Annotated in this window: 50 protein-coding genes and 1 pseudogene (2 of these 51 only partly in view); 23 read left to right on the forward strand and 28 right to left on the reverse strand. The window is 69.6% G+C overall.

Features of this window, described 5'->3' with window-relative positions:
* Positions 1-52: the end of a metallophosphoesterase gene (locus ACFP3H_RS01850; RefSeq protein WP_378598513.1), read on the forward strand. Its footprint begins 728 nt before the window's first position; the window shows 52 of its 780 coding nt (coding positions 729-780); its start codon lies beyond the left edge, outside the window; the stop codon is at positions 50-52.
* Here the strand turns inward: ACFP3H_RS01850 and ACFP3H_RS01855 are convergent.
* Together ACFP3H_RS01855 and ACFP3H_RS01860 are read right to left on the reverse strand one after the other, a co-directional pair.
* Positions 1-554: the 5' portion of an ester cyclase gene (locus ACFP3H_RS01855; protein ID WP_378598516.1), read on the reverse strand. Its footprint begins 7 nt before the window's first position; the window shows 554 of its 561 coding nt (coding positions 1-554); it begins with the start codon at positions 552-554; the stop codon falls past the left edge of the window. The two genes, ACFP3H_RS01850 and ACFP3H_RS01855, sit on opposite strands and share 59 nt — an antisense overlap.
* Positions 544-1,287: a PIG-L deacetylase family protein gene (locus tag ACFP3H_RS01860; protein WP_378598518.1), complete on the reverse strand. Its 744-nt coding sequence runs from the start codon at positions 1,285-1,287 to the stop codon at positions 544-546. The genes ACFP3H_RS01855 and ACFP3H_RS01860 overlap by 11 nt, the downstream gene beginning before the upstream one ends.
* Positions 1,288-1,383: 96 nt before the next feature.
* On the opposite strand from ACFP3H_RS01860, the gene ACFP3H_RS01865 reads away from it, so the two are divergent.
* The gene (locus ACFP3H_RS01865) at positions 1,384-2,562 is read left to right on the forward strand and encodes an acyl-CoA dehydrogenase family protein (protein ID WP_378598521.1); all 1,179 of its coding nucleotides are present in this window, start codon (positions 1,384-1,386) and stop codon (positions 2,560-2,562) included.
* 142 nt (positions 2,563-2,704) lie between these two features.
* Here ACFP3H_RS01865 and ACFP3H_RS01870 read toward each other — a convergent pair whose 3' ends face one another.
* Positions 2,705-5,737 (reverse strand): ATP-binding protein, encoded by a 3,033-nt coding sequence (locus ACFP3H_RS01870; RefSeq protein ID WP_378598524.1) that lies wholly within the window; start codon positions 5,735-5,737, stop codon positions 2,705-2,707.
* A gap of 375 nt (positions 5,738-6,112) precedes the next feature.
* Here ACFP3H_RS01870 and ACFP3H_RS01875 point away from each other — a divergent pair, with 375 nt between their 5' ends.
* The 3 genes from ACFP3H_RS01875 to ACFP3H_RS01885 all read left to right on the forward strand — a co-directional run bounded on the left by ACFP3H_RS01875 (position 6,113) and on the right by ACFP3H_RS01885 (position 9,784).
* Entirely contained in the window at positions 6,113-8,242 is a 2,130-nt protein-coding gene (locus tag ACFP3H_RS01875; RefSeq protein ID WP_378598527.1) for an ATP-binding cassette domain-containing protein, read from the forward strand.
* Entirely contained in the window at positions 8,239-8,979 is a 741-nt protein-coding gene (locus tag ACFP3H_RS01880) for an energy-coupling factor transporter transmembrane component T family protein (protein WP_378598530.1), read from the forward strand. The genes ACFP3H_RS01875 and ACFP3H_RS01880 overlap by 4 nt, the downstream gene beginning before the upstream one ends.
* A 154-nt stretch (positions 8,980-9,133) precedes the next feature.
* Positions 9,134-9,784: a DUF8020 domain-containing protein gene (locus ACFP3H_RS01885; protein ID WP_378598533.1), complete on the forward strand. Its 651-nt coding sequence runs from the start codon at positions 9,134-9,136 to the stop codon at positions 9,782-9,784.
* Positions 9,785-9,837: 53 nt separating this feature from the next.
* Here the strand turns inward: ACFP3H_RS01885 and ACFP3H_RS01890 are convergent, their stop codons facing one another.
* The 5 genes from ACFP3H_RS01890 to ACFP3H_RS01910 form a co-directional block, all read right to left on the reverse strand.
* Positions 9,838-10,017 carry an antitoxin gene (locus ACFP3H_RS01890; protein WP_378598536.1) on the reverse strand — a complete coding sequence of 60 codons (180 nt, stop codon included), beginning with the start codon at positions 10,015-10,017 and terminating at the stop codon, positions 9,838-9,840.
* A gap of 75 nt (positions 10,018-10,092) precedes the next feature.
* On the reverse strand, positions 10,093-12,348 hold the full coding sequence (locus ACFP3H_RS01895; RefSeq protein ID WP_378598539.1) for an ATP-dependent DNA ligase: 2,256 nt from the start codon (positions 12,346-12,348) through the stop codon (positions 10,093-10,095).
* A 48-nt stretch (positions 12,349-12,396) separates the two neighbouring features.
* Positions 12,397-12,651 (reverse strand): antitoxin, encoded by a 255-nt coding sequence (locus tag ACFP3H_RS01900; protein ID WP_378598543.1) that lies wholly within the window; start codon positions 12,649-12,651, stop codon positions 12,397-12,399.
* 27 nt (positions 12,652-12,678) lie between these two features.
* On the reverse strand, positions 12,679-13,812 hold the full coding sequence (locus ACFP3H_RS01905) for an MBL fold metallo-hydrolase (RefSeq protein ID WP_378598545.1): 1,134 nt from the start codon (positions 13,810-13,812) through the stop codon (positions 12,679-12,681).
* Positions 13,812-14,540: an enoyl-CoA hydratase gene (locus ACFP3H_RS01910; protein ID WP_378598548.1), complete on the reverse strand. Its 729-nt coding sequence runs from the start codon at positions 14,538-14,540 to the stop codon at positions 13,812-13,814. Before ACFP3H_RS01910 ends, ACFP3H_RS01905 begins: the two co-directional genes overlap by 1 nt.
* A 90-nt stretch (positions 14,541-14,630) precedes the next feature.
* Between ACFP3H_RS01910 and ACFP3H_RS01915 the strand changes: the two genes are divergently transcribed.
* The gene (locus tag ACFP3H_RS01915; RefSeq protein WP_378598551.1) at positions 14,631-15,770 is read left to right on the forward strand and encodes a flavin-containing monooxygenase; all 1,140 of its coding nucleotides are present in this window, start codon (positions 14,631-14,633) and stop codon (positions 15,768-15,770) included.
* Here ACFP3H_RS01915 and ACFP3H_RS01920 read toward each other — a convergent pair.
* Complete coding sequence (locus tag ACFP3H_RS01920; protein WP_378598554.1) at positions 15,751-16,605, reverse strand: aldo/keto reductase; 855 nt, start codon at positions 16,603-16,605, stop codon at positions 15,751-15,753. The two genes, ACFP3H_RS01915 and ACFP3H_RS01920, sit on opposite strands and share 20 nt — an antisense overlap.
* A 102-nt stretch (positions 16,606-16,707) precedes the next feature.
* Positions 16,708-18,219, reverse strand: coding sequence for a carboxyl transferase domain-containing protein (locus ACFP3H_RS01925; protein WP_378599604.1), 1,512 nt, complete (start codon positions 18,217-18,219; stop codon positions 16,708-16,710).
* 107 nt (positions 18,220-18,326) lie between these two features.
* Between ACFP3H_RS01925 and ACFP3H_RS01930 the strand changes: the two genes are divergently transcribed.
* A complete protein-coding gene (locus tag ACFP3H_RS01930) occupies positions 18,327-18,857 on the forward strand; it encodes a hypothetical protein (RefSeq protein WP_378598557.1) in 531 nt (176 codons plus the stop codon).
* Here ACFP3H_RS01930 and ACFP3H_RS01935 read toward each other — a convergent pair.
* The 4 genes from ACFP3H_RS01935 to ACFP3H_RS01950 are packed head-to-tail and all read right to left on the reverse strand — an operon-like array spanning position 18,841 to position 24,001.
* The gene (locus ACFP3H_RS01935) at positions 18,841-19,443 is read right to left on the reverse strand and encodes a GTP-binding protein (RefSeq protein ID WP_174551063.1); all 603 of its coding nucleotides are present in this window, start codon (positions 19,441-19,443) and stop codon (positions 18,841-18,843) included. The genes ACFP3H_RS01930 and ACFP3H_RS01935 overlap by 17 nt on opposite strands.
* Complete coding sequence (locus ACFP3H_RS01940; protein ID WP_056818578.1) at positions 19,424-19,798, reverse strand: DUF742 domain-containing protein; 375 nt, start codon at positions 19,796-19,798, stop codon at positions 19,424-19,426. Before ACFP3H_RS01940 ends, ACFP3H_RS01935 begins: the two co-directional genes overlap by 20 nt.
* 7 nt (positions 19,799-19,805) lie before the next feature.
* A complete protein-coding gene (locus tag ACFP3H_RS01945; RefSeq protein ID WP_011207200.1) occupies positions 19,806-20,219 on the reverse strand; it encodes a roadblock/LC7 domain-containing protein in 414 nt (137 codons plus the stop codon).
* Entirely contained in the window at positions 20,216-24,001 is a 3,786-nt protein-coding gene (locus ACFP3H_RS01950; RefSeq protein WP_378598560.1) for a sensor histidine kinase, read from the reverse strand. The genes ACFP3H_RS01945 and ACFP3H_RS01950 overlap by 4 nt, the downstream gene beginning before the upstream one ends.
* Before the next feature lie 319 nt (positions 24,002-24,320).
* On the opposite strand from ACFP3H_RS01950, the gene ACFP3H_RS01955 reads away from it, so the two are divergent.
* The 3 genes from ACFP3H_RS01955 to ACFP3H_RS01965 are packed head-to-tail and all read left to right on the forward strand — an operon-like array spanning position 24,321 to position 28,448.
* Positions 24,321-26,360 carry an AMP-binding protein gene (locus ACFP3H_RS01955; protein WP_378598563.1) on the forward strand — a complete coding sequence of 680 codons (2,040 nt, stop codon included), beginning with the start codon at positions 24,321-24,323 and terminating at the stop codon, positions 26,358-26,360.
* Positions 26,361-26,370: 10 nt separating this feature from the next.
* The gene (locus ACFP3H_RS01960) at positions 26,371-27,066 is read left to right on the forward strand and encodes a response regulator transcription factor (RefSeq protein ID WP_378598566.1); all 696 of its coding nucleotides are present in this window, start codon (positions 26,371-26,373) and stop codon (positions 27,064-27,066) included.
* A complete protein-coding gene (locus ACFP3H_RS01965; protein WP_378598569.1) occupies positions 27,063-28,448 on the forward strand; it encodes a sensor histidine kinase in 1,386 nt (461 codons plus the stop codon). The genes ACFP3H_RS01960 and ACFP3H_RS01965 overlap by 4 nt, the downstream gene beginning before the upstream one ends.
* Positions 28,449-28,476: 28 nt before the next feature.
* Here the strand turns inward: ACFP3H_RS01965 and ACFP3H_RS01970 are convergent, their stop codons facing one another.
* Together ACFP3H_RS01970 and ACFP3H_RS01975 are read right to left on the reverse strand one after the other, a co-directional pair.
* Positions 28,477-28,629, reverse strand: a complete 153-nt coding sequence (locus tag ACFP3H_RS01970) for a hypothetical protein (RefSeq protein WP_378598572.1) — start codon at positions 28,627-28,629, stop codon at positions 28,477-28,479.
* 97 nt (positions 28,630-28,726) lie between these two features.
* Positions 28,727-29,389 (reverse strand): DUF8020 domain-containing protein, encoded by a 663-nt coding sequence (locus tag ACFP3H_RS01975; RefSeq protein WP_378598575.1) that lies wholly within the window; start codon positions 29,387-29,389, stop codon positions 28,727-28,729.
* A 258-nt stretch (positions 29,390-29,647) separates the two neighbouring features.
* Here ACFP3H_RS01975 and ACFP3H_RS01980 point away from each other — a divergent pair, with 258 nt between their 5' ends.
* Complete coding sequence (locus ACFP3H_RS01980) at positions 29,648-30,805, forward strand: YhgE/Pip domain-containing protein (protein ID WP_378598578.1); 1,158 nt, start codon at positions 29,648-29,650, stop codon at positions 30,803-30,805.
* A 57-nt stretch (positions 30,806-30,862) separates the two neighbouring features.
* Positions 30,863-31,549: a hypothetical protein gene (locus ACFP3H_RS01985; protein WP_378598581.1), complete on the forward strand. Its 687-nt coding sequence runs from the start codon at positions 30,863-30,865 to the stop codon at positions 31,547-31,549.
* Between the two features lie 62 nt (positions 31,550-31,611).
* Here the strand turns inward: ACFP3H_RS01985 and ACFP3H_RS01990 are convergent, their stop codons facing one another.
* The 4 genes and pseudogenes from ACFP3H_RS01990 to pdxH all read right to left on the reverse strand — a co-directional run bounded on the left by ACFP3H_RS01990 (position 31,612) and on the right by pdxH (position 35,629).
* Positions 31,612-31,971, reverse strand: a complete 360-nt coding sequence (locus tag ACFP3H_RS01990) for an FKBP-type peptidyl-prolyl cis-trans isomerase (protein WP_378598583.1) — start codon at positions 31,969-31,971, stop codon at positions 31,612-31,614.
* Positions 31,972-32,020: 49 nt separating this feature from the next.
* Entirely contained in the window at positions 32,021-33,334 is a 1,314-nt protein-coding gene (locus tag ACFP3H_RS01995; protein WP_378598586.1) for a citrate synthase, read from the reverse strand.
* Between the two features lie 314 nt (positions 33,335-33,648).
* A pseudogene (locus ACFP3H_RS02000) lies at positions 33,649-34,932 on the reverse strand (MFS transporter).
* Positions 34,933-34,990: 58 nt separating this feature from the next.
* On the reverse strand, positions 34,991-35,629 hold the full coding sequence (gene pdxH, locus ACFP3H_RS02005; protein WP_465263750.1) for a pyridoxamine 5'-phosphate oxidase: 639 nt from the start codon (positions 35,627-35,629) through the stop codon (positions 34,991-34,993).
* Positions 35,630-35,783: 154 nt separating this feature from the next.
* Here pdxH and ACFP3H_RS02010 point away from each other — a divergent pair, with 154 nt between their 5' ends.
* Entirely contained in the window at positions 35,784-36,905 is a 1,122-nt protein-coding gene (locus tag ACFP3H_RS02010; RefSeq protein ID WP_378598592.1) for a citrate synthase 2, read from the forward strand.
* Positions 36,906-36,982: 77 nt separating this feature from the next.
* On the opposite strand, the gene ACFP3H_RS02015 is transcribed toward ACFP3H_RS02010, so the two are convergent.
* Positions 36,983-37,615 carry a hypothetical protein gene (locus tag ACFP3H_RS02015; protein WP_378598595.1) on the reverse strand — a complete coding sequence of 211 codons (633 nt, stop codon included), beginning with the start codon at positions 37,613-37,615 and terminating at the stop codon, positions 36,983-36,985.
* Positions 37,616-37,816: 201 nt separating this feature from the next.
* Between ACFP3H_RS02015 and serC the strand changes: the two genes are divergently transcribed.
* Positions 37,817-38,938 carry a phosphoserine transaminase gene (serC, locus tag ACFP3H_RS02020; protein ID WP_378598598.1) on the forward strand — a complete coding sequence of 374 codons (1,122 nt, stop codon included), beginning with the start codon at positions 37,817-37,819 and terminating at the stop codon, positions 38,936-38,938.
* Positions 38,939-39,250: 312 nt separating this feature from the next.
* Positions 39,251-40,249 (forward strand): septation protein SepH, encoded by a 999-nt coding sequence (gene sepH / locus ACFP3H_RS02025; protein ID WP_378598601.1) that lies wholly within the window; start codon positions 39,251-39,253, stop codon positions 40,247-40,249.
* A 9-nt stretch (positions 40,250-40,258) separates the two neighbouring features.
* Here sepH and ACFP3H_RS02030 read toward each other — a convergent pair whose 3' ends face one another.
* Complete coding sequence (locus ACFP3H_RS02030; RefSeq protein WP_378598604.1) at positions 40,259-40,558, reverse strand: DUF2537 domain-containing protein; 300 nt, start codon at positions 40,556-40,558, stop codon at positions 40,259-40,261.
* The gene (locus tag ACFP3H_RS02035) at positions 40,555-41,358 is read right to left on the reverse strand and encodes a TrmH family RNA methyltransferase (RefSeq protein WP_378598606.1); all 804 of its coding nucleotides are present in this window, start codon (positions 41,356-41,358) and stop codon (positions 40,555-40,557) included. The genes ACFP3H_RS02030 and ACFP3H_RS02035 overlap by 4 nt, the downstream gene beginning before the upstream one ends.
* 25 nt (positions 41,359-41,383) lie before the next feature.
* Between ACFP3H_RS02035 and ACFP3H_RS02040 the strand changes: the two genes are divergently transcribed.
* Positions 41,384-41,776 carry a YccF domain-containing protein gene (locus ACFP3H_RS02040; protein WP_378598609.1) on the forward strand — a complete coding sequence of 131 codons (393 nt, stop codon included), beginning with the start codon at positions 41,384-41,386 and terminating at the stop codon, positions 41,774-41,776.
* Here ACFP3H_RS02040 and ACFP3H_RS02045 read toward each other — a convergent pair whose 3' ends face one another.
* The gene (locus tag ACFP3H_RS02045) at positions 41,777-42,214 is read right to left on the reverse strand and encodes a MarR family winged helix-turn-helix transcriptional regulator (RefSeq protein WP_378598612.1); all 438 of its coding nucleotides are present in this window, start codon (positions 42,212-42,214) and stop codon (positions 41,777-41,779) included.
* A 62-nt stretch (positions 42,215-42,276) separates the two neighbouring features.
* Between ACFP3H_RS02045 and ACFP3H_RS02050 the strand changes: the two genes are divergently transcribed.
* Entirely contained in the window at positions 42,277-42,537 is a 261-nt protein-coding gene (locus tag ACFP3H_RS02050) for a DUF2530 domain-containing protein (RefSeq protein WP_378598615.1), read from the forward strand.
* Here the strand turns inward: ACFP3H_RS02050 and ACFP3H_RS02055 are convergent.
* Positions 42,534-44,555 carry a neutral/alkaline non-lysosomal ceramidase N-terminal domain-containing protein gene (locus tag ACFP3H_RS02055; RefSeq protein WP_378598618.1) on the reverse strand — a complete coding sequence of 674 codons (2,022 nt, stop codon included), beginning with the start codon at positions 44,553-44,555 and terminating at the stop codon, positions 42,534-42,536. The two genes, ACFP3H_RS02050 and ACFP3H_RS02055, sit on opposite strands and share 4 nt — an antisense overlap.
* Before the next feature lie 128 nt (positions 44,556-44,683).
* Here ACFP3H_RS02055 and ACFP3H_RS02060 point away from each other — a divergent pair, with 128 nt between their 5' ends.
* Complete coding sequence (locus ACFP3H_RS02060; RefSeq protein ID WP_378598621.1) at positions 44,684-45,298, forward strand: TetR/AcrR family transcriptional regulator; 615 nt, start codon at positions 44,684-44,686, stop codon at positions 45,296-45,298.
* 134 nt (positions 45,299-45,432) lie between these two features.
* Here ACFP3H_RS02060 and ACFP3H_RS02065 read toward each other — a convergent pair whose 3' ends face one another.
* Together ACFP3H_RS02065 and ACFP3H_RS02070 are read right to left on the reverse strand one after the other, a co-directional pair.
* Positions 45,433-48,957, reverse strand: a complete 3,525-nt coding sequence (locus ACFP3H_RS02065) for a sacsin N-terminal ATP-binding-like domain-containing protein (protein ID WP_378598624.1) — start codon at positions 48,955-48,957, stop codon at positions 45,433-45,435.
* Positions 48,958-48,962: 5 nt separating this feature from the next.
* Positions 48,963-50,642 carry a DUF3027 domain-containing protein gene (locus ACFP3H_RS02070; RefSeq protein WP_378598627.1) on the reverse strand — a complete coding sequence of 560 codons (1,680 nt, stop codon included), beginning with the start codon at positions 50,640-50,642 and terminating at the stop codon, positions 48,963-48,965.
* A 17-nt stretch (positions 50,643-50,659) separates the two neighbouring features.
* On the opposite strand from ACFP3H_RS02070, the gene ACFP3H_RS02075 reads away from it, so the two are divergent.
* The 3 genes from ACFP3H_RS02075 to ACFP3H_RS02085 all read left to right on the forward strand — a co-directional run bounded on the left by ACFP3H_RS02075 (position 50,660) and on the right by ACFP3H_RS02085 (position 53,820).
* Complete coding sequence (locus ACFP3H_RS02075) at positions 50,660-51,433, forward strand: glutaminyl-peptide cyclotransferase (protein ID WP_378598630.1); 774 nt, start codon at positions 50,660-50,662, stop codon at positions 51,431-51,433.
* A 69-nt stretch (positions 51,434-51,502) separates the two neighbouring features.
* Positions 51,503-53,293 (forward strand): MFS transporter, encoded by a 1,791-nt coding sequence (locus tag ACFP3H_RS02080; RefSeq protein ID WP_378598633.1) that lies wholly within the window; start codon positions 51,503-51,505, stop codon positions 53,291-53,293.
* Positions 53,290-53,820: a DUF2771 domain-containing protein gene (locus tag ACFP3H_RS02085; protein ID WP_378598636.1), complete on the forward strand. Its 531-nt coding sequence runs from the start codon at positions 53,290-53,292 to the stop codon at positions 53,818-53,820. The genes ACFP3H_RS02080 and ACFP3H_RS02085 overlap by 4 nt, the downstream gene beginning before the upstream one ends.
* 59 nt (positions 53,821-53,879) lie before the next feature.
* Here ACFP3H_RS02085 and ACFP3H_RS02090 read toward each other — a convergent pair whose 3' ends face one another.
* Entirely contained in the window at positions 53,880-54,305 is a 426-nt protein-coding gene (locus ACFP3H_RS02090) for a cold-shock protein (protein ID WP_378599606.1), read from the reverse strand.
* 162 nt (positions 54,306-54,467) lie between these two features.
* Here ACFP3H_RS02090 and ACFP3H_RS02095 point away from each other — a divergent pair, with 162 nt between their 5' ends.
* Both ACFP3H_RS02095 and ACFP3H_RS02100 read left to right on the forward strand, forming a co-directional pair.
* Positions 54,468-54,704, forward strand: a complete 237-nt coding sequence (locus ACFP3H_RS02095; protein ID WP_378598639.1) for a hypothetical protein — start codon at positions 54,468-54,470, stop codon at positions 54,702-54,704.
* Positions 54,705-55,078: 374 nt separating this feature from the next.
* Positions 55,079-55,690 (forward strand): transglycosylase family protein, encoded by a 612-nt coding sequence (locus ACFP3H_RS02100; RefSeq protein ID WP_378598642.1) that lies wholly within the window; start codon positions 55,079-55,081, stop codon positions 55,688-55,690.
* The last annotated feature ends 27 nt before the right edge of the window (positions 55,691-55,717 follow it).

Here is a 55,717-nt window from a genome sequence, read left to right on the forward strand (position 1 = left end):
GCATTTCCGAACCGTGGCCATGGGTGGGTGGCTGGCCGAACCGCCTGCCTGAGCCGTTCGGTCAGCGGGACCAGGTGGCGCGCGTGGGATTTCGCGGGTCGGATCGGGAGATCGTTGGGGGCCGAGCCCAGTTCGCCGCGATCCACGGTGCGTTCGATGATCAGGCCGTCGGCCAGGCGGAACCAGTAGGTGTGCGCGACGGTGAAGCGGGCGCCGCTGCCGGGGATGGTGTGTTTCGGGGAGCCGTTCGCGTCGTAGAGGACCAGGTCGTTGGTGTGGGTGCCGCGCATCGCGGCGTGCACCACGACCTGGTTCTCGTCGGCGACGAGGCGGTGCACGGTCCAGTCGAGGTCGGTGAAGGTGGCGCGCAGCCAGCGTGAGGTCGCGTACACGGCGACCGGGCCGCGGGTGCGGCATTCGGGTGGGACGTAGGGGCCCGCGTTGTTGTCGGCCTGCGGGTGGAACACGGCGGTGAAGTCGGCCGGGGTGCCGTGGCTGAGCAGTTTCACCGCGAGGATGCCGAGGGTGCGCGCGCGGTGCAGGTCAGCAACCATGTCCGGCCACCACGGATTCGCGTAAGTCGCCGGCGGGGACGAAGCACTCGTCGGCGACCAGGTCGTGCAGGAGTCGTTCGTCGATCGCGGCGGTGAGGGCGCCGGTCTGGGTGGGCATCGCGCGCAGGGCGGCGACCTTGCGATCGAGGTCCGGGCCCGCGAGAACGTGGTTGAGGGGGATCTCGGCGGCGGGCACGCCGACCGGGCGCAGCGGACTCATGTACATGTTCCACTCCTCGTAGAGGGGCATGAAGCGGGCCAGTTTCTCGGCCGAGGGGACCGCGTAGAGCAGGCGGCCGGGGCGGTTCGCGGCGTGCCAGGCCCTGGTGATCCAGCGGTGCACGGCGATGTGGTCGAGGTGGAAGGTCATGCCCTCGGGTCCGAAGGTGAGGATGGTGTCGGGTTTGACCTCGTCGAGAAGGTCTGCGGCCCAGGCATTTCCGGCGAGGTCGTGCAGGGGGAACTCACCGTCGGGGAAGTCGTCCACGCGGTGCTCGGTGACGCCGAGGACCGCCATCGCCGCGGCGGCCTCCCAGCGGCGGACCCGGCCGAGCCGCTGCGGGGGCCAGGTCACGGCGTCATCGGTGCCCATCTCGCCGGCCGAGGCGGTGACGCAGACGACGCGCTGGCCGTTGTCGCGGGCGGCGGCCATGATCCCGGCTGCGAGGTAGGTCTCGTCGTCGGGATGGGCCCACACCGACAGGATCGTGCCAAGTTCTTCGATTGCGATCATGGGCTCCAGCCTGCGCCGATGCCCTGTCAGCGGGCTGTCGAGCGCGTGACAGGTCGCGACAGCGCGCTGACAGCCCGTCGGCGAACAGTGGCTCCCATGACTCAGACCATCAGCGACACCCGCACCATCCCGACCGACATGCTCGAACGATTCCGGGCTCGGGCCGGGGCCCACGACCGCGACAACACCTACTTCGCCGACGACCTCGCCGAGCTGCGCGGCATCGGCTACCTCGCCGCCGCCGTCCCCGTCGAACTCGGCGGCTGGGGCCTTGACCTGGCCCAACTGGCCGCGAGCCAGCGCCGCCTGGCCGCCTACGCGCCCGCCACCGCGCTGGCCATGTCGATGCACTCCTACTGGGTCGGCATCGCCAATGAGATGGCACGCGCCGGCGACCACTCGCTCGACTGGATCTACACCGAGGCGCTCGCCGGTGAGGTGTTCGCGGCCGGACACGCCGAGCCGGGCAACGACATTCCGGTGCTGCTGTCGACCTGCCAGGCGCGGCGGGTCGACGGTGGGTATCGGCTCACCGGACGCAAGCAGTTCGGGTCCAACGGGCCCGCGTGGAAGTGGTTGGGGGCGCACTCGATCGACGTCGAGGCCGAGGGCGGGCCGCGGATCGTGCACGCGTTCGTGCGGCGCGGGTCCGAGGGGGTGACCGTGGTGGAGAACTGGGACACGCTCGGCATGCGGCCGACGCAGAGCCACGACACCCAGCTCAGCGAGGTCTTCGTGCCCGACAACCGCATCGGGTGCGTGATGCCCGCGGGCAATCCCGAACACCCGTTCCTGGTCGGGATGACGATGTGGCCGCTGGCGCTGATCGGCGCGGTGTATCTCGGAATCGCCGATCGCGCACTGGAATTGGCGGTGCAGAACGCGCGCCGCAAGACGTCGATGGCGATCGAACGTGGCGCCTACGCCTACAACCCGTTCGTCCAGCACCAGATCGCCTCGATGTACCTCGAACTCGACGCGGCCGACGCGGTGCTGACCACGTTCACCGCCGACTGGGTCCGCGGGGCCGACCACGGGGCCGACTGGGCGCCGAAGGTGTACTCGATGAAGTGGCGGGCGGTGGAGACGGCCAAGCGGGTGGTCGATATCGCGCTGGATGTGGTGGGCGGGGCGGGGATGTTCTCCGGGAACGAACTGGAGCGGCTGTACCGCGATGTGCGGTGCGGTGGGTTCCATCCGGGGAACGACGCGCTGACGCACGAGATGGTCGGTAAGGCGGTGCTCGGGATTCTGGGCGAGCAGCCGCGCTGGTGAATTCGGGCCCGAGGTAGGCGTCGGCACTCGATCCGGCGGGCGCCGGCGGATTCAGGTCCGTGGGCGCAGGTCGAATCGGTCTGCGGGCCAAGCGGATCAGGTCCGTGGGCGCAGGTCGAATCAGTCTGCGGGCCGAGCGAATTCAGGTCCGTGGGTTCAGGGCCTCGAGGGTGTAAGCGAGCAGGGCATCGTCGTGGAGGGTTGCTCCGCGGCGGTGCGCCTGCTCGAACTCGTTGTCGCCCAGGGCTGTTCGGAGGCGGTCGGAGAGTTGGTCGAGGACTTCGAGGTCGGAGCCGAGGGGTTGGTCGGTGGTGGCGGCGCGGATGGCGCCGTCGAGGACCGCGGCCTGTTCGGGGCGGTCGAGTTGGTCGAGCAGCAGGGCGATGGAGCGCAGCATCACCCACTGGGTGGACCACATGCCCGCGCGCTGCCAGCCACGGATCAGGGCCGGATAGGCGGCCGCGGCCTCGGTGGAGCGGCCGGATCGCACGTCGAGGGAGGCGCGCGAGGCGCCCGCGACGCCGGCGACGAAGGTGGTGCCGGTGGCTTCGGCCATGCGGATCGCCCGGTCCAACAGGTCACAGGCGCCCGCCTCGTCGACGCCGAGCACGGCCTCGCCCGCGCAGTACAGCGCGTAGGCGGCGAACGGGGAGGTGACCGCGTCGGTATCGGCGACCAGCTCGGCCGAGCGACGCCCCACGGTCGGGTCCCCGGCGTAGCCGAGCAGCATGACCCAGGTCGCCAGGTCCATGCTCGGGGACGGCCGATCCGGCAGAACGGCGGCGCGGCGGTACCACTCGGCGGACTCGTCGAAACGGCCGGAGAACAGGTCGCACACGCCGTTGGCGCTGTAGACCTGGTGGGGCGGGTCGGCGCAGACGGCCAGGGCGCGCCGGGCACGCTCGTGGGCGCCGGGCAGGTCACCGACCATCCAGCGGGCGTAGGCGGCCGCGGCCAGCAGGCCCGCGATGGCGTAGCTGGTGGAGGCAGGGTCGCTGGGGCCAGAGCTGGTAGCGGCAGGGTCGGCAGCAGCGGAGTGGGTCGCGGCGGGGTTGGTGGCCGTGTGGCCGGTGGTCGTGTGGCCGGTCGCGGCAGGGTTGACAGCGGCAGGGTTGGTGGCCGTGTGGCCGGTCGCGGCGGGGTTCGCAGCGGCAGCATCGGCGGCGGCGGGGTTGGCAGCGGCAGGGTTGGCGGCTGTGTGGCCGGTGGTCGTGTGGCTGGTCGTGGTGGTGGAGTAGGCCGTGAGGACCGGTTCGGCCCAGCCGAGGATGTCGGGGCGTAGGCGGAGTAGGCCGTAGTCCAGCAGGGCGGTGACGAGGCGGGCGGCCGCGGCGAGGTCGTCGTGGTCGAGCAGCCAGTGCAGGGCACGCTGGAGTTCGATGATCGACTCGTCGATGCGCGCGATCGCGGTGGCCGACCGGGCGAGTTCAGCGCTGACGCTGTCCACCCAGTCGACGAAATAGTGGGCGTGGCGGGTGCGGGCGCGGTCGTCGGTGGTGGCGCGTTCGGTGCGGCCGAAGGTGCGCAGGGTTTCGAGCAGGGCGTAGCGGCGGCCGGGGGCGCGCAGGACCAGGGAGCGTTCGGTGAGTTCGGTCAGGCGGTCGGCGGTCGCGGCGCGGTCGGTGGCGCAGACGGCGGCCGCGGCGGCGAGGTCGAAGGGACCGGAGAAGACGGACAGGTTCGTGAAGGTCTCACGCAGGGGCTTGTCGAGCAGATCGACCGACCAGGCCACGGCCGCGGCGAGGGAGCCGTGGCGGGTGGTGGTGCGGTAACCGGCGGAGAGGAAGTCGAATTGGCGGTCAAGGCCAAGGGCGATCTCGTCCACGTCGTGGGAGTACATCCGCGCGGCGGCGAGTTCGATGGCCAGCGGCAGGCCGTCGAGGCGGGTGACGATGGCGCGGACCTGGTCGAGCGCAGTGGTGTCGAGGTCGAGTTCGCCGGTGACCGAGGCGGCGCGTTCGAGGAACAGTTCGACCGCGTTGCCCGCCGCCAACGGGGGGACCCGGCGGACCTGTTCGCCCGCCACGCGCAGGCGTTCGCGGCTGGTGGCGATCACGCGCAGGCGCGGGCATCGGGTCAGCAGCAGGTCGACCAGGGCCGCCACCGGTTCGAGGACGTGTTCGCAATTGTCCAGCAGGAGCAGGATTTCCGCGTTGCCGACGACCCCGGCGATGCGGTCGGCGAGCGGGATGCCGGGGCGCACGTCGATGGCGAGGGCGGCGGCGACCGTGGCGAGGGCGCCGTCGGCGTCGGTGCCCGCGAGTTCGCACCAGACCACGCGGGTGTCGGTGTGGCGTCGGCCGAGTTCGAGCAGCATGCGGGTTTTGCCCACGCCGCCCGGACCGACCAGGGTGAGCAGGCGGGCGTCGGGCAGGAGGGTCTCGGCGTCGGCGAGCAGGTCGGCGCGGCCGAGGATCGGGGTGACGGGTTGCGGAAGGGGTTGGGGCGCCGCGGTTCCGGTGTCGCCGGCGAGTAGTTGTCGGTAGCGCTGCTGGAGGGGTTCGGAGGGTTCGGTGCCGAGTTCGTCGGCGAGCAGGCGGCGGAATTCGTCGTAGACGCGCAGGGCGTCGGCGGGTCGGCCGGTGGCGACCAGGGCATCGATCAGCAAGGCGCGCGGGTGTTCTCGCAGGGGATGTTCGTCGACGACGGCCCGCAGCTCGGCGGCCAGGCCGTCGGTGCGCCCCTCGGCGAGCCGCCTGCTCGCCTCCGACTCCCGCGCCCTGACCCGAAGTTCTTCCAGCCGAACCGATTCCGCGCGCGCCTGATCCACCATGTCGAGTTCGGGATAGGCGGGTCCCACCCAGCGCGCCACGAGGTCGGCCGCCGACCCACCGCTGTCGAGAATCAGCGCCAACTCGTCGGCATCGACCACCACCCGATCCGGATCCAGCCGATACCCCTCCCCCGCCGACTCGATCACCCCCGGCAACACCCGCCGCAACCGCGACATGTGACTGTGCAGCGCCGCCCCCGGATTGTTCGGCCCACCCTCCGGCCACAACAACTCGATCGCCGCGTCCACCGTCACCACCGCCCCCCGCCGCAACACCAGCAGCGCGAGCAACCGCCGCGGCAACACCCCACTCGGCGTCACCTCACCCCCATCGAGCCCCCACACCCGCAACGGCCCGAGCACCACACACCGATACCGCTCGAACCGGGCTCCCACGTGCACCGACCAATCCTACGACCCACCCCACCTGGACGGTTGATCACCACGCTCTGGTGGCGCAATCCACCGACAACCCCGACCACCAGAGCGTGGTGATCTTGAAACGACGCTCGCCGCCGGCGTGGGCGCACCCAGCGGACAGCACTCCCGGGCGGTTGATCACCACGCTCTCCGCCGAGACTCCGGACCACCACGGCGTGGTGATCTCGAACGCGCCACGCGGCCGACCCCGGGGCACCCTTGGACGGTTGATCACCACGCTCTGGTGGCGCTGTCTGCCGGGAAATCCGGTCACCAGGGCGTGGTGATCTTGAAATGGGGGTGGGTGGGGGGTCGGAGGGGGCAGCTTCTGGGGAGTGGGGCTGGCAGACTGGACGCGTGAGAGACTCCCCGGTCGGTCAAGCACGCGGTTCCCTGCGCCCGATCGAGTTGGCCAGTGGTGCGGTGATGGCGGGGTTGACGGTGGGGCTCATCACCGTGGGGTCGCTGGTGCCGATGGCCGCGGCGTTGCAGTTGGTGGCGGCGGTGCCGTTGGGGTTGCTGGCGCAGCGGTACCGGTTCCGGGCGCTGGTCACGGCGACCATCGCGGCGACGCTGGTCACGTTCGTGGCGGCGGGGATGATGCCGGCGATCGGGGTGATGGGCGCGGCGACGATGGCGGGGATCATCGGCACGGTGAAACGCCGCGGTGGCGGGTTCCCGGCGGTGCTGGCGCTCGGGGTGGTCGCGGGGCTCGGGTGGGCGGTGTTCTCGGTGGGGATGCTGCTGCTGTTCGCGAACACGCGGGAACTGTTCTTCAAGGCGTTCCGCAATACCGCCGAGGGCATCGAGGACCTGGCCGGACGGGTGTCGGTTCTCGCGCCGCTCGGGCGCGGGGCCAAGGACCTCGTCGAGGTGTTCCTGCAGTGGTGGTGGCTCTACATCGGCGTCACGGTGGCGTTCGGTGTGCTGGTCAGCACGGTGATCTCGTGGTTCGTGCTGGGCGCGGTGCTGGACCGGTTGGCGTGGCTGCCCGGTAGTGATCGGCTCGACGCGCCGGTCGACGATCGACCGGTCGGGCCGCTGCCGGTGTCGCTGCACGGGGTCGGGTACCGGTACGAGGGCGCGCAGACCGACGCGCTGGCCGGCATCGATCTGACGATCCACCCCGGCGAGTTCGTGGCGGTCGTCGGGCACAACGGGTCGGGCAAATCGACCTTGACGCGGGTGCTGGCCGGACGGCCGCCGACGGCCGGTGTGGTGGATCGACCGGGCTCGGCGGGACTCGGGGCGATCGGCGGGACCGCGCTGGTGCTGCAACGGCCGGAGAGCCAGACCCTCGGCGTGTCGGTGGCCGACGATGTGGTGTGGGGACTCTCCGCCGAATCGGCCGCCGAGGTCGATGTCGACGGCCTGCTCGCCGAAGTCGGACTGGCCGAGATGGGTGGGCGCGAAACCGCCACGCTCTCGGGTGGCCAGCAGCAGCGACTCGCCGTGGCGGCGGCACTGGCCCGGCGTCCGGCGCTGCTCATCGCCGACGAGGCCACCTCGATGATCGACCCGGACGGCCGCCGCGAACTCGTGGCCCTGCTCGCGGAACTCCCGCGCAGGCACGGCACCGCGGTGGTCCTGGTGACCCACCACGAAGCCGACGCCGTGGCCGCCGACCGGGTGATCCACCTGGCCCATGGCCGCATGGTCGACCACCTCGCGAGCTGGCCGCACCCGGTGCGCGACCAGCGTCGTGCCCCGATGGGCGAACCGGTCCTCGAACTCCACGACGTGCGCCACACCTACAACCGCGGCACGCCGTGGGAAGCGCCCGCCCTGCACGGCGTCGACCTGTCGGTGCGGCGCGGGGAGGCGCTGCTGATCGTCGGCGGCAACGGGTCCGGCAAGTCGACCCTGGCCTGGATCATCGCCGGGCTGATCGCCCCGAGTTCGGGTCGTTGCGAACTGCGCGGCACGGCGGTCGACAAGCAGGTCGGCGATGTGGCCCTGGCCTTCCAGCACTCGCGATTGCAGTTGCAGAAGCAGACCGTCGGCGCCGAGATCTCCGACTGGGGCGGTCGCGCGACCGGGTCGGGCGCGGTGGGACAGGCGCTGGACGCGGTGGGTCTGGACCGTCGCCTCGCCGCGCGTTCGGTGGAGGAACTCAGCGGTGGGCAGGCCAAGCGGGTCGTGCTCGCCGCGATGGTGGCGAGTCGACCGCAGGTGGTGGTGCTCGACGAACCGCTCGCGGGCCTGGACCCGCAGGGGCGCGCGGAGATCGTGGAACTGCTTGCCCGCCTTCGCGATTCCGGTCTGACGCTGATCATCATCTCCCACGATGTCGCCGAGATGGCGATGGTCTGCGACCGCACCGTGCACCTCGACGCGGGCGTGGTGGTCTCGGCCGACGGCCATCCGGTCCCCCGCACCGAACCCGCACCGGGCAAGACGCCCTTCGCGGCGGGCCTGCCGCTGGGCCGCCGCGGCGACGAGGGCGCGACCGCCCACACCAGCGCACCGAAAGGCACGACCCCATGAGCACAGTGCTGCTGCGTGAAGTCCCGGTCGACAGCGTCGTGCACCGCCTGTGGGCGGGCACCAAGATGATCGCCGCGTTCGCGATCAGCCTGCTGCTGATGTTTTTGCCGTCCTGGCCGGTGCTCGGCGTGATCATCGCGTTCCTCGTGCTGATCTTCGTGGTGGCCAAGCTGCCGGTCGGGGCGCTGCCGCGGCTGCCGTGGTGGTTCTGGGGTTTGGTCGTGCTCGGCGGGCTGATCAACGCGCCGATCGGCGGCAAGGCCGTGCTGTCCTACGTGCAGGTGTTCGTGTTCGGGATGGTGCTGGTGGCCGCCTCGTTCCTGATCGCGTTCACCACGCCGATGGGCGAGATCGCGCCCGCGCTGGCGAAACTCGGTGCGCCGCTGCGCAAATTGCGCCTGCCGGTCGACGAGTGGGCGGTGGTGGTCGCGTTGACGCTGCGCGGGCTGCCGCTGCTGTTCGACGAGATCCGGGTGCTGCGGGCCGCGCGCAAACTGCGCCCGAAGGACAAACTGCTGCACCGCGCCGCCGACAACCCGCTCATCGACATCCTCACCGCGTGCATGGCGGTGTCCTCGCGCCGGGCGGGCGAACTCGGCGAGGCGATCACCGCGCGCGGCGGAACCGGCATGCTCACCGCGCATCCGAGCGCACCGCACCGTCGCGACGCGGTCGCGCTCCTGGTGGTCGGGGTCGTCTGCGCGGGCGCGATCGGGCTGAACGCCGCTCTCGGCTGAAACACAATCCCCCGATTTCATTGTCTGGCAACCCCATAGCCGACTATGGTTCGTCTCGATCGAGTTAGGCAGCTTCACGCGCCGTCGCGAGATTCTTCGGGGGACCTCACAGTCACGGCGCTCGTTTGGGCAAGTCACACCTGATGAAATCCAGATGGGAATCGTTCATATGATCATCCGCACACTCGCCGCGGCCACCATTGCGGTGCTCGCGGCAGCGCTCGTGGGAGCCGGGACCGCAGGCGCCGATCCGGTGCCGCCGAACATCGAGTACCGCACCGAGGTCGTCGGCAACACCCTGGTCACCACCCTGACCCACGGCTCCTTCCTCCGCACCGCCGACGGCGTCGACATCCGCGACGAATCCGGCGCCACCCTGGTCTCGCTGCCGCTCTCGGTGCGCGACGGGACCTTCGAATACCCCCTGCCGCACAAGCTTCGCGAGGACGGTCGCGTCCTGGAGCTGACCGCGGTCAAGGATGTCGCCGCGGCGATCCCCAACGCGACCCCGGTGGCCTCCCCCGCCGAGAACTACGCGGCGCAGAACAACTTCGCGTCGAGCTTCGGGCTGGCTACCGCGGTGGGCAGCTTCATCGGCATGGGCCTCGGCGCGGTGATCGGCATGATCGTCGGCGGCGTGATCATTCCCGGTGTCGGCATCCTGCCGGGTCTCATCACCGGTGCCAGCGTGGGCGGGATCATCGGCACCATCGTCGTCGGTGGACCGACCCTGGTCATCGCGGGCTTCGACCTGATCAACACCTGGAACGCACCGCCCGGCACCACCCAGTGGGCAACCAAATAGCCCACACCACACCCTGTTTCGGCGGGCCGGTGGCGGCCGGCCCGCCGAACGCGTCAGGCCTTGTCGCGCAGCGCGTTCTTGGCCGCGTCCTGGGCGGTATCCACCTGGCCGGTGAACTTGCCGCCGGTCTTGGCGTCGACCACGTCACCGGCCTTGTCGATGACAGTGTCGACCTTGTCCGCATGCTGGGCGGCCATGTCCATCGCCTTGCCCGCCAGGTTCTTGAAATCCACCGCGCACTCCTCGTTCGAATAGAAACCGGTCCAACGCGATTACCCTAGCAACACTCCAGCTTTCGCGGGAGACCATCATCGCGCCAGGCCGTCCCAGACCGGATGCCACAGCCGTCCGGTGTCGGTCCACGCCTGGAAACGGACAGTGCCCGCGAGCTTCGGGATGACCCACTGCGCGTCCTGGCGTTCGTCGGCGGTCATCTCGTTGCCGAACGGAGAAGTCTTGCGGCGCAACCCTTCCAGTTCCTCGGCGATCCGCCGGGACTGCTCGTAGCCGAAGCCGGTGCCGACGCGGCCCACATAGATCAGGCCCTCCTCGTGCGGTATGCCGAGCAGCAGGGACTTGAACGGGCGCTTGTCGCTGCGCCGCCAGCCGCCGACCAGCACCTCCCGCGAACGCCAGTTGCGCTGCTTGAGCCAGGTCTTGGAACGTTTACCCGGCTGATAGACCGAGTCGAGGCGCTTGGCGACGATCCCCTCCTGGCCCTGCTCGCGGCTGAGTTCCATCGCGGCGGTGCCGGGACCGTCCAGCAGCGGGGAGACGTTCAGCGACGGCGCCAGCTTGCCGAGGGCCTCGAGCACAGCGCGACGGTCGGTGTATTTCTTGCGCAGCAGCGAGGTGCCGTCGAGGTAGAGCACATCGAAGGCGACGAAGCGAGCGCGGGCCGAATCCGCTTGCAACGCTGAGATATCCGAGAGTCCGTCGTCGTCGAGCACGACCGCCTCACCGTCGAGGACCACCCGGTGGCCGGCCAGTTCCTCGCCGAGGGCGGCCAGGCGCGGGTAGCGGGCGGTAACGGTGTTGCCCGCGCGACTGCGGACCGTGACTGTGCCGCCGTCGATTTCGACGATCACCCGGAAACCGTCCCACTTGGTCTCGAACGCCCAGTCCGCGGCGTTCAGCGAGTCGACCTCGCCCGCGGTGGCCAGCATGGGGGACAGTCCGCGCGGAAATCCCTTGTCCTCCGCGCGTTCTCGACGATGCTGGTCGCGCATGTAGTGCATCAACCACTGGTCGCCCTTGGTGCGGATGAAGGCGTAGCGGCCGTGCACACGCTCGCCGTCGAGTTCGACGATCACCTCGTCGTCGCGCCACTTCTCGGTGACATAGGTGCCCGAATCCCAGATCGTCATCTCCCCCGCGCCGTACTCACCGCGTGGGATCGTGCCGTGGAAGTGCAGGTACTCGAGGGGATGGTCCTCGGTGCGCACGGCGAGGCGGTTGTGTTTCGGCTCGGTGGGCGGGCCCTTGGGGACGGCCCAGGAGGCCAGCACGCCGTCGTGTTCGAGGCGCACGTCCCAGTGCAGGCGGCGGGCGTGGTGCTCCTGGATGACGAAGCGGTCGCCGGGGCCGGGTTCGGGGGTGGCCTCGGGGACGGGTTCGGGGGTGCGCCGCGGGTCGCGCATGCTGCGGTACTTGGTCAGCGAATCGGGGCGCGGCGCGGTGGGCAGGGGTGGGTCGAGGTCGGCCAGGAGGTCGCCGTCGGCTTTCCAGCGAGCCAGTACCTCGTCGAATCGCAACTGGCGCAGGGTATCCGCGGCTTCGATCTCGGCCCAGGTGCGGGGGGCGGCGGCATTGGGTTCGTCGCGACCGCGCAGGGAGTAGGGGGCGATGGTGGTCTTGGCGGCGTTGTTCTGACTCCAGTCCAGGAAGACCTTGCCCGGACGCGCCGACTTCGCCATCGTCGCGGTCACCAGATCCGGGTGCAGCGCTTCGAGATTGGTGGCGACCTGTTTGGCGACGGTGGACGCGCCGCGCGAACTCACCGGGCGGTCCAGCGGCACGTAGACGTGAATGCCCTTGCTACCACTGGTCACCGGGAAGGCTCGCATGCCGATATCGGCGACGAGATCGCGCACGGCCAACGCCACCCGCGCGCATTCGGCCAGTCCGGCGCCGGGCCCGGGGTCGAGATCGAACACGATCCTGGTGGCGGGCCCGCGCTCGGAACCCTCGAAACGCCACTGCGGCACATGGATTTCCAGCGCGGCCTGCTGACCCAGCCACGCCATCCCGGCCTCGGAATCGATCAGCGGATACACGACCCGGCGGCTGGAATGCTCGATCGCGGCGCGGTGAATCCACGCGGGCGCGTGCTCGGGGAGGTTCTTCTCGAAGAAATCGGAGTGATCCACTCCGTTGGGCCACCGTTTCCTGGTGACCGGGCGGCCCGCCAGATGGGGCAGCGCGGCATCGGTGATCGCCGAGTAGTAGGCGATCACCTCGCCTTTGGTCGTGCCGGTGTGCGGGTACAGGACCTTGTCGAGGTTGCTGAGCTCAACCTCGATGTCCGGTTCACCCGGTGCGCCCCGAAATTCCCGACGGACCATCGACGCGATCCGGCGGCGGGGACCGTTACCCGGTCCCCGCGCACCGCATCAGGCCTTGGGTCCCGGCGGGGTCGGTGCGGGGCCGCCGGTGGCGGGGCCGGTGGTGCCCGGTCCTGCCTGCGGGGGCACGACCTTCTTGGCCGCGTCCTTGCCCTTCTCGATCTTGTCGGTGTACTTGCCCTTGGTCTTGTCGTCGATGAACGTGCCGGCCTTGTCGACCGCGTCATTGATCTTGTCGGCGTTCTGCTCGACCGCCTCTTTGCCCTTACCGAGCAAGCCCTTCAAGCTATCCACGAGACTCATCTGCCGATGTTCCTTTCGCGAGGAGGATCACTCCACATCTTCCCACCACGAATCCCGTGGTGGGAGGTCATTCGGAACCACCCGCTGGCCCGGCTTGGGCACCACCACCGGCGTCCCCGCCTCGGCGGCGGCCGCGACCAGCCGGTGCACGGGCTCGGACCACCGGTGGAAGGCGAGGTTGAACGTGGCCCAGTGGATCGGGACCAGCAGGCCGTAGGAGGCATCGCCCAGGCACAGGTCGGCGTGCGCGCGGACCGCTTCCTCGGGATTCATGTGCACATCGGTCCAGCGCTCGTCGTAGGCGCCGATGGGCAGCAGGGTCAGGTCGAAGGGGCCGAGCACGGCGCCCGCCTGCGCGAACGCCTTCGTGTAGCCGGTGTCGCCGCCGAAATAGACCCGCTTGGTGGGGCCGGCCAGCGCCCACGACGCCCACAGCGTGGTGTTGCGGACCAGACCGCGACCGGAGAAGTGCCTGGCCTCGGCGCAGGTGATGGTGAGGCCGCGGTCGTCGGGGCCCTTGCCGAGCGAGACCGAACCACCCCAGTCGAGTTCGATGATCCGGTACTCGGGCACACCCCAGCGCCGCAGGTGCGCGCCGATGCCGGTGGGCACGACGAACGGGGCGAGTTGGGTGCGGACCAGCGCGTCGACGGTGGGTTTGTCCAGGTGGTCGTAGTGATCGTGGGAGATGATCACCGCGTCGACCGCCGGGACGGTCTTCAGCTCGCCGGGGACGGGATGCAGGCGCGCCGGGCCCAGCGCCGCGGACGGCGACACCCGATCGCTCCACACCGGGTCGGCCAGCACGCGGTAGCCGTCGATCTCGACCAGCGCGCTCGCGTGCCCGTACCAGGTGACCGCGAGTTCGGCGGCCTGCTCGGGCACCGCGGGGGTGACCAGCGGGACCGGCTTCCCCGGCCGCCCGACGCGGCCCTGGGTGAGGCCGGACCAGATCAGCGACGGCGCGGCACCGGCGGCGAGCATGGAGCTCGGTTCGGTGTTGTGGAAACGGCCGTCGCGGTAGGAGGACTTCCCGGCGGCGGTCGGCGCGATGGCCGCCGGACCGGCGCCGATGGAGGTGGGCAGCCCCCACACCGCGCGGGCGACCCAGGCCAGACCGAGGGTGCTCGCCAGCGAACCTGCCAGTCGTGTGATGCGCATCAGCGGCCCACGAACTTCGCCGGACGCTTCTCCTGCCGAGCCAATCGGCCCTCTTTGGCGTCGTCGCTGCACCACGCGGCCTCCAGCGCGGCGGCCTGCTGCGCGGTGGCCGGATCGCCGGTGCCGTCGTCGTTGAGCATGAGCTTCATGGCCTGCAGCGACAGCGGGGCCAGGGCGGCGATCGACTTGGCCCAGTCCTGCGCGTCGGCCAGGGTGCCGAGCTTGTTGGCGAAGCCGAACGCGTAAGCGTCGGTGGCGGAGACGGATTCGGCGCCGAGCAGGATGGTGCGGGCCGGACCGCCGCCGATCAGGGCGGCCAATCGCGACACCGTCCACCGATCCACGGAGATGCCGAGCTTGGCCGCGGGCACCGCGATATAGGCGTCGGGTTCGATCACGCGCAGGTCGGAGGCCAGGGCCAACTGCACGCCCGCGCCGAGCGCGCCACCGTTGATCGCCGAGATCACCGGCACCGGAACGGATTCGATGGTGTGCAGCATGTCGAGCAGGCCGGTGAGGAACGATTCGGAATACACGCCGGACAGGTCGGCGCCCGCGCTGAAAATCGGCCCTCGGCCGGTGAGCACGATGACGCGCGCGCCATCGGCGACCGCGCCGAGTACCGCCGCGCGCAACTGGCCGACCAGGTCCTCGTTGAGCGCGTTGCGCCGCTCCTCGCGCTGTAATTCGATGGTGATCACGTCACCATCGCGGGTCACGCCGAGCATCGATCCTCCCCAGATCACCGGATTTCGTGGATGTTCCCACTCTGCCACAGGCCACTGACAACGCCAGGTAAGGCGATAGCATCGACAGCCGTGGCGCGCGGTGCGAGTTCCCCGGTGACCGATTTCGACATCCTGGTGATCGGCGCGGGCCAGGCCGGGCTCTCGGCCGCCTACCACCTGCGCCGGCTCGGCCTCGCGCCCGAACGCGACTTCCGCATCGTCGATCACGCGCCCGGACCCGGTGGCGCGTGGCAGTTCCGCTGGCCCTCACTGACATTGACGACGGTGAACCGGGTGCACGATCTGCCGGGGATGAGTTTCGCCGAGACCCTGCCGCCGGGCTCGGCGTCCGCGCGGGCGGCCACGGCGGTGCCGCACTATTACGAGCTCTACGAAAAACGTTTCGACCTGCGGGTTCAACGGCAGGTCACGGTCAAGGTGGTCTGTGATCGGACCGCCGACGGGCACAGTTGCGACGGTCGGGGCGAGGTGTTGCAGGTCGAGACCGAGGGTGCGGGGACGCTGCGGGTGCGCGGGCTGATCAACGGCACCGGCACCTGGGAACACCCGTTCGTCCCCCGCTATCCGGGCGCGGACACCTTCGCCGGACGGCAGGTGCACACCCGCGACTACCGCACGCCCGAGGAGTTCGCGGGGCAGCACGTGGTGGTCGTCGGCGGGGGTATCTCGGCGGTGCAGTTGCTCGACGAGATCTCGCAGGTGACTTCCACCACATGGGTCACCAGGTCGGCACCGCGCTGGCGGGAGACGCCGTTCGTCGAGCAGGACGGGCGCGACGCGGTGGCGCTGGTGGAGGACCGGGTGCGGCGCGGGTTGCCGCCGGGCTCGGTCGTCTCGGTGACCGGATTACCGCTGGACGAGCGATTGCGGGCCGCGCGCGAACGGGGTGCGCTGCGTCGACTACCGATGTTCGAGCGGATCGAACCGGACGGCGTGCGCTGGGCCGACGGCAGCTTCCAGGCCGCCGACGTGATCCTCTGGGCGACCGGTTTCCGCAGCGCCCTCGACCACCTGGCACCGCTGCGACTGCGCGGACCCGGCGGCGGGATCACCATGACCGGGCGGTTGGCCACCCAGGTCGCCGACGATCCGCGCGTGCACCTCATCGGCTACGGGCCCTCGGCCAGCACCATCGGCGCCAACCGGGCCGGTCGGGCCGCCGCCCGTGAACTGACCGACTACCTCGGGATCAGTCCAGCCCGGCCTTGAACACGGCCGGATCAGGGCCGACCCTGGCGCCGGACTCGAGGCGGTTGATCGCCTCCATGGCGTCGGCGTCGAGTTCGAAGGTGAACACGTCGAAGTTCTCGGCGATCCGCGAGGGCGTCACCGACTTCGGGATGACGATATTGCCCAGCTGCAGGTGCCAGCGGATGATGACCTGGGCCGGAGTGCGGTCCAGCTTCTCGGCGATGGCGACGATGGTCGGGTTGTCGAGCAGGGTGCCCTGGCCGAGCGGACTCCACGCCTCGGTCGCGATCGCGTGATTGGCGTCGTACTGGCGCAGGTCGCGCTGGGTGAGGGTGGGGTGCAGTTCGATCTGGTTGACCGCGGGCACCTCGCCCGCCTCGGCGATCAGCGTCTCGAGGTCGATGACGCGGAAGTTGGAGACGCCGATCGACCGGATCCGGCCCTGCGACTTGAGCGCCTGGAACGCGCGGAAGGTGTCGACGTAGCGGCCCGCCGAGGGCACCGGCCAGTGGATCAGATACAGATCGAGATAGTCCAGGCCCAAGCGCTTCATGCTGGCGTCGAAGGCGCGCAGGGTGGAGTCGTAGCCCTGGTCGGCGTTCCAGAGCTTGGTGGTGACGAACAGTTCGTCGCGGGGCACCCCCGATTCGCGCAGCGCGCGCCCGACGCCTTCCTCGTTGCGGTAGACCGCGGCGGTGTCGATGCTGCGGTAGCCGACCTTCAACGCCTCGGCCACCACGGAGGTGACATCGTCCTCTGGCACCTGGAACACACCGAAGCCGAGCTGCGGGATCACGTTCCCGTCATTGAGCACGATGGTGGGGACGGCGCTGCTATCACTGCGGAAGGTCACCCTTCCGACCGTAGAAGTGGTTCGGGTCGGCGTCAACGACGGTGCCTGGCGTGTTTCCCCCCGGTATTGCGCGGGGTGCGAAGCGGGGCATCGGTCCGATGTTCAGAACACGGGGTCCACGAGTCCGATTCGTCGGTATCTGATCCGGCGGGCGGCGCGCAGTTCAGCGGGTTCGCGGGCGCGCAGGTCCGCGAGTTCGGCGGCGACGGCCAAGACGGTGCGGCGGGCGAAGGCGATGGGTTCGGCGGCCGCGTCGGGGAATTCCTCGACGATGCGGTCGACGATGCCGTCGGCGAGCAGGTCGGCCGATCGAATGCCCTGCGCGGCAGCCATTTCCGGGGCGTGTTCGGTATCGCGGAAGACGACGGCGCTCGCACCCTCCGGCGGCAACGGGGCGAGCCAGCCGTTGCGGGCGGCGAGGACCCGGTCGGCGGGCAGCAGGGCGAGCGCGCCGCCGCCGGTGCCCTGACCGAGCAGCACCGAGACGGTCGGGGTGTCGAGGGTGACGAGATCGGCCAGGCAGCGCGCAATTTCGGGGGCGAGGCCGCGTTCCTCGGCCTCCTTGGACAGTGCCGCGCCGACGGTGTCGATGACGAGCACCAGCGGCAGTCGCAACTCGCGCGCGAGGACCATCGCGCGGCGCGCCTCGCGCAGTGCGGCCGGGCCCATGGTGTTCTCGCCCTCCTGGCCGGCGCGGTCGTGGCCGAAGACCACGCAGGGTTGACCGGCGAAGCGGGCCAGCGCGAGTACGACAGTGCGATCGGAATCGCCGAGGCCGGTGCCGCTGAGCGGAACCCGCTGGGTCGTGTGGCGCAACAGATCGCGCAGGCCCGGCCGGTTCGGATCGCGTGAGCTGAGCACCGAATCCCAGGCGCTCGCATCGGGATTGGCCGAGGTGGTCGGGTTGCGTACAGGCGCGGCCCAACCCGGCTCGGTGGTCACCGGGACGACCGTGCCGCCCGCGATGCTCAAGGCGCGGTGCGCGATTCGACGGAACACCTCCACCGGCACCACGCCGTCGATCACACCGTTGCGATACAGGTTCTCGGCGGTCTGCACGCCGTCGGGGAACGGCCTGCCGTACAGGGCCTCGTACACGCGCGGGCCGAGGAAGCCGATCATCGCGCCGGGTTCGGCGAAAGTGATGTGCCCCAACGAACCCCACGACGCGAACACCCCGCCCATCGTCGGATCACGCAGGTACACCAGGTACGGATAGCCCGCCGCCTTGTGCACCGCGACCGCCCCGGCGATCTTCACCATCTGCACGAAAGCGACTGTGCCCTCCTGCATTCGGGTGCCGCCGGAAGTCGGTGAGGCGATCAGCGGCAGGCCCAGTTCGGTGGCCCGCTCGACCGCGGTCACGATCCGCTCGGCCGCGGCCACCCCGATCGACCCGGCCAGGAACGCGAACTCACACGCGATCACCGCCACCCGACGCCCGCGCAGCAGCCCCTCCCCCGTCGTCACCGATTCGTCGGTGCCCGCCCGCTCGGCCGCCGCCACGAGTTCCTGGCGGTAACGCGGCGACACCGCGGGCTCGACCGGCGGACGATCCCAGCTCGCGAAGGAGCCCGCGTCGAGCAACGTCGCGAGGAGAACTTCGGCCGACATGCGCACGCGGTGAGCCTAGTGCGACGCGCGGGCGGTCGCGGGGATGTTGCACCTCGCGGCGGCCGGGGCGATGTACTCGGGTAATCGCATGTACGAAAGGCGAATCCATGACCAGCACGCTCAATGACCGCTACCGCGACTACCGGGTCCGCCGCTGGCTCGCGCAGGAACAGCGGACCGCGACCATGCTCCTGAGCTGGCGCACACCGCCTCGACGGCGGATCCTGGTGATCGCGGTGACGTTCGCGCTGACCGTGATGGCGGTGGCCGGGGTGCTGTCCGCGCTGGATCTGCGGACCGCGGCGACGGTGGCCACGCTCGTGGCGGTCGTGGTGTTCCTGCCCGGCTGGACCGTGCTGCGGATCGTGTCCGGCAGCGTGGACAGCGCGCCCGAGCAGGCCCTCGACGAGACACGGCTCGTCGAACGCGACCGGGCCCGCTCCACCGGCCTCGCTATCACCCAGTCACTGACGATGGCGCCGCTGGCGTATCTGATCTTCGCCGGCACCTTCGCGCCGGACGCCGACGCCTACCGCACGGCCTACGCGGGCGGACTGATGATGCTGGCCACGATCCTCGCCGGCGGCTGCGCGCCCGCGATGATCATGGCCTGGAAGCGACCTAGTACCCCTGCATGACCTTGCGCAGGGCGTACTCGGTCAGGGCGACCAGGGCCTGCTTGGCCGGTTCGCGGCGGCGGGCGTCGATCGACATGATCGGCACGTCGGCGGGAACCGCCAGCGCCTGGCGGATGTCCTCCAGGGGGTACTTCGGCGCGTCGTCGAACTCGTTGAGCGCCACCAGGAACGGCAGCCCGCGGGCCTCGAAGTAGTCGACAGCGGCGAAGCTGTCCTCGAGCCTGCGGGTGTCGACCAGCACCACGGCGCCGATGGCGCCGCGGATCAGGTCGTCCCACATGAACCAGAACCGGTACTGGCCCGGCGTACCGAACAGGTACAGCACCAGGTCGTCGGCGAGGCTGATACGGCCGAAGTCCATCGCCACCGTGGTGGTCGACTTCTGCGGAATACCGGTCAGGTTGTCGATTCCGGTACTGGCGTTGGTGACCAACGCCTCGGTGCGCAGCGGAACGATCTCCGACACCGCGCCGACCATCGTGGTCTTGCCCACGCCGAAGCCACCGGCGACGACGATCTTCGCCGATGTCGGTTTGGCCGTGCGGGTATCGACCTGCGCCGTCGAATCAAATACGCCGGAGTCCACTGAGAACCCTTTCGATCAGCTCGCGACGTTCATCGTCGCTGGAATCGTCTTTCAATGTTGCCGAGACCCGTACGTGGCCGGCCTCGATCAGATCGGCCACGAGTACCCGTGCCACCCCGATCGGGATGTACAGCTGGGCAGCTATCTCGGCAACGGACGGCGATTGCCTGCACAACTCCACGATGGACGTTTCGAGGTTGTTCAGTTCGTACTGCCGCTCCATGGCGACCGGATGCGATGCGACGAGTGCCTCCAGCGCCAACTCGACCGCCGGCCTGGTACGGCCGGCAGTCAAGGAGTACGGGCGGACGAGACTGGGCTCGGCGCTCCCCATGCGGTGATCGTCTATGTCCATCCCACCATCAGGAACCCATCGTGACGCGAGGCGTGGCCTGGACTGTCTGGCCAACGCGCTCGACCAGAAGTGCCATTTCGTAGCCGACCTGACCGATGTCACACGAGGTGTTGGTCAGGACCGCGAGATAAGAGCCGTCGCCGACTGCCATGAGCAGAAGGTAGCCGTGCTCCATCTCGACTACGGATTGCAGTACCGTACCGCCTTCGAACAGATTCGACACACCGACGGACAGACTCGCCAGTCCGGCGGTCACGGCGGAGAGCTGTTCGGCGCGGTCGACCGGGAGCTGAGCGCTCGCGGCCATCAACAGGCCGTCAGCCGAGACCAGGACGGCATGGGCTACGCCAGGAACCTCGTTGGCGAAGTTCGAAACCAGCCAATCCAGCTGACGGTTCGTACCACCTAGATCGGGGTTCATCGGTCTCCTTTATCTCCGGTTAGGTTCATTGCCTTCATTGCGCGGCCATCCCGGACGCCCTGCTGGTGACGACTCAGGCTGGACCGGATCGTTTCGGGATCGCGTGCGGACGGGGTGCGATCGGCCGCGCCGCTCACACCACCCGGCACGAGCCTTCCGCCCGGACTGCGCTGTGGCAAACCGGCGGCGGTACGCACCTCGGACTGGGCTTCGCTGGCCGCGCGAGCAGCCTGCCAACCCTCGTCACCCGGTGATTCGAAGGCGGCGGCCATCTGGTTCCGGTCGGAATTCTCGTCCGTGAGCCACGCCGACATCATCTCGGCGAAGATCGGTGTTCCGCCCATCACGGAATCAGCTTCCGGTGCCGGCTGCAACCTGGTCTGGAAGAACGACGCAGCCTTGGCCGGATTGGACCGATAGCTGTGCCGACCCGGATCACGCCCTGCCGACGCAGCGTTATCCGGCCCCGCGGCGTCCCGATCCCGTTGTGGCAGAGCCACTCCTGGCTCGGGCGTCGCCTGGGGTACCACACTAGCGCCGGGAGCACGCTGCGGCAGCCCAATCGGCGCAGCCGGACGCTGCGGCGCGCCGTCGGTGGCGTCGCGCGGCGGCTGGGTGGCGGCGGGCGTGCGCTGGGGCAACCCGTTGTCGGCCGAATCCGGCTGCGGCGGTTGACCGTTGGCGGGACGCGACGGCTGGGCCCGCTGCGGGAGGCCGTTGGCGGGTTCGCGCTGCGGCAGACCGCCGGTCGACTCACGCTGGAGCGGGTCCAGGCGCGGCAGGCCGCCGGACTGATCGCGCTGCGGCAGGCCGCCGGTCGACTCACGCTGGAGCGGATCCAGGCGCGGCAGGCCGCCGGACTGGTCGCGGTGCGGCAGTCGCGGCGTGGGTTCACGCTGCGGCAGGCCGGTGGGGGCCGCGCCGCGCTGCGGGAGCCCGGTGGCGGGCTCGCGCCGCACCGGCTCGGAATCGCGTTGCGGGGCGGAGCTTTCCGGCGCGCGCTGCGGGAGCGCGGTCGACGGGTCACGCGGGGCGCTGGTGGTGTCGCGCTGCGGGAGTCCGGTGACCGGATCACGCTGCGGGAGACCGCCGGTCGGCTCGCGCTGCGGCAGGCCGGCGCTCGGCTCGCGCTGGGGCAGGCCGGTGCTCGGGTCACGCTGGGGCAGCCCGGTGCTCGGATCACGCTGCGGCAGACCACTCGACGGATCACGCTGCGGCAGACCACTCGACGGGTCACGCTGGGGCAACCCACCGGACTGGTCGCGCTGCGGTAGTCGCTGCTGGCCCTGATCGCGCTGCGGGAGCCCGACCGAGGGGTCACGCTGCGGGGCGCCGTTGGCACCCGGCGAGCGCTGCGGCAGACCACCGGGGGTCACCCCACGCTGGGTCGGCGCGGCATCACGCTGCGGCGGCACCGGCGGCTGCGCGGATTCCCGCGACGGCGCGCCGTTGGCACCCGGCTGACGCTGCGGCAGCCCACCGGAGGCCGAGGGCGCCTGTTCAGCCTGACCGGGACCGGCCGGCGGACGCGGCGGCGCACCCTGGGCCAGATTGCGCTTGGGCAGATTCGCCGCGGCGAGCTTGCCGCGCTGGGGCACATTGCCCTGACCCGGTGCGGGCGGGCGCAGCGACGGCGAGGACTGCTCGGGCGCGTCGGCGGACAGGCCCGAGGCCATCGCGTTGCCCGGCTGACGTTGCGGCAGGCCGCCGGGGCCCGCCGCAGCGGTGCCGCTGCTGCCGGGATCCACGGTGACCATCACGTTGCCGCCCGGGGTCCGGGTGATCGCGCGGGTCTGCATGGTGCTCGGCTGCTGCTGGGGCTGCTGCGGCGCGGGCCGCTGCTGCTGGTCGGGCGCGGGCGCCTGCTGCTGCTTCTGCAGCTGGTGCGGCGGCACGACCGTGCCACCGGTGGCCGAGACGATCAGGCCGACCGGGACGTGCACGGTGACGGTGACGCCGGGATCGCGCGCGGTGTCGAACGTCGGACGAAGGCGCACGGTGAGCCCGTGGCGCTCGGCCAGGCGACCGACCACGAACAGACCCATGTGGCGGGCGGTGTCGGGACCGGGCTCGGCGGTCTGCTCGAGCCGGTGGTTGATCTCCGACATCTCCGCGGGCGGCATACCGATACCGCGGTCGGCGACCTCGATCAGCAGACCCTGGTCGTGGGCCTGGGCGAAGGTGAATTTGACGTCGGTCTCCGGCGGGGAGGCCCGCAGGGCGTTGTCGAGCAGCTCGGCGAACAGGTGCGCCATATCGGAGGCGGCCGGTTCGACCAGCGAGCCGCGCGGCGTGGCGCCGAGCTTGACCCGCTCGTAGTCCTCGACCTCGGAGATCGCGGCACGCAGCACGTCGGCGATCTCGACCGGGGCCGACTTGGTGCGACGCTGTTTGGTACCGGCCAGAATCAGCAGGTTGTCGCCGTTACGACGCATGCGCGCCGCGAGGTGGTCGAGGCGGAAGAGGTTCTCGAGCAGGCGCGGGTCCTTCTCGTCGTACTCCATCGCCTCGATGAGGGTGAGCTGATGGTCGACGAGCGACTTGGAGCGCCGGGCCAGGGTCTCGAACATGTCGTTGACCTGCGAACGCATCTGCGCCTGGTCACTGGCCAGGCGAAGGGCCTGGCCGTGGATGTCGTCGACGGCGCGGGCCAGCTGGCCGATCTCCTCGTCGGAGCGCACCGGCATCGGCTCGAGCGGCACGTCCTCGGGAGCGGCGCCGTTGCGGAGCTGGGCGACCTCGTGGGGCAGATCGGATTCGGCCACGCGCAGTGCGGCCAGGCGGAGGCGGTGCAGCGGCACGATCATCGAGCGCGCGACGAACACCGCGAGCAGCAGCGCGGCCAGGATCGTGACGATGACGACGGCGGTGTAGGTCCACGCGCCGGTGGCGGAGGAACTGGCCAGGCCGTCCATCGTGGACTCGATATCGGCGGTCGCCTGGGCCACCACCTCGGCGTAGACCCGCAGGCTCGAGTACATCGAGTCCTTGAGCTGGCTGACCGGCAGCTGACCCGCGCGGGCCTCGGGACCGGTGAGGATGGCCTGCCGGAGCTCGGCCTGCTTGCGCAGTTCCGCGACGGAGGTGTCGCTGCCGGGGAAGCGGCTGGCGAGCACGTCGATCAGGTGGCGTTCGGTGCTGACCGCGGTGAGGTAGTTCTGCGGCCCGGTGGGGTCGGCGCGCAGGATCTTCGACACGGCCGCCAGTTCGTCGACCAGCAGCGCGCGCGTGTTGAGCGAGTCGACCAGGCGAAGCTTGGCGGCGTCCATGACCGGGTTGCTGGCCTGGCTGACCATCTCCTCGACGATCGCGACGCTGTCACTGCGGACCTGTTCGACCGAGGAGAGCGCTTTGTCCGGATCCGCGGTGGGAGCCTTGCCCTGGGCGAAGACTTCCTTCGCCGTCGCGATCATCCGCTCGGAGGCGGCGTACGCCTGCGGGAGATCCTGCAGCGACGGCAGCGCCGCCGTACTGGCCGCGATCGCGCCTTCCAGCGCCACCAGATCCTCGTCGGTCACCAGGGTGTTGGGACCGAGAGCGATCAGCTGACCACCGGATACCTGGGCTGATCTCGCACTCAGCAACGTTACGGTCGGAATCGTGTCGACCTGCTCGCTGATCGCGGAAAGCCGGCTCGCCTCCGAGAACTCGGAGGTAATTCTCGACACGCCGAGCCCGACAGCGACCGCGAGGGGCACGGCCAGCACGGCCGTAACCTTCCAACGCAGGTCCCAGTTGCCGAGCGCCCAGCGTTTGCTGCCGGACCTAGCGGCGTCACGCATCTCCCACTCACTTTCCAAACTGGCCTCGTACCGTGCGCCCGAGGCGAACCGCCACAGGCGCGATGGTGGCTCGCCAGTGGCTGCTGGACGAGAACTACGGCTGGCCGAGAAATTGCGTCTACGACTGCCCGAATAAGTGACATCGGATTCTAACGGATCAATAACTTCTTGGCTGACTCCCGGTCGAGGTTCGCACCATGACCAGCTTGTTGTAGGCAAAACCAAAGGTCGCGGCACCCCCTCGGGTGTCGCGTGAAGTCTGCCACAATCATCTGGATCTATCGAGCGGGCATCGAAGCGAGGCTAGGGAGTCACGGGGTTGGACACCGAACACGAGTACCGGCCGGTCTATCAGACCAGCCTGGTCGACCCAGCCGACTTCTGGTCCGCCGCAGCTCAGGGCATCGAGTGGGATGTCGAACCACAGCAGATCGTCGACGCCGCCGACAAGCGATCGGCGCGCTGGTTCCCCGACGCCCGCCTCAACACCTGTGTGAACGCCCTGGACCGGCACGTACGGGCGGGCACCGTCGACGAGGGGGGACACGCCGATCAACCCGCCCTCATATATGCCTCCGCTATGACGGACACCACCACGATCTATACCTACGCCGAATTACTCGACCTGGTGGCCGAGTTCGCCGGAGCCATGCGGGATCTGGGCGTGGTGGCCGGTGATCGGGTGGTGATCTACCTGCCGATGATCCCCGAAGCGGTGATCGCGATGCTGGCCTGCGCCCGGATCGGGGCCGTGCACTCGGTGGTGTTCGGCGGGTTCGCCGCGCCCGAGCTGGCCGCCCGCATCGACGACGCCGAACCGGTGTTGATCGTCACTGCCTCCGGTGGGCTCGAACCGAACCGGCGCATCGAGTACCCGCCGATCGTGCTGGCCGCGCTCGACCTGGCCGAGACGGCCTCGGTGCGCACGGTGATCGTCAAACAGCGCCCCGAGTTCCCGACCATCGAATTCGGCGCCGACCTGCCCGCCACCGAGGTGCTGCCGTCCTCGCAGCAGTCGGTGGCCGCGCGCTGGATCGACTGGAACGACAGCGTCAGGGGCGTCGCGCCCGCCGATCCGGTCTCGGTCGCGGCCACCGATCCGCTCTACATCCTCTACACCTCCGGCACCACCGGGCGGCCCAAGGGCGTGGTGCGCGACAACGGCGGCCACGCGGTCGCGCTGGCCTGGTCGATGCGCAATATCTATGACATCGGGCCCGGTCAGGTGTTCTGGGCGGCCTCGGATGTGGGCTGGGTGGTCGGCCACTCCTACATCGTCTACGCGCCGCTGCTCGTCGGCGCGACGACGCTGCTCTACGAGGGCAAGCCCGTCGGCACCCCGGACGCGGGCACGTACTGGCGGATCATCGACGAGCACAACGTGCGGGTGCTGTTCACCGCGCCGACCTCGCTGCGCGCGATCCGCCGCGCCGACCCCGACGCCATCGCCGCGCACCGCTACGACCTGTCCGGGTTGCGCGCGCTGTTCTGCGCGGGTGAGCGCCTGGATCCGGCCACCTTCGAATGGGCGTCGAACACCCTGCTCGCCGACCATCCCGACACCCCCGTGGTCGATCACTGGTGGCAGACCGAGACCGGCTGGCCGATCTGCGCCGACCCGCTCGGCCTGCAGGAACTGCCGGTCAAGCCTGGTTCGTCGAGTGTCCCGGTGCCCGGTTACCGGCTGCGGGTGCTCGACGCGAACGGCAACGCGGTGCCCACCGGAACCGAGGGCAATATCGTCATCGGCCTGCCGCTGCCCCCCGGCTGCCTGACCGGGCTGTGGCGCGATCGGGAGCGGTTCGTGCGCTCCTACCTGTCCACCTTCCCCGGCCACTACCTCACCGGCGACTCCGGCTACTTCGACGAGGACGGCTACCTCTACGTCCTCGGCCGCAGCGACGACGTCATCAATATCGCCGGTCATCGGCTGTCCGCGGGCAGTATCGAGGCCGCCATCGCCGGGCACCCCGCCATCGCCGAGTGCGCGGTGATCGGCATGCCCGACGAGCTCAAGGGCAGTCTGCCGCTGGCGTATGTGGTGCTCAAGCAGGGTTTCGAGTACGAGCAGCGGCAGTTGCGCGCCGAACTCGACGACCGGGTGCGCAACCAGATCGGGGCCATCGCCACCCTGCACGACGCGATCGTCGTCTCCGGCCTGCCCAAGACCCGTTCCGGCAAGATCCTGCGCAAGACGATCCGCCAGCTCACCGCCGGTGAGCAGGTGGAAACCCCGCCGACCATCGAGGATCCCAGCGTGCTCACCGCGCTGTCGGACCGCATCCTGGCCAATCCGCCGCTGGGCAACCCGAGCAGCTCCCCCGAGCAGGACAACGATCCGGTCGCCCCGGCACCCTAAGATCGCCACTGTGACTTCCTCCACGGTTCTCGTCGTCGACGACGACGAGGACGTTCTCGCCTCCGTCGAACGTGGCCTGCGACTTTCCGGTTTCCAGGTGCTGGTCGCGCGCGACGGGGCCGCCGCGCTGCGGGCGGTCGCCGAGCAGGGCCCCGACGCGGTGGTCCTGGACATGAACATGCCGATCCTCGACGGCGCGGGCGTGGTCACGGCGCTGCGCGCGATGGGCAACGACGTGCCCATCTGCGTGCTCAGCGCCCGCGCGTCGGTCGATGATCGGATCGCGGGTCTGGAGTCCGGCGCCGACGACTACCTGGTCAAACCGTTCGAACTGGCCGAACTGGTCGCCCGGATCAAGGCCCTGCTGCGCCGCCGCACCGACACGCCCGAGGCCGTGGCGCCCGGCGCGCTCACGTTGGGCCCGTTGATGATCGATGTCGCCGGATATCGGGCGACCCTGCACGGGCGCGAAATCGAGCTCACCAAACGGGAATTCGAATTGTTGTCGACACTGGCGCGCAATGCGGGTGTGGTGTTGACTCGAGAACGGCTCCTGGAATTGGTGTGGGGATACGATTTCATAGCCGATACGAATGTGGTCGATGTCTTCGTCGGATATTTGCGACGGAAACTGGAAATAGATGACACGCCAAGGATTTTGCATACGATTCGCGGGGTGGGTTTCGTACTCCGGGAATCGAAATGATCTCCGATCCACCGAAACGTCGTCGCAGACAATCGTTTTCGCTCAGAACACGGGTCGCGGGGGCCGCCGCGGCCGGTGCGGTGATCATCGTCAGCATCGCCGCTTTCGTCGGTTTCCAGGCCATCGAGCGCAATAATGTCACCCAGACCGATCAGCAGCTGGAAATCGCCTCGCGCATCGTGCTGATCGAGCCGGTGCTGGCCACCGGGTTCGTCAACCTCACCGGCCTGCAGAACACCATGGCGCTGACCGTGCGCGACGACGGCAAGGTCACCGCGTCGACCTCCACGCAGCTGCCCGATCTGTCCCCCGGTTCGCGGACCGTCGAACTCGACGACCAGCCCTACCGGGTGCTCACCACCACCGAGAACCAACCCGAGGGCCGCACGGTCTCCCTCGCCATCCCCACCACCGAGGCCACCAAGGCGACCGACGACCAGCAGCGCTGGGTGCTGGCGGGCGCGGCGATCGCGGTGGCGGCCGCGGCGGCGCTGGGCTGGCTGCTGGCCGGCCGCGCCGTCGGCCCGATCGTGAAACTGACCAGGCAGGTCTCGGCGGTCGGCAGCCCGGACGAACCCGCGCACCCGGTCGACGGTTCCGGGGTCGACGAGGCGGTGAAGCTGGCCGAGGCCGTGAACACCATGCTCGCGCGGGTGGATCAGGCCCAGGCCGAGACCGCCGCCGCGCTCGAGACCGCGCGCGACTTCGCCGCCGTGTCCGCGCACGAACTGCGCACCCCGCTCACCGCGATCCGCACCGACCTCGAGGTCCTGCGCACCCTCGACCTCACCGACACCCAGCGTCGCGAGATCCTCGACGACCTCGCCCGCAACGAGACCCGCGTGGAAACCACCCTGACCGCGCTGGAACGCCTCGCGCGCGGCGATCTCACCGCCGAGGCCGATCACGTGCCCACCGATGTGGCCGATCTGTGCGATCAGGCCGCCCACGACGCCATGCGCCACAACCCCGGCCTCTCGGTGCGCATCGACACCGACGCCGAACTGGTGACGCGCGGCCTGCCCGCGGGGCTGCGGCTGGCCGTGGACAACGCGCTCACCAACTCGGTCAAGCACGGCGGCGCCACCGCCGCGATCGTCTCCGCGCACCGCACCACCGACGGTCGCATCGTGATCGCCGTCGACGACAACGGCACCGGCCTACCGCCCGGCGAACGCGAGGCGGTCTTCGCCCGGTTCGCGCGCGGCACCAACGCCACCAAGGGCGGCTCGGGGCTCGGGCTGGCCCTGGTCGCCCAGCAGGCGCAGTTGCACGGTGGGCTGGCCTACTTCGCGGACAGCCCGCTCGGCGGCGCCCGCCTGGTCATCGACCTGCCGGTGCGCCCGGCCCCGGAGAACGCGAAAGCCCCGCACCCACGGTGACCGTGGGGCGGGGCCGAAGAAAGTCGCGCTACTTCTTGTCGTCCTGCTTGAACGCGTCCTTCACCTTGCCGGCCGCGCGATCGGCGGCCTCCTTGACGTCGTGTGCTGCCTTCTTCGCGTCGGCTTCGATCTTCTCGCCCTCGGCCTTGACCTTGCCGGTGGTGTTGTCGGTATCAGACATCGAACCTCCACTCTCGTGAGTTCCGTGCCAGACCCGGCACGGGTGAAGACACTCGCGAGAATACCGCACAGTTAACGCTCAGCGACTGAACCTGCGATCAGGGCAGAACCTGGGGAACCGACTCCGGGATGACCAGACCGATGACCGCGCCGATGACCGCGCCGGTGATGGCCATCGAGACCGCCGACGGGAACGCGCAGAAGAAGTAGCCGATGATGAACGCGGCCAGGGTCGGGATGCACAGGATGGCCGCGGACAGCGCGCCGATCGCCGCACCGGCGGCCGCGGCGTTCTGCACCGGGTCGTGGTTGGCGGCGCTGGGGTCGGTGGCGATGTTCTTCAGCTCGTCGGTGGTGGCGGCCGAGAGCTGCGGGGCGACCGAGAGGGTGCGGCCGTCCTCGGAGATCACCGAGGCGAGCGCGACGGTGTTGCCGCCGGTGGTGGCCAGCGTCAGCGGGAACTCGCTGACCTTGGCGCCCGCGTTGGAGATGACCGAGACGTTGGCCGCGTCGGGCGAGAGCACGAAGGTGGCGTTGTCGACCGTGGCGGAGATGGTGCGCAGGTCGGGCGAGACCGAGGTCTTGTAGCCGACGCCGTCGGCGATGCCTTCGCTGCCGAGCTGGGTGGCGATCTCGGTGGCGCGCTCGACGGTGACGTCAGCGGCCGCGGTGCCCGTGGTGACGAGCGAGGTGGCCACGGCCAGCGGCAGGGCGGCCAGCAGGGCCCGACGGCCCGCGCGAGTGACGGTGTGGTTGAACATGTTCGATGTCTCCCTCCCGATGCTTCCGAAGAATCCCCGAACCCCCCGGACGAATCGAAATAATCTCGATGTCGATTGACTCAGGAGTTGTACCGAACGCCCCAGAACTATGGGAACCTGTTGTGACACACTGCATATTGAGATCAATTCGCTATTGTCGAATCCGCGTGATCGGCACACCGTTGGCTAACCGGTCCTCACCGATTTCTCAGACCTCTCCCACAGCCCGCACCGAAGTGCGGGTCTAGCGTCGCGGTGGTGATCGACAAACGCGCCCGTCTGCTCTGCCTAGTCACCGCCGTCGCACTGGCGGGCGGTGCCGTCGCGTGCACGGCGAAGGACTCGGCCCCCACCGGTATCGCCCTCGTCAACGCCGATACCGGGCCCACCGGCGAACGGGTGGTCAAGGCCGTGCAGGACGCGGGCGGGCACGAGTGGACCGTGGCGAAGCCCGGTGAGATCGATGCGAACGACTACGCCGCCGTGATCACCCTGCCCGCCGATCTCACCGCCTCGATGGCGACCCTGGCCACCCAGGAACCCCGGCGCGCCAAGGTCACCGTGACCACCCACGACAACGCGGATGCCGACGCGGTGAACGGCGCGGTCGACGCGGTGACCCACCGGATCGGCGCGGCGGGGGTGGACGCGGCGCTGGCGGCCGTCTCGCAGGCGCGCAATCAGATGACCTCGGTGCAGTTCACGGCGCAGCTGCTCGGGGCCGGGGTGAACGCGGCCGCCGATGGCGCGAATCAGTTCAGCGGCGGCGCGGATCAGCTGCTCGGCTTTCTCGACTACGCCAAACAGGGTGCGGGACAGCTCACTTCGGCGATCGAGCTGCTGAACCAGACGGTCGACGGCGCCGCCAAGCAGGCCACCCAGTTGGCCGACGCGCTCAGCGTCACCGGGGTGACCATCGCCGGCGTCCAGAACAGCGCGACCGCCCTCGGCGCCGGCCTGGACCAGATCCTGCCGCTGCTGAAGGGCCTGCCCTTCGCCGGCGACCCGCAGCTGGCCGACATCATCACCAAACTCGAAGCCCTGCGCGGTGTCTCGACGCAGGCGGGCACCCAGCTCGACGGCCTGAGCGAATTGACCGGCGCCGCAGTCGATCCCAACACCGACCTCGGCACCCTGCTGCGCACCGTGGTCGCCCGCCTCAACGCCGCCCGCGACCAACTCACCCAGGGCGCCGAACTCGCCAAGGGCCTGCCCACCCTCGCCGAACAGGGTGGCGCCCAACTGGTTTCGGCCATCGAACAACTCACCGGCGGCGTCGGCGCCCTCCAGAACATCGTCGGCAACCTCAACACCCAAACCGCCAAGGCCCTCGAAGCCCTGCCGCCGCGCGGCCAGTCCCAACAGTCCGCGCTGGCGCTGGCCCTGACCGACCCGGTCGAGGTCGTCCGCGAATAGCGGACGGCCGGCACGAGTTCCCCACTCCGATAGGGTTATCCGCGAAAGGGGGACGCCATGACCGACCAGATCCCCAGTCCGCCCGTGCCGAGCGTGTGGGCTCAACCGACACCGACCGCCCCGGTCGACGTGCCCGCGCCGCAGCCCGGTTTCGGGTACCCGGCACCCGCGAGTCAGCAGCCGAACCCCGGCTACGCGCCGTACTCCACGATGCCGGTGCCGCCGCGCCGGCCCCGGCGCTGGATCTGGCCGGTCGTCGCCGCTGTCACCGCGGTGGTGGCGGTGGCGGGGTGGATCACGGCGGGAACGCTGCTGCTCGAGGAAGAACCACCGGTACCGCCGCACCCGTCGATCGCCCGCGACGAGGCACGCGCGGCCGCCCAGGTCGCGGCGTGCGATCTCACCACCGCGATGACGAACTACACCCACACCGATCTGGGCGGCTACAAATCCGGCGTCGACCGACTGATGACCGGCACGCTGCGCGAGAACTTCGATTCCGGCTGGTCCGCGCTCGAGCTCGCCATGATCCAAGCCCAGGTCACCTCGCGAGTCGAGAACCTGGACTGCCTGTACAAGTCCGGCGATGGTGACCGGATGATCGTCGTCGCGGTGTTCAGCCAGGTCCGCACCAGCGTCACCGCCCCGACTCCGGCACCGACGATGATGATCGTCCACAACAGCTTGGTGCTGAGCGAAGGTCGCTGGCTGGTCGAGAAGTTGGACTCACCGTTCGTGAAATAGCGGTCCGTGAAACAGCAACGGCCCGTGCCCGCCTGAGCGGACACGGGCCGAAAACGCTGAGATCAGCTGGCGTTGAGCAGGTCGATCACGAAGACCAGGGTCTTGCCCGAGAGGGCGTGGCCCGCGCCTGCGGGGCCGTAGGCCAGCTCCGGCGGGATGACCAGCTGGCGGCGGCCGCCGACCTTCATGCCGGGGATGCCGTCCTGCCAGCCCTGGATCAGGCCGCGCAGCGGGAAGGTGATGGATTCGCCGCGGTCCCACGAGGAGTCGAACTGCTCGCCGTTGTCGAACTCGACGCCGACGTAGTGCACCTCGACGGTGCCGCCGGGCACCGCTTCCTTGCCTTCGCCCTCGATGAGGTCGGTGATGACGAGCTCGGTGGGCGCGGGGCCCTCCTGGAATTCGATCTCCGGCTTGGTCATACGGGCTATCCCCTTCGATAGTGGCTCAATGAATCGCGGATGTGAGAGGTCAGCGATTTCCGATGTCATAGTAGTCACGCTCACCGTAGCCGGTGTAGATCTGACGCGGGCGTCCGATCTTGAGCGGCTCGGAGTGCATCTCGCGCCAGTGCGCGATCCAGCCCGGCAGGCGGCCCATGGCGAACAGCACGGTGAACATGCGGGTCGGGAAGCCCATGGCGCGGTAGATGACGCCGGTGTAGAAGTCGACGTTCGGGTACAGGCGACGCGAGACGAAGTAGTCGTCGGTGAGGGCGGCCTCTTCGAGCTGCTTGGCGATGTCGAGCAGCTGGTCGTCGCCGCCGATCTTCGACAGGATCTTGTCGGCGGCCTGCTTGACCAGCGTCGCGCGCGGGTCGTAGTTGCGGTAGACGCGGTGCCCGAAGCCCATGAGCTTCACGCCGTCTTCCTTGTTCTTGACCTTGCGGATGAATTCCTTGACGTCGCCGCCGTTGGCCTTGATCTCGTCGAGCATCTCGAGCACGGCCTGGTTGGCACCGCCGTGCAGCGGGCCCCACAGCGCGTTGATGCCACCGGAGACCGAGGTGAACAGGTTGGCATCGGAGGAACCGACCAGGCGCACGGTCGAGGTGGAACAGTTCTGCTCGTGATCGGCGTGCAGGATCAGCAGCATGTCGAGCGCGGCGGCGACCTCGGGGTCGACCTCGTAGGGCTCGGCCGGGAAGCCGAAGGTCATCCGCAGGAAGTTCTCGACCAGCGACAGCGAGTTGTCGGGGTAGAGGAACGGCTGACCGACCGACTTCTTGTACGAGTACGCCGCGATGGTCGGCAGCTTGGCCAGCAGGCGGATGGTCGAGAGTTCGACCTGCTCGGGATCGCGCGGGTCGAGGGAGTCCTGGTAGTACGCCGACAGCGCGTTCACCGCGGACGACAGCACCGGCATGGGGTGCGCGTTGCGCGGGAAGCCGTCGAAGAACCGCTTGAGGTCCTCGTGCAGCAGGGTGTGGCGACGGATGCGATCGGTGAAGTCGTCGAGCTGGGCCTGGGTCGGCAGCTCGCCGTAGATGAGCAGGTAGCTGACCTCGATGAAGGTCGAACGGCCCGCCAGCTGGTCGATCGGGTACCCGCGGTAGCGCAGGATGCCCGCTTCACCGTCGATGTAGGTGATCGCCGACTTGGTGGAGGCGGTGTTCATGAAACCGGGGTCATAGGTGACGTAACCGGTACTGGCCAGCAGCTTGCCCAAGTCGAGCCCGTCGTTACCCTCCGCGGCGTGGGTGACCGAGATCGGGAACTCGCCACCGGGGTACTGGAGTACCGCTTTGGCGTCTTCGGTGACGTTGGGGATGTTCTCAGCGGGCACGGAAGGATCCCTCTCAGGCTAGGTGTTGTTGTTGAGATTCTCGCCGGGCCCTGAAACCTGGCGCGTATCCTCGAGCGCCGATGCGGTCGGCACAGGCGCACTCGGGTGTAACGCTAACTCTTGTCGGGCGCGGATGAGCAATCAGGGTTGGCCTGCGCTGTCCTCACACCGTGTCGATCCCACGGTGAGGTGCCCGGCGACCGACGGACCAGCGGCGATCCCCGTTAGCCACCGTCAGGACCGGTGCGGGCCCCGGACCGGGCACACGAACCGAATTCGAGCGGGTGATCTCGCGTATTACGTTGTCGCACAACTCATTTCGACACAGTTTCGGAGTGTGCCCTGGTGATCCGGTAGCGGACGAACGCGGGGAAGGCCAGCGCGGCGATCACCACGCCGATCACCACGAGGACGCCACCACCGGCGGCCGCAACAGCGGTACCCATGCTGGCGGCGGCGAAACCGTGGGCAACATCACCGATCCTCGGCCCACCTGCGACGACCACGATGAACACGCCCTGCAACCGCCCGCGCATCTCGTCGGTCGACACCGTGAGCAGCATGGCCGTGCGGAACGCCGCCGAGACCATGTCGGCCGCGCCGCCCAGCGCCAGGAACGCCACCGCGATCCACAGCCACACCCCCAGCCCGAACCAGCGCCCGGCCAGCAGCACCGCCAGCCCGAACCCGATCATCATCACGCCCCAGATCGCGATGCACACGATCACCGCCAGCCCCTACCTGCGCACCCGGGGAATCCACCCGGAGAAGATCCCGCCCAGCACCGACCCCACCGCGATCGCCGCGAACAGCAGGCCGAGCGCCGCCCCGCCCTCGGCCGGATCGTGGAAGGTCTCGTGCGCGATCTGCGGGAACAGCGCGCGCGGCATGCCGAAGACCATGGCGATGATGTCGACGACGAACGAGGCGAGCAGGATCCGCTGGCCCCCGAGGTAGCGGAAGCCGTCCAGGACCGCGCGCAACCCGGCGCGCCGCTGTTCGCCGGTGGGCGGGAACGCGGGCAGCAGCCACACCGCCCACAGCGTGGCGAGCAGCGCGATCGAGTCGATCAGATACAGCATCGGCAGCCCGATCACCGGGATCAGGATGCCCGCCAGCACCGGCCCCGCGATCATGCCGACGTTCTGCACGGTCATGCTCAGCGAGCTGGCCGAGGCCATCTGCTCCGGCGGCAGCAGCCGGGCGATGAGCGCGCTGCGGGTGGGTTGGTTGACCGCGAAGAACGCCTGCTGGGTGGCGAACAGCCCGAGCACCAGCCACACATTGTTCAGCCCGAGCGCGGCCTGCACCCAGAACGCGACCGCCGTCAGACCCGTGCCCGCCGTGGTGATGATCAGCAGCGTGCGCCGGTCCATCACATCGGCCAGCGCGCCGCCCCACAGCCCGAACACCACCAGCGGGACCAGCCCGAACAACCCGGCCAGGCCGACATAACCGGAACTGCCGGTGATCTGGAAGATCTGCTGCGGGACCGCGACCACCGAGAGCTGCGCGCCGATGACGGTGACGATGTTGGTCGTCCAGAGCCTGCGATAGTCGCGATTGCGCAGGGGTTCGGTGTCGGCGAGCAGTTTCACTCGCGGCAGATTAGCGACCGTCGCGCTTTCATCCTATGTTTGCGCGCAGTGATGCTCGTTACGGCTGCAACCGCTCCACGGCGCCGTCGCCGCGCACGACGATCCGGTTGTGCAGTCGCCCCCGCCTGCCCTGCCAGAACTCGACCTCGTCGGGGCGCAGCAGATAGCCGCCCCAGAACGGCGGCACCGGGATGTCGTCGACGTCGGCGAAGCGGGCCTCGGTCTCGACCAGCGCCGCGTCGAGATCGGCGCGGGTGGCGATCGGACGCGACTGCGCCGACGCCCACGCGCCCAACCGCGATTCGCGCGGTCGCAGCTGCCAGTACGCCTCGGTGACCGCCGCGGACACCCGCTCGGTCACCCCGCGCACATGCACCTGCCGGGCCAGCGAGGGCCACACGAAGCTGGCGGCGGCGTAGGGGTCGGCGGCGAGCTGGGTGCCCTTGGCCGAGTCGTAGTTCGTATAGAAGGTGACGCCCTCGGACGAGAGGCCCTTGCACAGCACCGTGCGCGCGACCGGGCGCGGGACGGGACCGGCGAGCGAGACGGTGGCCAGCACCATCGCGTTGGGTTCGGCGACGCCGAGCTCGCGCGCCTGATCGATCCAGCGGCGCAGCAGCGGTTCCCAGCCCTGGGCCACCCACGACTCGTCGAGGTCGATGTCGCTGGCGGGCAGGGTGCCGTAATCCACGCGCATGGCGCTCAGATCCACCGCGCCCTCGGACAGGGTGAGCGAGGCGGGCGGGACCGGTGCGGAAGTGTCGAGTTCACGCATAGGGGCGACGTTACTCCGGCGTATCTGCGGGTCTATGGTTCAAGCAGATCGGCATGCCCCTGCAAGGAGAGTCACCATGACCAGCGCGGTTCCCCAGGATTTCGTCAGCGGTTTGGAAGGCGTGGTGGCCTTCACCACCGATATCGCCGAGCCGGACAAGGACGGCGGCGCGCTACGTTATCGCGGCGTCGACATTCAGGATCTGGTCGCCGAGCGGGTGACCTTCGGTGATGTGTGGGCGCTGCTGGTCGACGGCCAGTTCGGGCGCGGTCTGCCGCCCGCCGAGCCCTTCCCGCTGCCGGTGCACACCGGTGACGTACGAGTGGACGTGCAGGCCGGTCTGGCCATGCTCGCCCCGATCTGGGGCTACGAGCCGCTGCTCGACATCGACGACGAGACCGCCCGCGACAACCTCGCCCGCGCCTCGGTGATGGCGCTGTCCTACGTGGCGCAGTCCGCGCGCGGCATCTACCAGCCCGCCGTCCCGCAGCGCAAGATCGACGAATGTGCCACCGTCACAGAGCGTTTCATGACCCGCTGGAAGGGTGACCCGGACCCGCGCCACACCGAGGCGATCGACGCCTACTGGGTCTCCGCGGCCGAGCACGGCATGAACGCCTCCACCTTCACCGCCCGCGTGATCGCCTCCACCGGCGCCGACGTGGCGGCCTCGCTCTCCGGTGCCATCGGCGCCATGTCCGGTCCGCTGCACGGCGGCGCCCCCGCCCGCGTGCTGCCGATGATCGAGGAAGTCGAGAAGACCGGCGACGCCCGCGCGCTGGTCAAGGGCATCCTGGACCGTAAAGAGAAGCTGATGGGCTTCGGTCACCGCGTCTACCGCGCCGAGGACCCCCGCGCCCGCGTGCTGCGCGCCACCGCCCAGCGCCTCGACGCCCCCCGCTACGAAGTCGCCGCCGCGCTCGAGCAGGCCGCCCTGGCCGAGCTGCGCGAGCGCCGCCCCGACCGGGCCATCGAGACCAATGTGGAGTTCTGGGCCGCGGTCATCCTCGACTTCGCCGAGGTCCCGGCCCACATGATGCCCGCCATGTTCACCTGCGGCCGCACCGCGGGCTGGTGCGCGCACATCCTCGAGCAGAAGCAGCTGGGCAAGCTCGTGCGCCCCGCCGCCATCTACACCGGCCCCGCGCCGCGCACCCCGGAAGAGGTCGCGGGCTGGTCCACCATCGCGCACGCCTGACGCGCTCCGAACATCGAGCGGCCCGGTCGAATTCGCTTCGACCGGGCCGTTTTTCGTCGCGGGTCAGAAGCTGTGGGTCAGAAGCTGCTGAAATCGAGGGCGACCGAGGCGCCGCGATCGACGGTGAAGAAGGCGGCTTCCAGGCGCGTGCCCAGTTCTATGTGGCCGACGGCGGCCAGCGGCACCGGTTGGATCAGGCGGACGCGCCACGGTCGGGGTTCGTCCCAGGCCCGCATTTCCAGGTCGAGGCGTAGGACGGGGTCCTCGCGGCCGGTGTAGTCGGCGGCGATGGGGGTGACGGCCAGGATGGTCGCCTCGGCGCGGCGGCCGTTGGCCAGGATCTTGGCGGCGGCCTTGCGGCCGGATTCGGGGGCTTCGGGGACGAACAGGGCGAGCCGGTCGCGGTGGCCGGGGTCGACCCGGCAGTCGACCACGTCACCGGCCCGCATCCACTCCAGGTCCTGGCTACGCACTCGCTGCCGGACCCGCGCGTCGTAGGGCTGCTCCCCCGGCACCGTGACCCGCACGCTGAAGCGATAGCCGCCCTCGCCGTGTCGCGCCCGCACCGACAGCACGCTCGCCCGCGCGGGCACCCCTCTGACCAGGAGTTCTCGCCGCGCGCCCTCCGACAACAACCCAGGTCGCCGCCCGAATACCCACACCCACCGGTCGAGCAGGGTCCGACCGGAGTCGACCGCGACAAGGCTCATGGCAGCAGCGTAGTGCGACGGGCCCGCTCGCCAGGGCAAATTCCCCGCAGCCCACGCCGAAGTGTGGCATTTTCGTGCACTCAGGCGACCCTCGACCACTTTTCCGGCCGCACGGCGGCGAAGTTGCACGAAAATGCTACCCAGCCGCACACCCGCACCCACCCCGACCGCCGCGAACAGCCCACCACTAAACTCGCCCGCATGACCAGTGCGTTCCCGACAATTCCCGCCGACCTCTTGCCCGCCGACGGCCGGTTCGGCTGCGGCCCCTCCAAGGTGCGCCCGGAGCAGCTGCAGTCCCTGGTGACTGTCGGCGCCTCGGTGTTCGGCACCTCGCATCGGCAGAAGCCGGTCAAGGACGTCGTCGCGCGCGTGCGCAACGGCCTGCGTGAACTGTTCTCCCTGCCCGACGGCTACGAGGTCGTGCTGGGCAACGGTGGCACCACCGCGTTCTGGGACGCCGCCGCGTTCGGCCTGATCCGTGAGCGTTCGCTGCACCTGACCAACGGCGAGTTCTCCTCCAAGTTCGCCTCGGTCGCCAAGGGCAACCCCTTCATCGGTGACCCGATCGTCGTCAAGGCCGAGCCGGGCAGCGCGCCCGAGCCCGTGTCGGACCCGAGCGTCGACCTCATCGGCTGGGCCCACAACGAGACCTCCACCGGCGTGTCCATCCCGGTGTCGCGTCCGGTCGGTTCGGAGAACGCCCTGATCGCCATCGACGCCACCTCCGGCGCGGGCGGCCTGCCGGTGAACATCGCCGACTCCGACGTCTACTACTTCGCCCCGCAGAAGTGCTTCGCCGCCGACGGTGGCCTGTGGATCGCGATCATGAGCCCGGCCGCGCTGGCCCGGGTCGAGGAGATCAAGGCCTCGGGTCGCTGGACCCCGGAGTTCCTGTCGCTGCCGATCGCGGTCGACAACTCCACCAAGGACCAGACCTACAACACCCCGGCGCTGGCCACCCTGCTGCTGTTCGCGGATCAGATCGAGTGGATGAACGCCAACGGCGGCCTGGACTGGACCGTCAAACGCACCCTGGATTCGTCCTCGCGCCTGTACTCGTGGGCCGAGTCGAGCTCGTTCGCCACCCCGTACGTGTCGAACCCGGCGCACCGCTCGCAGGTCGTGGGCACCATCGACTTCGACGACGCGGTGGATGCCGCTCAGGTCGCCAAGATCCTGCGCGCCAACGGCATCGTCGACACCGAGCCCTACCGCAAGCTGGGCCGCAACCAGCTGCGCGTGGGCATGTTCCCGGCGATCGACCCGGAAGATGTTTCGCAGCTGACCCGTTCGATCGACTGGGTCGTCGGCCAGCTCTGAGATAAGTCACCGGCGACGAGCCGGTGCGTAGTGAACCCGCACGGGTTGCCGCGCACCGGCTCTTTGCATACATTCGCAATATTCGCGGAGTTTTGACAGATCTCGGTATCGATATTTGATGTTGATCTATCACCAAAAGCCCTGCACACGAGCTGAATTCGGGTGGTGAGCCGCTCAGATTAGCCCCCTGCGCGGCTCCCGCGCGCGATTTGAGTCGTGCGTGTCTGCTCCCACGGCCAAGTAGTGTGCACTACTGTCTAGGAAAGTGGGCGGTGTCCTTGCAGACGGAGCCGGCGCGATAGGGAGGTAACGGTGCGCGAACTTCGAGTGATCGGGGTGACGCCCGACTCCACGCACATCGTGTGCAGCGACACCGAGTCCGGCACCAAATTCCGGCTGCCCGCCGATGACAAGCTCCGCGCGGCGGCACGCGGCGACCTCGCACGATTCGGCCAGATCGAAATCGAAACGGAAGCGTCTATGCGTCCTCGCGATATCCAGGCCCGTATTCGCGCGGGCGCTTCCGTGGATCAGGTCACCGCGGAGTCCGGGATGCCGGCCGCCAAGGTCGAACGTTTCGCCTACCCCGTGCTGTTGGAGCGCGCTCGCGCGGCCGAACTGGCGCAGAAGGCGCACCCGGTTCGCCCCGACGGTCCGGCGGTGGAGACGCTGCACGAGGTCGTCACCGCGGCCTTCGCCGAGCGTGGGCACACCATCGAGCAGGCCGAGTGGGATGCCTGGAAGGACGAGAAGGGTTTCTGGGTCGCCCAACTGCAGTGGCGGCACGGGCATTCCGAGATCGCGGCGCACTGGCGCTACCAGCCCGACGCGCACGGCGGTTCGGTCGCCCCGCTCGACGACCCGGCCAACGACCTGATCGATCCCGACTTCGGTCGCGCGCTGCGCGGTCTGGCGACGATCCTGCCCACGCCCGCCGCGGCCCCCGCGCCGGTGTTGGAATCGCCGGTGCCGGTGCCGGTCCCGGTGGAGCCGCGTCCGCGCGAGCACGTGCCGCCGACGCCGCGTCCGCAGAACCGGCCCGCGCCGAACATGGACGAGTACTACGAGCAGCGTCAGGCCGTGGCCGGCGGTGGCGCGGCGGCGATTCCGGCGGCCCCTACGGCGCCGATCCCGGTCGTGCCCAAGCCCGCCGCTCCGGTGCCCGCCGCACCGGCGCAGCCTGCCGCACAGCAGGACAAGCCGGAGGAACCGGCCGCCGAGAAGCCCAAGCCCGCGCGTACCAAGCGGGGCAAGGCGCCCATGCCGTCGTGGGAAGACGTCCTGCTCGGCGTGCGCAGCTCCGGCAACTAGCAGTGGGCCTCAGCTGAGCTCGTAGGCGATCGCCGCGAGCCAGCCGAGGGCCACCGCGGCCACCGCACCGGCCAGCACCCACCGCACCACCGGCGTGAACCGCCACCGCCATGCCGTCGGCGCGACCCCGACCACGGCCACCACGTTCACCGCTACCGCCAGCAGCGGATGGACCGCGGCCAGCGCTGCCCCGAAGGCGAACACCGCGACCGCGCCGAGCACCGCGACCAGCGCGGCCACGGTCACCCCCGCCGCCCACGGCACCGAATCCGTCTGTGCCCGGTACGGGCCCTCGCACTCCTGGCTCATGACAGCCGCACCCGCTCGTAGAACGCCATCGCCGCCGCGGTCGCCACATTGAGCGAATCGGTGCCCGGTGACATCGGGATCCGGGCGCGAATATCGGTGGCGGCCATGGCCTCCTCGGTCAGGCCGGGGCCTTCGGCGCCGAGCAGCAGGGCCACCCGCTCCCCCGTCATCGCCGTCGCCAGGTTCTCCGCGTCGGGATTCGGGGTCAGGGCGATGATCTGGAAGCCTTTGTCGCGCAAAAGGTTCAGTCCCGAGGGCCACTGTGGCAGTTGCGCGAACGGCACCCGAAGCACGTGCCCCATCGACACCCGGACCGCCCGCCGGTACAGCGGGTCGGCGCACCGGTCGCCGAACAGCACCGCGTCCGCGCCGAGTCCGGCCGCGTTGCGGAACATCGACCCCAGGTTCTCGTGGTCGTTCACGCCCTCGAGCACCGCGACCGTGCGTGCCCCGTCGAGCACCTGCTCGACCGTCAACTCGGCCGGTCGTGGCGCCACCGCGAGCACGCCGCGATTGAGATGGAAGCCGACCACCTCGGCCATCACCTCCGCGCTCGCGCGGTAGTACGGGATGTCGCGATCGGCCAGGTCCGGTGCCAGGGTCTCGAAGCGCTTTCCGACCCCGAGCAGCGCGGTGGGGGCGAAGCGCGAGTCGAGCATCCGCTGCACGACCACCACGCCCTCCGCGATCACCAGGCCTTTTCGCCCCGGCAGGTCCGGTCGGCGGTCGGCGTTGGACAGGTCACGGAAGTCGTCCACGCGCGGATCGGCGGGGTCGTCGATATCGATCACTTCGGCCACCGACCAATCCTGGCATGCTGGAAGCATGAAGCCGATCCAGTTGATCTTGAACATTCTGTGGGTGGTGCTGTGCGGGTTCTGGATGGCACTGGGTTACCTGCTCGCGGCCGTGATCTGCTTCGTGCTGATCATCACGATCCCGTTCGGCATCGCCTCGCTACGGATCGCCGGATACGTGCTGTGGCCGTTCGGTCGCACGGTGGTCGACAAGCCGAGCGCCGGCGCCGGATCGCTGATCGGCAATGTGATCTGGTTCGTCTTCGCCGGGTGGTGGTTGGCGCTGGGGCACGTGGCGACCAGCCTCGCGCTCGCGGTGACGATCATCGGCCTGCCGTTCGCGTGGGCGAACCTCAAGCTGGTGCCGCTGGCCCTGTTCCCGCTCGGCCACCAGGTGGTCTCGTCGGACGCGGCGCGCTGATCACTCGGATTCGGCGACGATCTGGTTCATGATGCCGACCGCTTCGCCGAGCACCTCGATCTGATCGGGGCGCAGTCCGGCGAGCTGGCCGGTCATCCACACCTCGCGCGCGTTGGCCTCGTCGGTGATGAGCGCGCGACCGGCCGGGGACAGCGAGACGATGATCTGTCGACCGTCGGTCGGGTGCGGGCGGCGCTGCACCAGGTCCAGGTCGGTCAGTGAGGCGATGACGCGGGTCATCGACGGCGGTTGCACGCGCTCCTTGGAGGCCAGCGTGCCGGGCGTCATCGCGCCATCACGGGCCAGCGTCGCCAGAGCCGACAGCTGAGTGAGCGAGATCTGCGCGTCGGCACGCCGACCACGCAGGTGTCTCGTGAGCCGCACGACGGCCAGTGAGAGATCACCGGCCAGGGCACGGACGTCCGATGGCGTTGTCACAGTGCAGGACTCTACGGTAAATCGAGCTGGGCTGACGGGTTTCGCACGGCTACTGTTTGGGTATGGATGCCGGACACGTCAGTCCCGAGATACCTCACCTGCCCCGATTCCTGGTCGATCCACGCCCCGTGGTGCTGGTCGGATTCGCCCTCTGGGCGGTGGCGGCGGTGGTCGTGTGGGTGACGCCGGCCTGGGAGCAGGCCCGTCCGGTCTGCGTGATGGGCCTGGTAGTGGGCGTGCTGGGGTCCTCGATCTTCCTGTTACAGCTGCGCTCGGCCCGCCGGGGCGACAAGGGCGCGCAGGTCGGGCTCGACCCGGACTAGGTCACCGCGAACTCCGCACTCGTACCAGTGACGAATTGCACTGTCCCGTCGACCATCATGGCGTCGGCGTAGTGGACGAAACGGTGCGGACCGGTCGCGGCGGTCGCGGGGATGTCCCAGGTGAAGTGGGCGAGGGAAACAGCGCCTTCCCGGCGCCAGTGGAAGCGAACGTCCCACTGACCCTCGTTGGCCACGCGGGTCCAGCCCGCGGGGGTCTTTCGCTGGACTTCGAGGAAGGTGTGGCCGCGGCGGGGATTGTGTCGAGGGTGGGCCGAGACGAACTCGACGGAGGCTCGCTCACCGCGGCGGCAGGCGGCGGGCTGGGTGAGGACGTCGCCGAAGGCACGGCCGGGTGGGGTGGCGTCGGGGCCGGGAGCGGTGGCGAAATTCGGTTGTAGGGCGGAGATGTCGCGCGGGGCGGGGCCACGGTCGACGGGCTCACCGTTGGCGAATGCGGTTGCCAGGCGGGTGAATTCCTGCACATAGCCGCACAGGGTGTAGCGGCCGAACAGGGTGGAGGCGCCCTCGTAGTGCTGGGCGTCGTACTCCTCGGGAGTGGTGACGTACTCGTGGTAGTTGTTCGAGTAGCCCTGGAGCAGCACCTGATCGAGGTCGATGCCGAGAACTTCCGCCACCACCCGGCGCACCCGCAGCCCGGCGACGATCGTGAACTCCGCGCCCGCGGCGGCCAGATACAGGCCGCCGATGCGGATCAGTTGGATCGGCACCACATTCGGCACCCACGGCACGGGCGGCATCAGGCCCAGCGGCGCGAAGATCGCCTTGGGGGCTTGGGCGTCGGCGAGCCAGGCGGGGTGCGGGTGGTCGATGCCGCCGAGGAAGTCGACCAGCGGGTTGCGCACGCCCTCGGGGATCGGGCCGCCGGGCAGGCCGGGACCGTCCTCGACGCTGCCCGCGGCCAGGGAGATGCCCGCGGCGGCAGGTGAGGTGCGGCGCGGGAATCCGTCGGGGGTGAAGCGGCCGTCGATGTCCAGGGCGGCGAGGTCGAGGTAGCACAGCATCGAGGCGACGGCGGGGCGCTGCGTAATGCTCTGGGCGGCGGCCTGTTTCGCGGCTGCGTACTGGCGTTCGCCGAGGATTCTGGTGTTGTCGAACTCGTCGGTGGTCGGGCCGTCGCCGGGGGCGAGGTTGAGGTTGGGCGACATGTCACCGGCGTTAGTCTGGGCGAAGGCGGCGAGGTAGCCGGGGCCGTCGAGGTGGCGCACGCCGTGTTCGAGGTGTTCGGCGGCGTAGCTGGCGTAACCCTTGTTGTCGGAGCTGATCAGGCGGTTGGCGTTGGTCATCGAGGTGTTGTGGGTGGCGAACCAGGTGAGGGCGCCCACTTCGCGGGAACCTCTGGTGAAGACCAGGGTGGTGACGGCGGGGTCGATCGCGTCGGGGAAGACGGCCCTGTCGGACGGCGGGTTGCGGTCGAAGGCGGCGCGGGAGCGGTTCACGCTGGCGTTGTGCAGTCGGGCGCGGCCGAGGGCGATTGTGCCGGGGGCGAAGTCCGCGTCGGCGGCGATGATCGCCTCGACGATCCCGTCGACCTCGGCGTCGAAGACCTGGCGCTGAAAACCCAAGGTGGCCAGGGTGTAGGCGTAGTCGTGGGCCGAGCCGCCGCATCCGGCGTGGGAGTGGGTGGAGGTGAGCACGACAGAGTGTTCGGTGTAGCGATCGCCGAAGCGGCGGGCGAGCGCAGCCAGCACCGCCGCGTGCACGGAACCGAACACCGCGCCGTTCTCCGCGACCACGAACGCGATCCGCTGCCCAGCCGCCCCGATCACGAAGGCGCGGGCTCGCGGGCGCAGATGGATTCCGGCAGTGGTCTGTTCGAGTTGGGAGTATCCCATCATCCCGCATTCGGCGGCCGGGCCGGTGAGATCGGCGGATCCGAGACCGAATTCGAACGCGCCCGGATTCGCCTGCGCGACCGTCTTTTCCGCGCTCGCAATGATGGGCAAAGCAGTGGCACTCAGTGCCGTGGCAGCGAGTACGGTGCGGCGGGATAGTGGCATCAGGCGACTCCTTCGCAACTTCTGCTCGCAGAAAACCACACAAACTGGTCGTTTGTCCAGGATTTTCGGCGGATCGGCGAATTGACTGTTCGTTGCGCGAGCGCTTAACTCGCACAGTGTCCTCCCGATTGAGTGTCGAAGAACGCCGGGCCCACCTGATCGAGGCAGCGATCGGTCTCGCCGAGAAAAAGGGCGTAGCGGGCGTGACCACGCGCGATGTCGCCCATGCGGCAGGCGTGTCGCTCGGTGTGGTGCATTACTGTTTCGAAAACAAGGACGCGCTGATGACCGAGCTGGTCAAAGCGCTGTCGATGGAATTGCGTGATTCCATCGACTCCGATGAAACAGTCTGGGAAGACGCCGGAACAGGAAAAGAAGCACTTCAGAAATTGGTGCGGCGCGGTTTGGAACTGATGTGGCGCAACATCGAAGCCACTCCCGAACGGCAGTTGCTCACCTACGAAACCACCACCTACGCACTACGCGAGGGCGAATCCACCCCCGCCAAGCTGGCCATCGCCCGCGAACAGTACGGGTTCAACGACAACACCGTCGCCGATGTGATCGACCATTGCCGCGAGGCCACCGAAACCCAGTGGAACACACCGGTATCGACGCTGAGCCGGTTCATCCTGAGCGTGATCGACGGGATCGTGCTGCGGTGGTTGGTCGATGATGACAGTGAGTCGGTGGAGGTTCAGTTGGATCTGCTGGCGGAAATGGTTTCGGCGCACGCTAGTTGAGTGGGGGTTCGCCTGTCCCTGGTTCGGACGTGACACTCTCCTCGGCGCACGCGAGCTGAGTTGGGTTCAGCTGTCCCTAGTTCGGACGTGACACTCTTCTCGGGGCCCGCGAGCTGATGCCGGTTCGGGCGTGCTCAAGCGGGTGGGGTGAGGCGGGGGACCTGGATGTGGGTGTCGGGGCCTTCGGTCCACCAGGGGACGGTGACGGTGCCGGACAGGGCGCCGCGGAGGTGGACTTCCAGGGTTTCGTGCTGGATCAGGTCGCCGGTGGTGTCCGGGGGTGCCCAGAGTTGGCACAGGATCACGCCGAGCGGGGCGGCTGACCAGGGGGTTCGGTGGCCGGTGCCGAGGACTTCGGCGGCGATCTCCGTCGAGACCAAGGGGAGGTCGAGGAGGGTGGCGAGGGCTTCGGGGTGGGTGGTGTCGCCGACGACGAGACGGTTCGCGGGGACGACCAGACCGAAGCAGGGGTGGTCGAGGACGAAGGCGGTGCTCGCGTCGATGACGGCGCCGGACAGGGCGCGGACCTGGTCGGGGAGATCGAGGTCGCGTGGGTCGAGCGCGCCGGTGGCGACGGCGGCGGCCAGGCGGGCGTGCGTGTCGGAAATGACCTGGGGTGCCGGGGTTTTCGACGGGTCGGCCAGTGCGTCGAGGAGTTCCTCCGCCAGCGCGGGCGTCATGATGTCCGGGCGGACCAGGATCGGGCGCAGGGTGTCGAGGTCGGGGCCTTCGATGCCGTCGGCGGTGAAAGGTGTGAGTAGACCGGCGAATTCGTGGTCGGCGGGGTGGCGCAGGCTGCCGAGTCGGATGCCGTCGAGCTGGGCGTGGTGGTGCAGCCACCAGACGGTGTAGCCGTCGCGGTCGGCGAGCAGGGCGCGGGTGCGCGGGTCGGCGAGCAGGTGGCGCAGGGCCTGTGGCCAGCGGTCCTCGTCGACGAGGTCGAGGTCGCGGACGGCGACGAGTTCGCGGGGATCCTCGGAAAGGGTGTCCCACCAGGACTGTTCGTCGTCTAGGTCGTGGTCGGGGCCGATGGGTTCGGGGTCGGTGAGCACCGCGAAACCCCAGCCGACGCCGATCGCGCGCAGGGCTCGTTCGCCGTATTCGGCGACGGCGGTGTCGGCGATCGTGCCGAAGGGGGAATCCGGGGCGAGGACCTCGGCGAGCGGGGCGCCGGGAAGCAGGAGCTCGTCGGCCGGGCGGAGTTCGCCGGTGTCATCGGGAAGTTCGAGCAGGCCGAGCCAGTCGGGCAGGGCGTCCGCGATGGCCAGCGGGGCCAGTTGCAGGACAGCCGCGACGGTGTCCGGGTCGGCGGGGTCGGTGTCGAGCAGGTCGTGCAGGCCCGGGTCGGCGAGCAGGTCGTCGGCGGTGGCGCTACGGGCCCCCAGGCGGCCCAGGAGGGGGTGCACGGCGTCCGGGTGGACCAGGCGGGCCCAGTGCACCGGGACGGCCACGGTGAGCTGATCGTCGAGCACGACCGTACGGGGGCCGGTGACGAGGCGGCCGTCGGCCAGGGGCACCGCCAGTGCGCCGAACTCCTCGGCGGTTCTGGTGTCGGTCACGAACGGTTCCAAGGCGGCGTAAAACTGTCGCCACCAACGCGGTTCGCGACCCAAGCCGCTCGACAGGTCGCTGACCGCCGCCGGACCGAGCCGGTGCACGTCGAGGACTGCGAGCTTGTCCTGGGCCGCGCGACCGGACAGTTCGGGGATCACCAGGGGGCCGGTGATCTCGGCGAGGAGGATCGCCAATTCCGGTGTGAGGTCGGGGAATACGCTCGCTCGGGAGGGGGTACTACAGGGGACCTTCGGGCCGATCGCAGCGGGGAGATTGGACCCGTCGGCACTCACCGGACCAGAATCGTAAGGCGCGAAACGCTTTTCGGGAGTGTCCGAGATGCTGGGAGCAGCCGGGTTGCTGCCGTTCGGCCACGAGTCGCCGGAAGCGAACGGGTCGGCGAGGGCGGCGAAGCCTGCTGTGGAGTCGGCTGTTCCGAATCGGGTGGCTACATCGTCTGCGCCGGAGTTGGTTTCGATGGCGGCGAGGAGAGCTTCGAGGTCGGGGAGGGGGCTGCTCGATGAGGATCCGGCGGATTCGGTGCGGACTTCGGACGGGGTTGCGCCGATGTGCGGGGCGGGTTCGTCGGGGTCGGGGGAGTCCGGGGTTGCGATGTCGTGTGTCGGGCATACCGGTAGCCAGGGGTGGTCGCGGAGTTCGGTGATCAGGGCTTCGCGGAGGAGGGCGTCTGCCTCGCTGCGGGCGAAGCCGGGGGTGGGGACGAGGACCAGGCGGTCGCGCGGTGGGAGGGCGCGGGCGAAATTCGCGTAGCCCGTAGCCAACTCGGTGAGGCGGGCGCCGGGGAGGAGGCGGCGGCGGTCGGGCTGCATGGGGATGTCGGCGATGAGGATCGCGGGGAGGGACAGTTCCTCGTCGGATCGCGTCGGCGCGCGCAGGACATCCGGGGCGGCGGCGACCGGGCGGCCGTCGCGCACCGGGAGCAGCCATCGCGCGCGGGGTGTGCGGTACTGCCACCACGTGCGCTGGGCGCCGGACGGGAACGTGATGGTCAGCGCACCGAACGGAACGACTCGATCGCCCCCTCCCCCGGCTTCGGCTTCGGCACCGGCACCGGCACCGGCATCGGCATCGGCATCGGCATCGGCATCGGCATCGGCATCGGCATCATCCGATGAGTCTGCGGAAATGGCGACTGCGTCGAGCCCGAGCGAGTCCGGTTGCGAACCAGGCAAATCCGACGACCAAGGCAAGTCTGCATGCGACCCGACACCGACCGAATCCACGCCCGAGTCAAGCAAATCCGACGACAAGGGCAAGCCTGCGCGCGGCTCGACACCGAGGGAATCCACGCGCGGGTCGAGCGAATCCGCGCGCACGCCGAGGGCATCTGTGTGCGGGTCGAATGAATCCGCGCGCACGCCGAGGGAATCTGTGTGCGGGTCAAGGGGTTCGGTGTCGGGGGTGAGGGGGGTCAGTGTGCTGGTGAACTCGTCGGCGGCGATGCGGATGCGGTGCAGGGTCGGGAGTTCGAGGAGGAGGTCGGGGGCCTCGGTGCGCATGGCTTCGAGGAGGGTGTCGGGGGCGATGTCGTCGCGGAGGTGGATGACCACCTCGGTGTCGGCGCCATCGATGGGGGTGGTGGGGACGGGCCAGGCCAGGCGGAGGACCGGGGGTGCGGTGGTGGCGAGGTCGTCGGGGAGGGCGATGCCGGTGTCGTGCAGGGCGTTCAGGGTCGCCGCGCGGGAGAAGCGGAGGGATCCGGTGGTGGAGCGGATCTCGATCTCGTCGCCGATCGAGCGCACGGCGGTGAAGCCGACGCCGAAGCGGCCGACCTGGGTGGTGTCGCCCTTCTCGGAGGCACGCAGTGCCGTCAGGGCGTGCACGCCGGAAAGGCTCAGGGGCGCACCGGTATTCGCGATGTGCAGGCGGTGGTCGACCACCCACACGGTCAGCTCACCCGCCACCCCCGCCTTCGCGGCGGCGTCGGCCGCGTTCTGCGCGAGCTCGGTGAGCAGCCGGTCCCGATACCCCGCCGCGACCAGATCCGCCTCGGTGGCGCTGTCCTCACGCAGCCGCGTCGGCGAATCCCGCCAGGCGGCCAACACCCCGGCCCGCAACCGCGCGGTACCGAAGGGGTCCGCCACACCGTTCAGCGCGACACCGACGATCCACGCAGCTCGGCCGAATCCGCCGCCCCACCTTCGGATTCCACACCGACCGCGCTCGCCTCGGCGTCAGCAACTGCCTCGACGGACGCATCGCCCTCGACGACATCGCCCACCGAATCCGACGGAGTCGCCTCGGCAAGCACCGAATCCGCCGCCACAGCACCGGATTCGACACCCTCGGCGTCCGTCTCAGCAACGGGAAGAACCTCGGCCGCGATCACCGCGTCCGCCGACTCCGGCAGCGCGCCCTCGGCCAGCGCCGAACGCTCAGCCTCCACGGCCGCGACAGCTTCGGCCTCAGCGGTCTCCTGCCGGTCACCCGCCCACTCGGCCGCAACTTCGCCAACCTCGGCCAACGCATCGGCGCCACCCCGCTCGGCCACGACATCACCGGCAGCGGTCAACACCTCAACGCCACCTTGTTCGGCCACGACTTCACCGACCTCGGCCGACACGTCAGCGCCACCCCGCTCGGCCACGACTTCACCGGCAGCGGTCAACACCTCAGCGCCACCTTGTTCGGCGACGACTTCGCCGACCTCGGCCGACACCTCGGCGCCGACCCGGCTGGCCACATCTTCGACCGCCACGGTGGACGCCCCAGCGGCTTCCGGTTCGGGGGCGACTTCGGCAGTGACCGACAACGTGCCGGCGGCGCCCTGGTCCGCGACGACCGCGTCGACCTGGTCGCCGACAACCTCGGCCGGTTCGACGGTGGCGCTCACCTCCACGACCTCGATCGCCGGGTCGGCAGTGGACTCGGCCACGACCTCCACGGCCGGCGCGGACTCGACGCCTTCGCCGTTCGCGACGGCGTCCTGCCCGGCAGCCGATTCGAGGCCTACCGCAGCGGTATCGACAACCGCGACCGTCGCGGACTCCTCGGCAACCTCGATCGCCGCCTCCACGGCAGGCCGGGCGATCTCCACGAAATCGACCGCGTGGTCGTCGAACGCCTCGTACAGCGGCGAACCGTTGCCACTGGGTGCGACCACGTCGGAGTGCGCACCGCACCCGTAGGCGATGTTGACGACGTGTCCGTCGGCGCCCATCGCGTTGCCGCAGACGCCGAAGGATTCGCGCAGGGCGCCGGCCAGGGGTAGGTAGAAGCCGCACAGGCCGCAGGTGGAGGGGGCGGCCTTGGCCATGTCGGTGTCGGGGCCGTATTCGGCGTACCAGCGTTCGGCGGCGTCGGCGCGGCCTTCCACGCTGAGCACCTGGACGCGGCCGAGGCCGACCTCGCGGGCCACCTCGTCGACCACGGGATCGCCGGTGGCGATGTAACCGGGGACCAGGCGGGGGTCGTCGGCGGGCGGGGCCAGCAGGTCGCCGGGGCCGAGGTCGCCGGGGCGCACGCGCTGCTCCCAGGGGACGAAGGCGGGGGCGATCAGGGCGTCGAGGGCGGGCAGCAGGGCCGACTCGCTCACCGTCGCACGGTCGGCGCCGGGGGGCGCGGCGACCACGACGGCCCACTGCCAGCCGAGGTAGCCGGGCAGGGTCGCCTCGAACCGGTGGGTGGCCGCGGTGTCGTCCTCGGCGCTCACCCCCAGATGGACTCCTACCCCATGGGGCTCCAACGCGACGAGCGCACGACGTGCGACCTCGGCCGCGTCGGCCAGAACGGGACGCACGCCGGACTCTGAAACAGATACTGCGCTCACGGCATACATTTTGCCGTATGAAGTGCAATCGCCGTTCGTTGGCCGTCGCTGTGCTGGTCAGTGTGCTCGGCGCGGGGGCCTGTAGCGCGCCGCGGGAGTCGGAGCCGCCGCGGTTGCGGGTGGAGGTGATCGGCTCGTCACCGCACGATCCGCGGGCGTTCACCCAGGGTCTCGAGGTGGTCGACGGCGTGCTCTACGAGAGCACCGGGATGTGGGGTGTGTCGAGCGCGCGGGCCACCGACCTGGCCACGGGCACCGAAACCGCGCGGGTGGGGCTGCCGGGTCGGTTGTTCGGTGAGGGGATGACCAGGGCGGGATCGATTGTCTGGCAGCTCACCTGGCAGGACGGGTTCGCGATCGCCCGCGACCCGAGCACTCTCGCCGAGCTGCGTCGCGTCGAGTACGCGGGCGAGGGGTGGGGGTTGTGCGCGCAACCGGAGCGGTTGGTGATGAGCGACGGCACCGGCACGCTCACCTTCCGCGATCGGGTCAGCTTCGAGCAGATCGGTTCGGTGACGCTGTCCGGTTACCGGGATCCGCAACCGAACGAGCTCGACTGCGCCCCCGACGGCACCGTCTACGCCAACAACTATCCCTCCGACGAAATACTCCACATCGATCCACAGTCCGGCGAGATCCTGGCGGTCATCGACGCGGCCGGGCTGCTCACGCCCGCCGAACGCGCGGGCACCGACGTGCTCAACGGCATCGCCGGGCTGGGCGGGGACCGGTTCCTGGTCACCGGAAAGTACTGGCCGCGCATGTTCGAAGTGCGATTCGTGGGGAATTAGCCTTGATGTGGCCGACATTGCCGCGCCGCGAGTGAACACGACGAGCCGGAGTGCGACAGAATTGGACTTGTGACTACGCCCAGCGATCCAACCGGTCCCGACCGTGGTCGCCGGGACGGTACCGCCGCCGAGCCGCATCCCGGCTACGGGCAGTACCCGCCGCGCGCCCCGCGCAAGGTCTTCCCCCGGCCCGACCGGCCGCTCCCCTCGGAGCCGCCGACGGTCCGGTCGCGGAGCCTGTTCCGCCGCAACCGCCCGGTCGACCCCGGCGCCCCGACGACCCCCGTGTCGAACGGGCGTCCCGTCGCGCCGCCGCCCGGCAAGCCCCGGTTCGACGAGTGGGACGCCCCGCGCCACGATCCGCCCGAGGGTCCCGAGGGCACCCGTGCGCTGCCGCGCGCCGAGGAACCGGTCGACGACCAGCCCCAGCGGGTCCCCCGCAAACTCACGGTGACCCGGGTGGCCGCGATGCGCAGCCGCGAACTCACCGAGCGCGGGTTCGCGACCTTCCAGCGGGCCGCCAAGGCCGACGGCGCCGACAAGTCCGGCCTGACCGCGCTCACCTATGCCACGATCGCGAACTTCGCGCTCGACGCGGCGATCGCCGTCGCCCTGGCCAACACCCTGTTCTTCGCCAGCGCCACCGCCGAGTCCAAGACGAAGGTGGCCCTGTACCTGCTGATCACCATCGCGCCGTTCGCGCTGATCGCGCCGCTGATCGGCCCGCTGCTCGATCGCCTGCAACGCGGGCGCAGGCTCGCCCTGGCGACGACGTTCGGTCTGCGCGCGGGTTTCGCGATCCTGTTGATCTTCAATATCGACACCTGGGGTCTGTATCCGCTGGCCCTGTGCATGATGGTCGGCTCGAAGTCGTTCGCGGTGCTCAAGAGCGCGGTGACGCCGCGTGTGCTGCCGCCGGATATCGACCTGGTCCGCACGAACTCGCGATTGACCGTGTTCGGCCTGGTCGTCGGCACGATCGGCGCGGGCTCACTGGCCGCGCTCACCGCCCTGATCGCCGACTCCACCGGCGCGCTGATCTTCGCCACCGGCATCGCGGTGGCGGGCACCTATCTGAGCCTGCGGATCCCGCGCTGGGTGGAGGTGACCGAGGGCGAGGTCCCCGCGACGCTGACCTACCACGGGCCCGACGCGCGCACCGAGGTCATCGAACGCGGCCAGCCGTCCTCGGTGCCCGCGCGCAAACGCCGTCAGCCGCTGGGGCGGGCGGTGGTCACCGGGCTGTGGGGCAACAGTTCCATCCGCGTGCTGACCGGCTTCCTCACCTTCTATATCGCCTTCGTCGCCAAGGGCTCGGGGGGCAGTCCCACCGAACAGGCGGCCATGCTCGGCCTGGTCGGCGCGGCCGCGGGGCTCGGCAATTTCAGCGGCAACGCGGCGGGGGCGCGCCTGCAACTGGGCAGGCCGTCGCCGGTGGTGCTCGGCTGCACGGGCGCGTGCGCGGTGGTCGCGGTGTTCGCGGCGCTCACCGGCAACCTGTTCGGCGCGGCGGTGGCGGCGCTGGTGGCCTCGGCGGCGAGCGCGCTGGCGAAGGTGTCGCTGGACGCGGCCATCCAGGACGATCTGCCGCCGGAGTCGATCGCGTCCGGTTTCGGCCGCTCGGAGACGGTCCTGCAGTTGAGCTGGGTCGTCGGCGGCGCGGCCGGTGTGCTGATGCCGATCGAGTACTGGAAGGGTTTCGCGTTGATCAGCGTGATCCTGGTGCTCGGGCTGCTCCAGACGTTCGTCAGCTATACCGGGCACTCACTGCTGCCCGGGTTGGGCGGCAATCGGCCACAGCATGTGGAGCAGGAAGTGCCCAACAACCATCCGAGAGGGACAGGAGACCCCACCTGGTGAGCAAGCTCAACGCTCGAACGATCATCGCGCTGGTCCCGGCGGCACTGCTCGCCGTGGTCCTGGTGACCGCGACCGTGGTCGCCGTGGCGGTGTCGAAGGCGCCCGCCCACACACCCAAGCTCACCGCCTACGCGCACGGCACGGCCATCGAGGTCGATCCGTTCGTGTACTGCACGGTCACCATGACCGACTGCCGGTACGGCGAAACCGTCCCGCTGACAGTGCCTTCGGGCTACCCGGTCCAGTTGTCGCTGCCGAAGGCGGTCTCGGAGTCGCCCTGGTTGATCCAGCTGATCTACCAGCGTCCCACCGGCGAACAGCTCGACAAGGTGCTCAGCTTCGCCGACTACCCCGACCGGGCCAGGGCCCTGACCATCGAGTCCAAGCCCGAACCCGATCTGCGCCTGATCGGCATCGAGGTCCAGCTCCCCATTCTGGCCCGCGATATCTCCACCGGTCGCGAGAGCTACATCCCGCACGCGGCCTGGTCGATCCAGACCCCCGAACCCGCGAGCGACCAGCCCTAGATCATCCGAAAACGAGTCCGGCCCCGAACGATTCGTTCGGGGCCGGACTTCGTCAGCGCTCAGTGATCCAGTTCGCGGGCGACCGCGCGGACCACCTCGGAGATGCGCTGCGACATCTTGCGGTCCGGGTACTTGCCCCGGCGCAGATCCGGCTGCACGGTGGATTCCAGCAGCGTGATCATGTCCTCGACCAGGCCGTGCAGCTCGTCGGGCGACTTGCGCGGGCCCGCGTCCTTGCGGGCCGGGGTCTGCCCGCGATCGCGGTCGCGCACGACGGTCGGCGGCGCTTCGAGCACCGTCACCTTCAGCGCCTGGGGTCCACGGCGACCGGCGGCCATGCCGAATTCGACACGCTGGCCGGGTTTGAGCCCCTCGACGCCGGCGGGCAACGCGGACGAGCGCACATAGACGTCCTCGCCCTCGTCTTGGGACAGGAAGCCGAAGCCTTTTTCGACGTCGTACCACTTCACCCGGCCGGTCGGCACTGCGCTCACCCGTTCATCATTCGGCACCCGAACCCTTGTGGTCCGGGTTACACATTTCTGCTTGTCGCGAAAAGAACGCGCCCCCCAACAAGGCGGGACGCGATGTCCTGCGAGTCTACCCCGGTGGCTATAACGCGAGCACATCAGTTTTACGGTGCACCGGTGACGAATTCTCCTGAACCGGCCACGCCCGGTTCGCGTAAGTCCGGCGAGCGCCTGCTGCACGTGGCGCTCGTCCTGTTCGGGATCGGGCTCGTGGGGGTGATCGCGATCTTCGTGACGCCGATCGTGTCCGACGGCAAGCCGGGACTGTGGTTGTACGGCCTGGCCATGCTCGCGCCGGTAGGTTTCCTGCTCGCGCTGATTTTCGCGCTGCGATCGGGTCGTCGGACGCGGTGACGCGTCAACTGATTACCCCGCCGAGGGCTTCCCAACTAAACATGTGATCCTCGTCACATCACGGTGCGATAACGAAGTGTGCGCACAGCCGTCTCGCACTTCGCCCACCGCGACTACCTGCGCGGACACATCGGGGATCACCCTGAGACGACCCCGAGACCGCGCAGTACACGCCGGTTACCAAATAGTGACATTCCCCGCTGACCGTCGTACCGTTTCTCTCTGTCGGGGCAAGTCCCCGACACCACCGGCCCGCCGCACCGAACCTCACCCCGCGGGTACCGGGCCCCGACTGGAATCGAGGGGTGAGGGCGGACCGGGAGACCTCTCAGTCCGGACCACATGCAGGTGCGCTGGAGAGGAAGAAACCCGATATGAGTGGACGCCACCGCAAGCCGACTTCCACCGGGCGCACCGCGGCCAAGGTCGCAGTCACCGGCGCGATCTTCGGCACCGCAGCCGCGGCTCTCGCAGGAAACGCCAGCGCGGCCCCCGACTCCGACTGGGATCGCCTCGCACAGTGTGAAGCCGGCGGCAACTGGGGTATCAACACCGGCAACGGCTACCAGGGTGGGCTGCAGTTCTCGCCCTCCACCTGGGCCGCACACGGCGGTGGCGAGTACGCCGCCTCCGCGCACCAGGCCACCCGCGAAGAGCAGATCGTGGTCGCCGAGAAGGTGCTCGCCTCGCAGGGTTGGGGCGCTTGGCCCTCCTGCTCGTCGAAGCTGGGCCTGAGCAGCGGCCCCTCCGAGCGTGTCGCTCCCTCCACCCCGAGCTGGGCCCCGCAGGTCAATGTCCCGCAGGTGCAGGTGGATCCGAGCGCCGAGGTGTTCTCGGCAGTCGACCGCGCGCTCACCGTCGTGCAGCAGCAGGGCATCGCCGTGCCGCAGCAGGCCATCGATTTCGTCAACTCGGCCAAGGGCACTCAGCTGGACCCGGCCGTGATCGACTTCTTCCAGGCGAACAAGGGCCTGCTGCCCTCCTGATCGCCCCCGCACGTAACAAGAGCCCGC

Source organism: Nocardia lasii (assembly GCF_042658545.1).
GTDB lineage: Bacteria > Actinomycetota > Actinomycetes > Mycobacteriales > Mycobacteriaceae > Nocardia > Nocardia lasii.

What these genes read in the sequence shown, in the direction of transcription:
- ACFP3H_RS01860 (WP_378598518.1), bottom strand. Translation starts at nt 1,287, where the DNA reads ATGATCGCAATCGAAGAACTTGGCACGATCCTGTCGGTGTGGGCCCAT.
- ACFP3H_RS01865 (WP_378598521.1), top strand. Translation starts at nt 1,384, where the DNA reads ATGACTCAGACCATCAGCGACACCCGCACCATCCCGACCGACATGCTC.
- ACFP3H_RS01880 (WP_378598530.1), top strand. Translation starts at nt 8,239, where the DNA reads ATGAGCACAGTGCTGCTGCGTGAAGTCCCGGTCGACAGCGTCGTGCAC.
- ACFP3H_RS01885 (WP_378598533.1), top strand. Translation starts at nt 9,134, where the DNA reads ATGGGAATCGTTCATATGATCATCCGCACACTCGCCGCGGCCACCATT.
- ACFP3H_RS01895 (WP_378598539.1), bottom strand. Translation starts at nt 12,348, where the DNA reads ATGGTCCGTCGGGAATTTCGGGGCGCACCGGGTGAACCGGACATCGAG.
- ACFP3H_RS01900 (WP_378598543.1), bottom strand. Translation starts at nt 12,651, where the DNA reads ATGAGTCTCGTGGATAGCTTGAAGGGCTTGCTCGGTAAGGGCAAAGAG.
- ACFP3H_RS01905 (WP_378598545.1), bottom strand. Translation starts at nt 13,812, where the DNA reads ATGCGCATCACACGACTGGCAGGTTCGCTGGCGAGCACCCTCGGTCTG.
- ACFP3H_RS01910 (WP_378598548.1), bottom strand. Translation starts at nt 14,540, where the DNA reads ATGCTCGGCGTGACCCGCGATGGTGACGTGATCACCATCGAATTACAG.
- ACFP3H_RS01925 (WP_378599604.1), bottom strand. Translation starts at nt 18,219, where the DNA reads ATGTCGGCCGAAGTTCTCCTCGCGACGTTGCTCGACGCGGGCTCCTTC.
- ACFP3H_RS01930 (WP_378598557.1), top strand. Translation starts at nt 18,327, where the DNA reads ATGACCAGCACGCTCAATGACCGCTACCGCGACTACCGGGTCCGCCGC.
- ACFP3H_RS01940 (WP_056818578.1), bottom strand. Translation starts at nt 19,798, where the DNA reads ATGGACATAGACGATCACCGCATGGGGAGCGCCGAGCCCAGTCTCGTC.
- ACFP3H_RS01945 (WP_011207200.1), bottom strand. Translation starts at nt 20,219, where the DNA reads ATGAACCCCGATCTAGGTGGTACGAACCGTCAGCTGGATTGGCTGGTT.
- ACFP3H_RS01950 (WP_378598560.1), bottom strand. Translation starts at nt 24,001, where the DNA reads ATGCGTGACGCCGCTAGGTCCGGCAGCAAACGCTGGGCGCTCGGCAAC.
- ACFP3H_RS01965 (WP_378598569.1), top strand. Translation starts at nt 27,063, where the DNA reads ATGATCTCCGATCCACCGAAACGTCGTCGCAGACAATCGTTTTCGCTC.
- ACFP3H_RS01970 (WP_378598572.1), bottom strand. Translation starts at nt 28,629, where the DNA reads ATGTCTGATACCGACAACACCACCGGCAAGGTCAAGGCCGAGGGCGAG.
- ACFP3H_RS01975 (WP_378598575.1), bottom strand. Translation starts at nt 29,389, where the DNA reads ATGTTCAACCACACCGTCACTCGCGCGGGCCGTCGGGCCCTGCTGGCC.
- ACFP3H_RS01985 (WP_378598581.1), top strand. Translation starts at nt 30,863, where the DNA reads ATGACCGACCAGATCCCCAGTCCGCCCGTGCCGAGCGTGTGGGCTCAA.
- ACFP3H_RS01990 (WP_378598583.1), bottom strand. Translation starts at nt 31,971, where the DNA reads ATGACCAAGCCGGAGATCGAATTCCAGGAGGGCCCCGCGCCCACCGAG.
- pdxH (WP_465263750.1), bottom strand. Translation starts at nt 35,629, where the DNA reads ATGCGCGTGGATTACGGCACCCTGCCCGCCAGCGACATCGACCTCGAC.
- ACFP3H_RS02010 (WP_378598592.1), top strand. Translation starts at nt 35,784, where the DNA reads ATGACCAGCGCGGTTCCCCAGGATTTCGTCAGCGGTTTGGAAGGCGTG.
- ACFP3H_RS02015 (WP_378598595.1), bottom strand. Translation starts at nt 37,615, where the DNA reads ATGAGCCTTGTCGCGGTCGACTCCGGTCGGACCCTGCTCGACCGGTGG.
- serC (WP_378598598.1), top strand. Translation starts at nt 37,817, where the DNA reads ATGACCAGTGCGTTCCCGACAATTCCCGCCGACCTCTTGCCCGCCGAC.
- ACFP3H_RS02030 (WP_378598604.1), bottom strand. Translation starts at nt 40,558, where the DNA reads ATGAGCCAGGAGTGCGAGGGCCCGTACCGGGCACAGACGGATTCGGTG.
- ACFP3H_RS02040 (WP_378598609.1), top strand. Translation starts at nt 41,384, where the DNA reads ATGAAGCCGATCCAGTTGATCTTGAACATTCTGTGGGTGGTGCTGTGC.
- ACFP3H_RS02050 (WP_378598615.1), top strand. Translation starts at nt 42,277, where the DNA reads ATGGATGCCGGACACGTCAGTCCCGAGATACCTCACCTGCCCCGATTC.
- ACFP3H_RS02055 (WP_378598618.1), bottom strand. Translation starts at nt 44,555, where the DNA reads ATGCCACTATCCCGCCGCACCGTACTCGCTGCCACGGCACTGAGTGCC.
- ACFP3H_RS02075 (WP_378598630.1), top strand. Translation starts at nt 50,660, where the DNA reads ATGAAGTGCAATCGCCGTTCGTTGGCCGTCGCTGTGCTGGTCAGTGTG.
- ACFP3H_RS02100 (WP_378598642.1), top strand. Translation starts at nt 55,079, where the DNA reads ATGAGTGGACGCCACCGCAAGCCGACTTCCACCGGGCGCACCGCGGCC.